This window comes from Pseudomonas fluorescens, from assembly GCF_003732425.1.
Classification (GTDB): Bacteria; Pseudomonadota; Gammaproteobacteria; order Pseudomonadales; family Pseudomonadaceae; genus Aquipseudomonas; species Aquipseudomonas fluorescens_BE.
Genome location: NZ_MOBX01000003.1, coordinates 863,359 through 920,196, shown reverse-complemented (window position 1 = coordinate 920,196; position 56,838 = coordinate 863,359). Strand labels below are relative to the sequence as shown.

The 56,838-nt window shown below is 58.4% G+C and carries 54 protein-coding genes and 3 tRNA genes (2 of these 57 cut by a window edge); 31 read left to right on the top strand and 26 right to left on the bottom strand.

Going from position 1 to position 56,838, the window contains the following annotated elements; all coding sequences use genetic code 11:
* Both BK670_RS06980 and BK670_RS06975 read right to left on the bottom strand, forming a co-directional pair.
* Positions 1-1,290, bottom strand: partial view of an autotransporter outer membrane beta-barrel domain-containing protein gene (locus tag BK670_RS06980; protein ID WP_404942469.1) — the 5' portion only. Its footprint begins 1,200 nt before the window's first position; 1,290 of the gene's 2,490 nt are visible here — the first part of the coding sequence; its start codon is at positions 1,288-1,290; its stop codon lies beyond the left edge, outside the window.
* Between the two features lie 293 nt (positions 1,291-1,583).
* The gene (locus BK670_RS06975) at positions 1,584-4,424 is read right to left on the bottom strand and encodes a hypothetical protein (RefSeq protein ID WP_185036732.1); all 2,841 of its coding nucleotides are present in this window, start codon (positions 4,422-4,424) and stop codon (positions 1,584-1,586) included.
* A 223-nt stretch (positions 4,425-4,647) separates the two neighbouring features.
* On the opposite strand from BK670_RS06975, the gene BK670_RS06970 reads away from it, so the two are divergent.
* From BK670_RS06970 to BK670_RS06950, 5 genes are all read left to right on the top strand, one after another.
* Positions 4,648-5,676 (top strand): LacI family DNA-binding transcriptional regulator, encoded by a 1,029-nt coding sequence (locus tag BK670_RS06970; RefSeq protein WP_123449168.1) that lies wholly within the window; start codon positions 4,648-4,650, stop codon positions 5,674-5,676.
* Positions 5,677-5,841: 165 nt separating this feature from the next.
* Positions 5,842-6,624: a sugar phosphate isomerase/epimerase family protein gene (locus tag BK670_RS06965; RefSeq protein WP_123449167.1), complete on the top strand. Its 783-nt coding sequence runs from the start codon at positions 5,842-5,844 to the stop codon at positions 6,622-6,624.
* On the top strand, positions 6,617-7,645 hold the full coding sequence (locus BK670_RS06960; protein WP_123449166.1) for a sugar kinase: 1,029 nt from the start codon (positions 6,617-6,619) through the stop codon (positions 7,643-7,645). The genes BK670_RS06965 and BK670_RS06960 overlap by 8 nt, the downstream gene beginning before the upstream one ends.
* 48 nt (positions 7,646-7,693) lie before the next feature.
* Positions 7,694-8,992: an MFS transporter gene (locus BK670_RS06955; RefSeq protein WP_123449165.1), complete on the top strand. Its 1,299-nt coding sequence runs from the start codon at positions 7,694-7,696 to the stop codon at positions 8,990-8,992.
* 13 nt (positions 8,993-9,005) lie between these two features.
* On the top strand, positions 9,006-9,983 hold the full coding sequence (locus BK670_RS06950) for a 2-hydroxyacid dehydrogenase (protein WP_123449164.1): 978 nt from the start codon (positions 9,006-9,008) through the stop codon (positions 9,981-9,983).
* A gap of 117 nt (positions 9,984-10,100) precedes the next feature.
* On the opposite strand, the gene BK670_RS06945 is transcribed toward BK670_RS06950, so the two are convergent.
* From BK670_RS06945 to BK670_RS06930, 4 genes are all read right to left on the bottom strand, one after another.
* On the bottom strand, positions 10,101-11,288 hold the full coding sequence (locus tag BK670_RS06945) for a pyridoxal phosphate-dependent aminotransferase (protein ID WP_123449163.1): 1,188 nt from the start codon (positions 11,286-11,288) through the stop codon (positions 10,101-10,103).
* A 41-nt stretch (positions 11,289-11,329) separates the two neighbouring features.
* Positions 11,330-12,955, bottom strand: a complete 1,626-nt coding sequence (locus BK670_RS06940) for a methyl-accepting chemotaxis protein (RefSeq protein WP_123449162.1) — start codon at positions 12,953-12,955, stop codon at positions 11,330-11,332.
* A gap of 358 nt (positions 12,956-13,313) precedes the next feature.
* Positions 13,314-14,456: a glycerate kinase gene (locus BK670_RS06935; RefSeq protein ID WP_123449161.1), complete on the bottom strand. Its 1,143-nt coding sequence runs from the start codon at positions 14,454-14,456 to the stop codon at positions 13,314-13,316.
* Positions 14,457-14,673: 217 nt separating this feature from the next.
* A complete protein-coding gene (locus tag BK670_RS06930; RefSeq protein WP_123449160.1) occupies positions 14,674-15,792 on the bottom strand; it encodes a sugar diacid recognition domain-containing protein in 1,119 nt (372 codons plus the stop codon).
* A gap of 172 nt (positions 15,793-15,964) precedes the next feature.
* Here BK670_RS06930 and BK670_RS06925 point away from each other — a divergent pair, with 172 nt between their 5' ends.
* Positions 15,965-17,275, top strand: coding sequence for an MFS transporter (locus BK670_RS06925; protein ID WP_123449159.1), 1,311 nt, complete (start codon positions 15,965-15,967; stop codon positions 17,273-17,275).
* A 196-nt stretch (positions 17,276-17,471) separates the two neighbouring features.
* On the opposite strand, the gene BK670_RS06920 is transcribed toward BK670_RS06925, so the two are convergent.
* A complete protein-coding gene (locus BK670_RS06920; protein ID WP_123449158.1) occupies positions 17,472-17,879 on the bottom strand; it encodes a VOC family protein in 408 nt (135 codons plus the stop codon).
* 98 nt (positions 17,880-17,977) lie between these two features.
* On the opposite strand from BK670_RS06920, the gene BK670_RS06915 reads away from it, so the two are divergent.
* The 3 genes from BK670_RS06915 (at position 17,978) to rarD (ending at position 21,103) form a co-directional block, all read left to right on the top strand.
* A complete protein-coding gene (locus BK670_RS06915) occupies positions 17,978-18,877 on the top strand; it encodes a LysR family transcriptional regulator (protein ID WP_123449157.1) in 900 nt (299 codons plus the stop codon).
* A gap of 69 nt (positions 18,878-18,946) precedes the next feature.
* Complete coding sequence (locus BK670_RS06910; protein ID WP_123449156.1) at positions 18,947-19,960, top strand: aldo/keto reductase; 1,014 nt, start codon at positions 18,947-18,949, stop codon at positions 19,958-19,960.
* Between the two features lie 261 nt (positions 19,961-20,221).
* Positions 20,222-21,103 carry an EamA family transporter RarD gene (rarD, locus tag BK670_RS06905; RefSeq protein WP_123449155.1) on the top strand — a complete coding sequence of 294 codons (882 nt, stop codon included), beginning with the start codon at positions 20,222-20,224 and terminating at the stop codon, positions 21,101-21,103.
* 88 nt (positions 21,104-21,191) lie between these two features.
* Here the strand turns inward: rarD and hppD are convergent, their stop codons facing one another.
* Positions 21,192-22,268, bottom strand: coding sequence for a 4-hydroxyphenylpyruvate dioxygenase (gene hppD / locus BK670_RS06900; RefSeq protein ID WP_093431113.1), 1,077 nt, complete (start codon positions 22,266-22,268; stop codon positions 21,192-21,194).
* A gap of 245 nt (positions 22,269-22,513) precedes the next feature.
* Positions 22,514-23,461: a DMT family transporter gene (locus BK670_RS06895; protein ID WP_123449154.1), complete on the bottom strand. Its 948-nt coding sequence runs from the start codon at positions 23,459-23,461 to the stop codon at positions 22,514-22,516.
* A gap of 78 nt (positions 23,462-23,539) precedes the next feature.
* Between BK670_RS06895 and BK670_RS06890 the strand changes: the two genes are divergently transcribed.
* The 3 genes from BK670_RS06890 to BK670_RS06880 all read left to right on the top strand — a co-directional run bounded on the left by BK670_RS06890 (position 23,540) and on the right by BK670_RS06880 (position 26,663).
* The gene (locus tag BK670_RS06890; protein WP_123449153.1) at positions 23,540-24,412 is read left to right on the top strand and encodes a LysR family transcriptional regulator; all 873 of its coding nucleotides are present in this window, start codon (positions 23,540-23,542) and stop codon (positions 24,410-24,412) included.
* Positions 24,413-24,527: 115 nt separating this feature from the next.
* Positions 24,528-26,063 (top strand): EAL domain-containing protein, encoded by a 1,536-nt coding sequence (locus BK670_RS06885; RefSeq protein WP_123449152.1) that lies wholly within the window; start codon positions 24,528-24,530, stop codon positions 26,061-26,063.
* A gap of 234 nt (positions 26,064-26,297) precedes the next feature.
* A complete protein-coding gene (locus BK670_RS06880) occupies positions 26,298-26,663 on the top strand; it encodes a histone-like nucleoid-structuring protein, MvaT/MvaU family (protein WP_123449151.1) in 366 nt (121 codons plus the stop codon).
* Between the two features lie 218 nt (positions 26,664-26,881).
* Here the strand turns inward: BK670_RS06880 and BK670_RS06875 are convergent, their stop codons facing one another.
* Positions 26,882-27,400 (bottom strand): DUF4946 domain-containing protein, encoded by a 519-nt coding sequence (locus BK670_RS06875; protein WP_123449150.1) that lies wholly within the window; start codon positions 27,398-27,400, stop codon positions 26,882-26,884.
* 138 nt (positions 27,401-27,538) lie between these two features.
* Here BK670_RS06875 and gloA point away from each other — a divergent pair, with 138 nt between their 5' ends.
* The gene (gene gloA, locus BK670_RS06870; RefSeq protein WP_123449149.1) at positions 27,539-28,060 is read left to right on the top strand and encodes a lactoylglutathione lyase; all 522 of its coding nucleotides are present in this window, start codon (positions 27,539-27,541) and stop codon (positions 28,058-28,060) included.
* Positions 28,061-28,442: 382 nt separating this feature from the next.
* Here gloA and ahpF read toward each other — a convergent pair whose 3' ends face one another.
* The 3 genes from ahpF to BK670_RS06855 all read right to left on the bottom strand — a co-directional run bounded on the left by ahpF (position 28,443) and on the right by BK670_RS06855 (position 31,768).
* A complete protein-coding gene (gene ahpF, locus BK670_RS06865) occupies positions 28,443-30,005 on the bottom strand; it encodes an alkyl hydroperoxide reductase subunit F (RefSeq protein ID WP_123449148.1) in 1,563 nt (520 codons plus the stop codon).
* 124 nt (positions 30,006-30,129) lie between these two features.
* Entirely contained in the window at positions 30,130-30,693 is a 564-nt protein-coding gene (gene ahpC / locus BK670_RS06860) for an alkyl hydroperoxide reductase subunit C (protein WP_003224621.1), read from the bottom strand.
* A 136-nt stretch (positions 30,694-30,829) separates the two neighbouring features.
* On the bottom strand, positions 30,830-31,768 hold the full coding sequence (locus BK670_RS06855) for a site-specific integrase (RefSeq protein ID WP_123449147.1): 939 nt from the start codon (positions 31,766-31,768) through the stop codon (positions 30,830-30,832).
* Between the two features lie 177 nt (positions 31,769-31,945).
* Here BK670_RS06855 and BK670_RS06850 point away from each other — a divergent pair, with 177 nt between their 5' ends.
* Positions 31,946-32,962: a DNA-binding protein gene (locus tag BK670_RS06850; protein WP_123449146.1), complete on the top strand. Its 1,017-nt coding sequence runs from the start codon at positions 31,946-31,948 to the stop codon at positions 32,960-32,962.
* Here BK670_RS06850 and gorA read toward each other — a convergent pair.
* The gene (gene gorA / locus BK670_RS06845) at positions 32,959-34,317 is read right to left on the bottom strand and encodes a glutathione-disulfide reductase (protein WP_123449145.1); all 1,359 of its coding nucleotides are present in this window, start codon (positions 34,315-34,317) and stop codon (positions 32,959-32,961) included. The two genes, BK670_RS06850 and gorA, sit on opposite strands and share 4 nt — an antisense overlap.
* Positions 34,318-34,445: 128 nt before the next feature.
* Entirely contained in the window at positions 34,446-35,285 is an 840-nt protein-coding gene (gene galU / locus BK670_RS06840; RefSeq protein WP_007912230.1) for a UTP--glucose-1-phosphate uridylyltransferase GalU, read from the bottom strand.
* Positions 35,286-35,543: 258 nt separating this feature from the next.
* On the opposite strand from galU, the gene BK670_RS06835 reads away from it, so the two are divergent.
* A complete protein-coding gene (locus BK670_RS06835; RefSeq protein ID WP_090283267.1) occupies positions 35,544-35,729 on the top strand; it encodes a hypothetical protein in 186 nt (61 codons plus the stop codon).
* A 136-nt stretch (positions 35,730-35,865) separates the two neighbouring features.
* On the top strand, positions 35,866-36,153 hold the full coding sequence (locus tag BK670_RS06830; RefSeq protein ID WP_123375111.1) for a hypothetical protein: 288 nt from the start codon (positions 35,866-35,868) through the stop codon (positions 36,151-36,153).
* A 3-nt stretch (positions 36,154-36,156) separates the two neighbouring features.
* Here the strand turns inward: BK670_RS06830 and BK670_RS06825 are convergent, their stop codons facing one another.
* Complete coding sequence (locus BK670_RS06825; protein ID WP_007912247.1) at positions 36,157-36,387, bottom strand: hypothetical protein; 231 nt, start codon at positions 36,385-36,387, stop codon at positions 36,157-36,159.
* A 71-nt stretch (positions 36,388-36,458) separates the two neighbouring features.
* Positions 36,459-36,815, bottom strand: a complete 357-nt coding sequence (locus BK670_RS06820) for a hypothetical protein (protein WP_123449144.1) — start codon at positions 36,813-36,815, stop codon at positions 36,459-36,461.
* A gap of 210 nt (positions 36,816-37,025) precedes the next feature.
* Here BK670_RS06820 and BK670_RS06815 point away from each other — a divergent pair, with 210 nt between their 5' ends.
* The 5 genes from BK670_RS06815 (at position 37,026) to ada (ending at position 40,158) form a co-directional block, all read left to right on the top strand.
* Complete coding sequence (locus tag BK670_RS06815; RefSeq protein ID WP_007912251.1) at positions 37,026-37,328, top strand: DUF1883 domain-containing protein; 303 nt, start codon at positions 37,026-37,028, stop codon at positions 37,326-37,328.
* 28 nt (positions 37,329-37,356) lie between these two features.
* The gene (locus BK670_RS29590) at positions 37,357-37,530 is read left to right on the top strand and encodes a hypothetical protein (RefSeq protein WP_185036731.1); all 174 of its coding nucleotides are present in this window, start codon (positions 37,357-37,359) and stop codon (positions 37,528-37,530) included.
* Positions 37,531-37,622: 92 nt separating this feature from the next.
* The gene (locus tag BK670_RS06810; protein ID WP_123449143.1) at positions 37,623-38,333 is read left to right on the top strand and encodes a 2OG-Fe(II) oxygenase; all 711 of its coding nucleotides are present in this window, start codon (positions 37,623-37,625) and stop codon (positions 38,331-38,333) included.
* 5 nt (positions 38,334-38,338) lie between these two features.
* Complete coding sequence (alkB, locus tag BK670_RS06805) at positions 38,339-39,004, top strand: DNA oxidative demethylase AlkB (RefSeq protein ID WP_123449142.1); 666 nt, start codon at positions 38,339-38,341, stop codon at positions 39,002-39,004.
* An 86-nt stretch (positions 39,005-39,090) separates the two neighbouring features.
* Positions 39,091-40,158, top strand: coding sequence for a bifunctional DNA-binding transcriptional regulator/O6-methylguanine-DNA methyltransferase Ada (ada, locus tag BK670_RS06800; protein WP_123449141.1), 1,068 nt, complete (start codon positions 39,091-39,093; stop codon positions 40,156-40,158).
* 27 nt (positions 40,159-40,185) lie between these two features.
* Here the strand turns inward: ada and acuI are convergent, their stop codons facing one another.
* The gene (acuI, locus tag BK670_RS06795; RefSeq protein ID WP_123449140.1) at positions 40,186-41,169 is read right to left on the bottom strand and encodes an acrylyl-CoA reductase (NADPH); all 984 of its coding nucleotides are present in this window, start codon (positions 41,167-41,169) and stop codon (positions 40,186-40,188) included.
* Positions 41,170-41,356: 187 nt separating this feature from the next.
* Between acuI and BK670_RS06790 the strand changes: the two genes are divergently transcribed.
* The 10 genes from BK670_RS06790 to BK670_RS06745 all read left to right on the top strand — a co-directional run bounded on the left by BK670_RS06790 (position 41,357) and on the right by BK670_RS06745 (position 51,745).
* Positions 41,357-43,789 carry an autotransporter gene (locus BK670_RS06790; RefSeq protein ID WP_123449139.1) on the top strand — a complete coding sequence of 811 codons (2,433 nt, stop codon included), beginning with the start codon at positions 41,357-41,359 and terminating at the stop codon, positions 43,787-43,789.
* Between the two features lie 107 nt (positions 43,790-43,896).
* Complete coding sequence (locus tag BK670_RS06785) at positions 43,897-44,961, top strand: NAD(P)H-dependent flavin oxidoreductase (RefSeq protein WP_123449138.1); 1,065 nt, start codon at positions 43,897-43,899, stop codon at positions 44,959-44,961.
* Between the two features lie 167 nt (positions 44,962-45,128).
* Positions 45,129-45,896 (top strand): molybdate ABC transporter substrate-binding protein, encoded by a 768-nt coding sequence (gene modA, locus BK670_RS06780; protein WP_123449137.1) that lies wholly within the window; start codon positions 45,129-45,131, stop codon positions 45,894-45,896.
* A 1-nt stretch (position 45,897) separates the two neighbouring features.
* Positions 45,898-46,578 (top strand): molybdate ABC transporter permease subunit, encoded by a 681-nt coding sequence (gene modB, locus BK670_RS06775; RefSeq protein WP_123449136.1) that lies wholly within the window; start codon positions 45,898-45,900, stop codon positions 46,576-46,578.
* Positions 46,579-46,581: 3 nt separating this feature from the next.
* Positions 46,582-47,661 carry a molybdenum ABC transporter ATP-binding protein gene (gene modC / locus BK670_RS06770; protein ID WP_123449135.1) on the top strand — a complete coding sequence of 360 codons (1,080 nt, stop codon included), beginning with the start codon at positions 46,582-46,584 and terminating at the stop codon, positions 47,659-47,661.
* A gap of 72 nt (positions 47,662-47,733) precedes the next feature.
* Entirely contained in the window at positions 47,734-48,771 is a 1,038-nt protein-coding gene (locus tag BK670_RS06765) for a DNA topoisomerase IB (RefSeq protein WP_123449134.1), read from the top strand.
* A 144-nt stretch (positions 48,772-48,915) separates the two neighbouring features.
* Positions 48,916-50,553, top strand: coding sequence for an ABC-F family ATP-binding cassette domain-containing protein (locus tag BK670_RS06760; protein ID WP_123449133.1), 1,638 nt, complete (start codon positions 48,916-48,918; stop codon positions 50,551-50,553).
* Positions 50,554-50,624: 71 nt separating this feature from the next.
* A complete protein-coding gene (locus BK670_RS06755) occupies positions 50,625-50,855 on the top strand; it encodes a hypothetical protein (RefSeq protein WP_123449132.1) in 231 nt (76 codons plus the stop codon).
* A gap of 118 nt (positions 50,856-50,973) precedes the next feature.
* Positions 50,974-51,204 (top strand): hypothetical protein, encoded by a 231-nt coding sequence (locus BK670_RS06750; protein ID WP_123449131.1) that lies wholly within the window; start codon positions 50,974-50,976, stop codon positions 51,202-51,204.
* 256 nt (positions 51,205-51,460) lie between these two features.
* On the top strand, positions 51,461-51,745 hold the full coding sequence (locus BK670_RS06745) for a hypothetical protein (protein ID WP_123449130.1): 285 nt from the start codon (positions 51,461-51,463) through the stop codon (positions 51,743-51,745).
* 608 nt (positions 51,746-52,353) lie between these two features.
* Here the strand turns inward: BK670_RS06745 and BK670_RS06740 are convergent.
* The 8 genes from BK670_RS06740 to BK670_RS06705 all read right to left on the bottom strand — a co-directional run.
* A tRNA-Leu gene (locus BK670_RS06740) sits at positions 52,354-52,440 on the bottom strand.
* A 196-nt stretch (positions 52,441-52,636) separates the two neighbouring features.
* A tRNA-Cys gene (locus BK670_RS06735) sits at positions 52,637-52,710 on the bottom strand.
* Between the two features lie 45 nt (positions 52,711-52,755).
* A tRNA-Gly gene (locus BK670_RS06730) sits at positions 52,756-52,831 on the bottom strand.
* 60 nt (positions 52,832-52,891) lie between these two features.
* A complete protein-coding gene (pgsA, locus tag BK670_RS06725) occupies positions 52,892-53,452 on the bottom strand; it encodes a CDP-diacylglycerol--glycerol-3-phosphate 3-phosphatidyltransferase (RefSeq protein ID WP_016984200.1) in 561 nt (186 codons plus the stop codon).
* Between the two features lie 32 nt (positions 53,453-53,484).
* Complete coding sequence (gene uvrC, locus BK670_RS06720) at positions 53,485-55,308, bottom strand: excinuclease ABC subunit UvrC (protein ID WP_123449129.1); 1,824 nt, start codon at positions 55,306-55,308, stop codon at positions 53,485-53,487.
* Positions 55,309-55,310: 2 nt separating this feature from the next.
* Positions 55,311-55,952 (bottom strand): response regulator transcription factor GacA, encoded by a 642-nt coding sequence (gacA, locus tag BK670_RS06715; RefSeq protein ID WP_016984198.1) that lies wholly within the window; start codon positions 55,950-55,952, stop codon positions 55,311-55,313.
* A gap of 127 nt (positions 55,953-56,079) precedes the next feature.
* Positions 56,080-56,523: a GNAT family N-acetyltransferase gene (locus tag BK670_RS06710; protein ID WP_123449128.1), complete on the bottom strand. Its 444-nt coding sequence runs from the start codon at positions 56,521-56,523 to the stop codon at positions 56,080-56,082.
* A protein-coding gene (locus BK670_RS06705) for a carbon-nitrogen hydrolase family protein (protein ID WP_123449127.1) crosses the window boundary here: on the bottom strand, positions 56,520-56,838 show its final stretch. It continues 443 nt past the right edge of the window; 319 of the gene's 762 nt are visible here — the last part of the coding sequence; the start codon falls outside the window, past its right edge; it ends in the stop codon at positions 56,520-56,522. Before BK670_RS06705 ends, BK670_RS06710 begins: the two co-directional genes overlap by 4 nt.

Here is a 56,838-nt window from a genome sequence, read left to right as displayed (position 1 = left end):
CAGATCCGTGCCCATCACAAACGTACCGCGACCGGAAAGATCGCCGACATGCAGTTGCTGGAACTGCTCGTTCGTGCCCATTTGCACGACACCGTTGTTCATGCCCAGTTGCTGCACGGTGCTGTCGCCGGTCATGACCCATCGCGCAGCATTGTTGATGGTCAGGTTGCTCGAGTTGGTGATCTGGCCGGTGAGTTCCGAACCATTGTCCAGCAATACACTCCCGTGGGCATCGCTGGTGACGTTACCGGTCAGCGTGCTGGAGTTATTCAACGAAAGGCTCGCGACATTGTTGATGTTACCGATGATGCTTGAACCATTGTCGACGCTGACGGTGGCCGCCGTTCCCGCGACGCCTTCAACGTCGCCGTTCAAGGTACTGCCACTGTCGAACCTGGACTGGGTGACATTCTGCAGATTGCCGTTCAGCGTGGCTGCATTTTGCATGATGAGTGAAACCGTACTGCCGCTCTCGGCAATCACGTCGCCGGTCAGGGAACTGCCATCGACGTTGAAGTTGGCGGTGGAACGATTGATCGCTTTCAACACTGAGCCATTGCCGCCTAACAGTTCGGAACTGCCGCTGACATTGATGTTGGCGACAGTCCCGGCGCTGCCGGAGGAACCCAATACGATGGCCGATCCAGTCCCGCCGGTCACACGGGTGTTATTGAGCGTCACGGTGCTGGCCTTGACGCCGACCGTGTCGGTCACGATTTGCAGGCCGTCCTGTGCGCCGGTAATCGTGCTGCCCGTCGCGGAAAGAGTTGCACCACCCAGTTGCACACCATAACTGGTGGCCCGGGTGCCGACGACAGTGGAGTCTGTAAGGTTGAGCACGGCAAAACCGACCGCTTGTGCACCGCCTATCGCGCCGGTGATGACACTGTTGCCAGTAACGGTGACAGAGGATGATGCCGGTGTGGAGACATTACGTCCCAGCAAAAGCCCGAAACTGTTAGTGCTGGTGATAGTCGACTTGTCGATCCTTGCTTTGCTGTCAATGAGTTGGATAGCTCCCCGGCCCGACGCACTATTGACCGTAGCGCCGGACATATTCAACGAAGAGGTGTTTGCATCGATACGCTGGCTCTGACCACCGTTGAAAATGACATTAGCACTTTGTGAACGGATGGTCAGCGCCGTCGAGTTATCGATGGTCAGTGTTCCCCCTTGGGACACCCCCCAGGCTTCTGGCGCCGGTGGATTGGTGACTACTTCACTCTCGCCTGGCAACAGGATTCGACTGTAAGCCTGGGGTGCAGCGATCAATGTCGCCGCCGCCATCATCAGTCTGATGGTGTTCGGGGATTTGGAGCGAAAAGAAATGGACATGGGGTACTTCCTCAAATCTGCACTATTACAACCGCTGTGTTTTCGGCAGTGATGCAAGCGCCCACCTAAAAAACGTCCGACAGACTAATGAGAAAAATGAATGTTTTATGTAGGAATAGTCGTTTAATGCACAGCGATTTATCCCTCCAGAGCGAAGGCATAATCAAATTTCCCTTAATAGGAATAACAATCGCGAGAGAGACAATCGCCCCTCTCGCGATTAAAAAACAACGCTATTGATCGCTGCCCTAGACTGGCGCTATTGTCAGATCGCAGTACTGGAAGCTGTTACTGATAGTATCCAATGGTTTAATGATCGGCGTTGATGCTTGCTGACCACCTTGGGCTTCATACCAGTATTTACCCCATACAGCTTGACCTAGTCGCTTAGGCTGAGCGGCCTTGAAGTGTGCAGCGGTACCCACGCCAGCAACGTCAGGCACGGCGGCCCCCTGAATGGTATAAGTCGCCGAGGCGGCCGTATTGGCAATCAACGCAGTACCCGTCGCATTCGAGTGCGCTTCAAAATGTGCCGTGATAACCGTGCCCGGCGGTAACAGCGAGTCTTTTCTAATCTGCAGTCCCAGAACATAACCACTCGTGGGACTGGTCATCGCATAACACTCGATATAGTCGCGAAGATCAGGCCTACGGATTCTGATAGTAGGTTCCGGCAGGACAACCGGAATCCGATTGACGACTACTGTTTGCGACAAGGATTTGTTAACGTTATGACCGACTCCGGTCTTCTCGATAGTGTAACGAGCTGTATCGCTTGGCGGTGTCAACTTGGCCATGTCACCTGCCGGAATCACAACCTCAAACTCTGCGACAGAGACAAGCGGACTAAATGTCTCAAAAGGTGTAGTGGAACTCCCCAAGTAACACTTGACGGTATGCCCCGGTTCAATATCCGGATCTGTAAGACCATTCGTTACTGTGAAAGTACCTGGCTTGTCGCGATCAGTAGCTGCGATAACGTTATCAACTTTGGAAACCCCCCGCACAACCGGCAGTTGCAGATCCGGATTGTTCAGATCGGGAGGATTTGGCGGTGTCACACCCGCAATATCGAATGCCAACGTAATGGTTGCAGAAGGTGAAATAGCGTTCGGAATACCGGTCCGCTCTATTTCACAGTGGATCGTGGCTTCCACGGGCTCGTCGGCACCGTCAAATATCTTAGCAATATCTGCGTAGACAAGATCAAAGCTCAAATTGGCATTAGCCCATGGCTGTTTGGCAGTCTCGAAATAATTGGTGACATCATCGGATCTTGTAACTACTACAAAGACATTATCCCCGGTCTCCGCGTGTGTAATAAAGGCGTTTTCGACGATAGCCGCAATACCGCCATCAAAGTTTTCCCAATAGAGCGCTTGGCTGTAATTTGGATCCGTTTCTGGCACCAACGGGGCTTTTGCTACCGATGGTGCTTGTGGCAATGCCAATGTCAGAATGGGAGTAGAAACTGACTCCTCGCCCAGATTACCCAGCCAGTCATCCCAGCGATAAGTCAGATTAACGCGTCCATTCGTGAATTGAAGCAACTCGCTGCTAGGAATGGCGAACGTACCACCAGCAGGAACTTGTCCATTATAGACTTCAACTCTCGGTGAACCTTGCGTAGCGGAGTTCAACCAGACGGTCAGGTTGTCGTCAAGACGACGCCCGAAATAAGCAACATTCACCGTGAAATTCATATTCGCATTAGCAGTTATCCAGGCCCGGTCAATAGTGCGCAGCGGAAGCGGGGTGCCATTGACAAAAACCGGAACTGGCGTCGGCCTGATTTTTTTGGGAGGGTTTTTTGTATTGACCGGTGCGAGCTGATCTACCGTAAATTCCAGAGTATTGGAGCCTTCACTGTTACCGCCCCCTCCTTTAAAAAGCTCAATCATGAGTTCCCAGACAGTCGGACCGGGTGAGGTAGCCTTTTCAGCGAAAAAACCGGTATCCAACGGCAGTGGGATGGTGCCAACCGGCCGACCAGCAACCGGACCAAGTTCGATGGTCTCTGGGTAATCAGTCCAGGTCGACTCTCCTTTTTCACGGTACTTAACATCAATATTGTCGTTTTCCAATTCATCCGGTGTACGAGTGAAATTGATGGCCAAAGTCCCAGAATCCATTACAGCTTTTGCGATAAAACCACCCGCCAGTGTATCAACTGCAATATCCGCAAAAATCCCAGCATCTGATGAAATACCAGTAGAAGCTGGCCGTTGTTTTTTAGGTACAAATTTAATTCCCATCATCGTCTCTCCTTGCGAGGTCAGGCCAAAAGGGCCAGGGTTACCAGGTGTTACTCGATCGATTTTCACCAATCCTTTTTCTGATTCAGCAATGATTCTGCCGTCGCGGTACAATTGACAGACGAAAATTGCGGAATCATTGCCAATCAACGAACTGATATGATTTTGAAACGGCACTACATAATTGAAGCCGTTTTTTATATCTGTAGCAGAAAGTGTTTTATCCCAGCGACCATAAACTTCTGCCACCTCCGGACCACTTCCGTTAAGACTCCGATATCCCCTCCATACAATCCACGCGACATCTAATGGCCGAGCAATATTATCCAGAGGGCGAATTCGCAGAGTGCCACCATCTGTCAATGGCGGGTTCGTATTGTTATTCCAATATCCCCAGATTGTTGCGTTCACCGGCAAGGGTTCCGGAAAGCTCAAAAGAGCTGTGTGATCGATCGTCAGTTTGCGCGGTGGTGACTGATCCGGATTACCGCCACCTCTCTTCCAAAACATGTAATAAACATCCGCAACACCGTCAGTTGCCATTTGCTCCGGCGTCAGGGGCACATAAATAAAAGGATCAATAACCCCCACAGGATAGGTCTGGTCAAAAATTTCTGTTTCTATTGAGTTCTGAACCCAAAACACAATCAATTGGTCATTGGGTCCGGTGTCATCCGGGCGCGGAATAACGATACGAGTGCCCTTTAACAAAATGTCTCTGGGGATATATCCGTCCAGATCATTGTTATCAATACCCTCGACTGAGAGTGGTGCGGCAAATACACCTTTCGAGGGACTATTTCTGGAAATACCATCTGAACTCATGATTTCCATCCACCACACCAATTTAAGTTCCGCTTGTAAAAACGATCGCTGATCCGTTGAGCGAATTAGGCGCTTCCCCCCATCATTCGCCAACTGTCAGATCTGACAGGTGTCGCTACCGTTTGTCGGAAACGGCGGTCTACCTTTTCACTACCAACCAGGTCTTCACTTGACGCAACCAAAGAAATTGGTGTCTCCTGAAACCGGTTTCAGACAATAAGAAGACTCAACCGTGAATGACTTCTCCACCGCCCAACGCAGCCGCGTGACCATGCTCGACGTCGCCGAACGCGCCGGGGTCTCCAAGGCCAGCGTCTCGCGCTTTATCGGCGATGATCGCGCCCTGCTCTCCGATGCCATTGCCCTGCGCATCGAGCAGGCCATCAGCGAACTCGGCTACCGCCCCAACCAGATGGCCCGAGGCCTGAAACGCGGGCGCACACGCCTGATCGGCATGCTGGTCGCCGATATCCGTAACCCTTATTCGATTGCCGTGATGCACGGGGTGGAAACCGCCTGCCGTGCGCACGGCTACAGCCTGGTGGTGTGCAACACCGATCGCGATGACGAGCAGGAACGCCAGCACCTGGCGCTGTTGCGCTCGTACAACATCGAAGGGCTGATCGTGAACACCCTGGGCCATCACCGTGACGAGTTACACGAGTTGCGCGGCGAGATGCCGATGGTGCTGGTGGATCGCAAGGTCGACGGGCTCGACAGCGACATGGTCGGACTGAACAACCCGCAAGCGGTGGAGATGGCGCTGGCGCATCTGGAGCAGCGCGGTTATCGGGATCTGGTGTTGGTGACTGAACCCTATGACGGCACCAGTTCGCGGATCGAGCGGGTCAGCAGTTTTCAGGCGCAGATTGCTCAGCGCTCGGTCCTGGCCGGCACAGTGCTGGAAACCGGCGACGATCTGGACACTCAGCTTCAAACTTTTTTAAACACCCCCGGTAACGGCCCGAAAGCGCTGTTTTGCGCCAATGGCGTGGCGGCGTTGGCGGCCACGTCGGCATTGCGAGTATTGGGTGTTCGGTTGTTCGAGGATGTCGGGCTGATTGCCCTGGATGATCTGGATTGGTATCCGTTGGTGGGCAGCGGAATTACTGCGCTGGCCCAGCCGACGCAGGAGATTGGCGCGCGGGCGTTTGACTGTTTGCTCAAGCGCTTGCGCGGGGATGACGAGGAGGCGCGGGTGATGGATTTTGCGCCGGTGCTGGTGGAGCGTGGATCGACCCGTGAGGTTGGTGGTGTTTGATCTGACGCCTTCGCGAGCAGGCTCGCTCCCACAGGTGACCGCGTTCCAAATGTGGGAGCGACGGTGCGACGATTCGACCTGCTCGCGAAGGCGCCCGAAAGGACAGCACAGAACCACCTGATTTTTTTTGAACAAAAATGAAACCGGTTTCAGAGGTCAATAACAATGAATAAACCCGCCGTTTCCATCAGTCTGTCCAGCTACGGCGCCGAACTTGTGCGCCAGCGCGGGCAGGATGCTTTCATCGATGTTCTGGCTGCGGCCGGGGCGAATCGCATTGAGTGGCGCGAGGAATTGCTAACGCGCGAAGACCCAACGCAACTGGCTCAGGCCACCCTGGCGCAGGGCCTGCAAAGCATCTATTCCTCCCCCTCCGAACTGTGGCTCGCCGGTCAGGCGCAGCCCAATCCCGAGTTGATCACCGCCCTGCAACAGGCCGAAGCGTTCGGCTCGAAATGGCTGAAAGTCTCCCTCGGCTACTTCACCGACACCAATGATCTGCAAGCCTTGGCCGAACGCTTGAAGCACACGCCAGTGCAGTTGCTGGTGGAGAACGACCAGACCCTGCACGGTGGACGCATCGAACCGTTTCAGCGCTTCTTCGCGGCCGTCGAGCAGCACAACCTGCCGATCAAGATGACCTTCGACATCGGCAACTGGCAATGGCAGGACCAGTCCGCTGCCAGCGCCGCCCGCCTGCTTGGCCGGCATGTCGGCTATGTGCACTGCAAAGCCGTGGCCCGGCGCGCCGACGGCAAACTGGTCGCGGTGCCGCCGGCCGCCAGTGACCTGCACCTGTGGGAACAACTGCTGCGGCACATGGCCCAAGGCGTTATGCGCGCCGCCGAATACCCATTGCAGGGCGATGACTTGGTGCAACTGACCACCGAGCACGTCGCCGCCCTCGCCCGCCTCGGCCAATCGCGTCTGGAGGCAGCTCATGTCTGAGATCGATATTCTCTCGTTCGGTGAAACCATGGCGATGCTGGTCGCCGAGCAGACCGGTGATCTCGCGGCGGTCGAGCACTTTCACAAGCGCATTGCCGGGGCCGACAGTAACGTAGCGATCGGGCTGTCGCGCCTGGGTTTCAACGTCGCGTGGCTGAGCCGGGTCGGCAACGATTCGCTCGGGCGCTTTGTGGTCGAGACCTTGATTAAGGAAGGTCTGGATTGCAGTCACGTCGATGTCGATAAACAGCACCCGACCGGGTTCCAGTTCAAATCCCGCAACGACGATGGCAGCGACCCGCAGGTCGAGTATTTCCGGCGCGGTTCGGCGGCCAGTCATTTGTCGCCGCAGTCGATCACTGCCAGCCTGTTGGGCGCCCGCCATCTGCATGCGACAGGCATCCCGCCGGCGCTCTCGGCCTCGGCGCGCGAGATGTCCTTTGAACTGATGACACGCATGCGCAATGCCGGGCGCAGCGTGTCGTTCGACCCCAATCTGCGCCCGAGCCTGTGGGCCAGCGAGCGCGAGATGATCAGCGAGATCAACCGCTTAGCCGCCCTCGCCCATTGGGTGTTGCCGGGGTTGAGCGAAGGTCGTTTGCTCACCGGTTTCGAAGACCCGGCGGACATTGCCGCGTTTTATCTCGATCAGGGCGCCGAAGCGGTAGCGATCAAACTCGGGCCGGAGGGCGCTTATTACCGAACGCATCTAGCGTCAGGATTTGTCGCCGGTGTGCCGGTCGCCAATGTCGTCGACACGGTCGGTGCCGGTGACGGCTTTGCAGTGGGGATGATCAGTGCCCTGCTGGAGCATCAGGGTTTTGCCGAGGCGGTGCAGCGCGCGAACTGGATTGGCAGTCGGGCGGTGCAGAGTCGCGGGGATATGGAGGGATTGCCGACCCGGGCAGAACTCCTCACTGAATTCGAAGGCGCCGATCGCGAGCAGGCTCACTCCTACAAGGGAACGCATTTCAAATGTAGGAGTGAGCCTGCTCGCGATGGGGCCGTCACAGACAACTGATCAATTGAACCTGCTGCGACAAAAACAACAAGCTCAGGAGCAAGACCCATGAAAACCGTAACCCTCGCCACCCGCCGCTGGTGGTACATCATGCCCATCGTCTTCATCACCTACAGCCTGGCGTATCTGGATCGCGCCAACTACGGCTTCGCCGCCGCATCGGGCATGGCCGAAGACCTGATGATCACCCCCGGCCTGTCGTCGCTGCTCGGTGCGCTGTTCTTCCTTGGTTACTTTTTCTTCCAGGTGCCGGGTGCGATCTACGCGCAAAAACACAGCGTGAAGAAGCTGATTTTCGTCAGCCTGATTCTCTGGGGCGGCCTCGCCACGTTGACCGGCGTGGTCTCCAATGCCTACTGGCTGATCGTCATCCGCTTCATGCTCGGTGTGGTGGAGGCGGCGGTAATGCCGGCGATGCTGGTGTATCTGTGCCATTGGTTTACCCGCGCGGAACGCTCGCGGGCCAACACGTTCCTGATCCTCGGCAACCCGGTGACGATGCTGTGGATGTCGGTGGTTTCGGGATATCTGGTGCAGCATTTCAGCTGGCGCTGGATGTTCATCATCGAGGGTCTGCCGGCGGTGCTCTGGGCGTTTATCTGGTGGCGTCTGGCCGATGATCGTCCGGCGCAGGCCAAGTGGCTCAACGAGCAGGAAAAGCAGGATCTGGAAAACGCACTGGCGGCCGAACAGGTCGGTATCAAAGCAGTGAAGAACTACGCCGAGGCATTCCGCTCGCCGAAGGTGATCATTCTCGCGTTGCAGTTTTTCTGCTGGAGCATCGGCGTTTACGGCTTTGTGCTGTGGCTGCCGTCGATCCTCAAGGCCGGCGCGCAAATGGACATGATCGAGGCCGGCTGGCTGTCGGCGCTGCCGTATCTGGCGGCGGTGATTGGCATGCTTTTGGTGTCGTGGGGTTCGGACAAGTTGCAGAAGCGCAAACGCTTTGTCTGGCCGCCGCTGCTGATCGCGTCGATCGCGTTCTACGGCTCCTACGCACTGGGTGCCGAACACTTCTGGTGGTCGTACACGCTGCTGGTGATTGCCGGCGCCTGCATGTATGCGCCTTACGGGCCGTTCTTTGCCATCGTCCCGGAGATTCTCCCGGCCAACGTCGCCGGCGGCGCCATGGCGCTGATCAACAGCATGGGCGCGCTCGGTTCGTTCGGCGGCTCGTATCTGGTCGGTTACCTGAACAGCTCCACCGGCTCGCCCGGTGCTTCGTACCTGCTGATGAGCGGCGCATTGCTGCTGTCGGTGGTGCTGACGATTTTTCTCAAGCCCGGCGCCAGTGATCGCGTCGTCGCCAAAGCCGTCGCCACGCGTGCCGTGCCGGCGCATTCCTGAAGAGACTTTTGCCATGAAAAAACAGGTCGTGTTGTACAAGAAACTTTCGCCCGCGCTGATGGCGCGTTTGCAAGAACAGTGCGAGGTGACGCTGATCAACAGCCTCGACGCCGACGGCCTCATGCAACTGCGCGATGCCCTGCCCCACGCCCACGGTTTGCTCGGCGCCAGCTTGAAACTCGACGCGGCGTTGCTTGATCTGGCGCCACAACTCGAAGCGATTGCCAGCGTTTCGGTGGGCGTCGATAACTACGACATCGATTACCTGAGCCGGCGCAGGATTTTGCTGAGCAACACCCCGGACGTTCTCACCGAAACCACCGCTGACACCGGTTTCGCCCTGATCCTCGCCGCCGCCCGGCGCGTGGTCGAACTGGCGAACATGGTGCGCAGCGGCCAATGGAGCCGCAACATCGGCCCGGCGCACTTCGGCACCGATGTGCATGGCAAGACGTTGGGCATTATCGGCATGGGCCGCATCGGCGAAGCGTTGGCGCAGCGTGGACATTTCGGTTTCGGCATGCCGGTGATCTATCACAGCCAGTCGCGCAAGCCGGCGGTCGAGGCGCGATTCGATGCGCAATACCGCAGCCTCGAAGACCTGCTCAAACAGGCCGATTTCGTTTGCCTGACCTTGCCGCTGACGGCGCAGACCGAAGGTTTGATTGGCGCCGAGCAGTTTGCGCTGATGCGCCCGGAGAGCATCTTCATCAACATCTCGCGGGGCAAGGTGGTGGATGAGGCGGCGATGATCGAGGCGCTGCGTCATCAACGGATTCGTGCGGCGGGGCTGGATGTGTTTGAGCGTGAGCCGCTGAATCATGATTCGCCGTTGTTGCAGCTGAACAATGTGGTGGCGACGCCGCATATGGGCTCGGCGACGCATGAGACGCGCGAGGCGATGGCGCGGTGTGCGGTGGAGAATCTGTTGGCCGCGCTGAAGGGAGATAAGCCGGCGAATCTGGTGAATCCATTGGCTTGGCAGGATTGAATTAATCGGTGCCTGTAATGCCGCCTTCGCGAGCAGGCTCGCTCCCACAGGGGAATGCATTTCAACTGTGGGAGTGAGCCTGCTCGCGATGAGGCCGGAACAGGCAACCCAAATCCATCAGGCACTACGCGCCTGCAGAAGCTGCGCCGCACAAAGCGCAATCCGCGCACAGGCATCCGCCAGCTTCACCCGGTCCAGCACCAAACCAATGCGGATATGCCCCGCCGCACTTGGCCCGAATGCCTCACCCGCCAGCACCGACACGCCATAACCCTCCAGCAACTGCTCGGCAAATGCCTGGGCATCCAGCCCCGTTTGGCGCACATCGACCATCACGAACATGCCGCCATCAGGCCGAATCGGGTACAGCCCCGGGCAACCGTGCAAACGCTCGCAGACCAGATCCCGACGCAGGCGATATTCCTCACGCATCTGCGTCACTTCCGGCAAATCGGTTTCCAACGCAATCTGCGCGGCCTTCTGCACAAAATCCGGCAGCCCGAAGAGCATGCTCAGCGATAAATTGACTAAATGCTCGGCCAACGATTTCGGCCCGATCATCCAGCCAATGCGCCATCCGGTCATGGCGTGGGATTTCGACAGGCTGTTGATCGTCGCCGTGCGTTCGGCCATGCCCGGCAAACTGGCCGGGCTGACGTGCTGACCTTCATACAGCAGTTCGCTGTAGACCTCGTCGCTGATCAGCCACAAGTCATGGCGGATGCACAGTGCCGCCAGTTCCTGCCAGATCAGCAATGACAGGCTCGCGCCGCTGGGGTTGTTCGGACTGTTGAGCAGCATGGCGCGGGTTTTCGGCGTGATGCGCGCGGCGACGTCGAGCGGGTCGACGCGGAAACCGTTTTCCGGACGTACCGGCACCGGCACCACCGTCGCGCCGCATGCGCCAAACACGCCTTCGTAGGTGACGTACATCGGTTCGGCGACGATCACTTCATCGCCGGGATCGAGCAGACATTGCGCCACCGAATACACCGCGCATTGCGCGCCGGGCATGATGATGACGTGGTCGGCATCGACTGATTGCCCGCTACGCCGACGATGGCGTTCGGCAATCAGCGTGCGCAGCGCCAAACGGCCACGCACTTCGGAGTAATGGGTATCGCCAGCGAGCAAGCTGTCGATCGCGCCGTGGACAATCGGCAAAGGTGTATCGAAATCCGGGTCGCCAACGCTCAGCAGCAAGATATCGACACCCTCGGCGCGCAACTCCAGCGCTCGGTCATGAATCTGCCAGGCCGCTGCTCCCTCCCCGGCGATTCGTTGGGTCAAGGCTGAATAGCGCATGTACGTCTCCTGATTGCGCGGTTTCCAGCCTTCACCGTATCTCAAATCACGAAACGCGCCACCATGGCATTCAAATCCACCGCCAGACGCGACAGTTCGTGGGTCGCGGCGCTGGTCTGGTTGGCCCCGGCGGCCGATTGCGTGGCCAGATCGCGGATGTTGACCAGGTTGCGGTCGACCTCGCGCGAGACTTGCGCCTGTTCTTCCGAGGCGCTGGCGATCACCAGGTTGCGTTCGTTGATCTGATGGATCGACTGGGTGATCTGCTCCAGCGCTACCCCGGCCGCGCGGGCCATTTCCAGGGTGGTCTGGGTGCGCTGGTTGCTTTGCTGCATCGACGACACCGCTTCGCCGGTGCCGTTCTGGATGCCGGCGACCATTTTTTCGATTTCCTGGGTCGACTGCGCCGTGCGATGGGCCAGTGCCCGCACTTCGTCCGCCACCACGGCAAAACCCCGCCCGGCCTCACCGGCACGTGCGGCTTCGATTGCGGCGTTGAGCGCCAGCAGGTTGGTCTGTTCGGCGATGGCACGGATCACGTCGAGCACTTTGCCGATGTCTCGACCCTGCGCGGCGAGGCCTTCGATCATCTGCGCGGTGTTCTGCACGTCGTGGGTCATGGTCTGGATCGCGTCGACGGTTTTCACCACTTGATCGCGACCTTCGCGGGCGGCGTGGGTCGACTGGTTCGAGGCTTCGGAGGTCGACACGGCGTTGCGCGCGACTTCTTCGACCGCGGCGGTCATCTCGTTGACGGCAGTGGCGGCTTGCTCGATTTCATTGTTCTGCTGCTGCAGGCCCCGGGAGGCTTCTTCGGTTACCGCGCTGAGTTCTTCGGCAGCAGCGCCCAGTTGCGTGGCGGAGCCGGCGATCTGTTCAATGGTTTTGCGCAGGTTGGTCTGCATGGAGGCGAGCGCCTGCAGCAACTGCGTCGCTTCGTCCTTGCCGTCGACTTCGATGGTTTTGCTCAAGTTGCCGTCGGCGATGGTTTGCGCGGCCAGTACAGCACGGTTCAGCGGGGTGACGATGCTGCGGGTCAGCAGCCAGGCCAGTAGCACGGTGGCCAGCGCTGCAATCACGGCAACGATGATGATCCCGGTCACAGCGCTGTCGTAGTGTTCACCAGCCTTGGTAGCTGCCGTTTTCGCATCGGCCGTGTTGATTGCAATCAGCTTGTTGAGCTGCTCGCCCATCTGGTCAGTGCCATCCTTGATCCGTGTGTTGATCAGGAGGCGCATCTCGTCGAGTTTGTCCTGACGCGACAGCTCAATCATCTGGCTCTGCGCTTGCAGGTAGTTGTCCAGGGTGGTTGAGAAGGTCTGGTAGATTTCACGTTCTTCAGGGCCTGCCGGCAGCGCGGCATAGCTGGCCTGAGCCTTGCGCGCCTTGTCGACCAGCACGGCAATGCGCGTCTGCGCCTCTTGCAGGCTGGCCGGCTCACGATTGACCAGTACACGGAACGACAGGATGCGCATGCGCAGGACGTTTTCCGTTACCGCACTGAGGTGAGTGACGCTGGGCAATTGCGTCGAGTCCATGTCGATCGAAGCCTGACGGATGAGCGACATGCGGTTGACGGCGAACACGCCGAGCACGATCACCAGCAAGGCGATAAAGGCAAAACCGAGGAAGGCACGGGGCGCGATATTCAGGTTACGCAGGGACATAGTTGAGCTCTCGAAAGATAGAAACTACGAGCGTCCATGCGTCATCACTGGCCCGTGGGGGGCGGGCTCAGTCCGGCGTCACTGTTGTCAGGAAGTTTGGTGCGCGCCTGTTAGCTGTATCGGCCAGGCTTTAGGAAGATTGCGGGGCAAGAGCAATTATTTTTCAGGGTGTTACAACAATGAAACACCCTGACTGGTTGATCCGCCCTGTGGCGAGGGAGCTTGCTCCCGCTCGACTGCGCAGCAGTCGTAAAACCATTGACCGCGGTGAATCAGGAAGGAATGCGGTGGCAGGGATTGGGGCTGCTTCGCAGCCCAGCGGGAGCAAGCTCCCTCGCCACAGGGTTGTCGGTGAAGTTCAGTGTTTGTGTTTGGCAAGCTGCCAGACTCGGGCGATGTCCGTCGCGCGTTCACGCAACAAGCGCGGTGCTTCGGCGCAGGCCTGCTCCAGCGTCATCGGGCCGCTGGTCACGGCGAACGCCGCATCGATACCGTGACCGTAAAGTTCTTGATAACCCTCGCCCAACGTCCCGGCGATGACAATGACCGGGACGTCGTGCTGCTTGGCTATCCGCGCAACTCCGAACGGGGTCTTGCCGCGCAAGGTCTGGGCATCGAAGCGACCTTCCCCGGTGATCACCAGGTCGGCACCTTTAACTGCTTCGGCGAGGCCGACCAGTTCGGCGACCACTTCAACGCCAGCCTGGAATTGCGCCCCAAGGAATGCCTTGGCCGCATACCCCAAACCACCCGCCGCACCGCTACCCGGTTCGTCGCGGACGTCTTTGCCCAAGGCTTGCGCGCACAATTCGGCGAAGTGCGCCAACGCCTGATCGAGTTGCTGCACTTGCGCCGGCGAGGCACCTTTCTGCGGGCCGAAAATCACTGAAGCACCGTGCGGGCCGCACAACGGGTTGTTCACGTCAGCGGCGATATCGAAACGCACCTGCGCCAGACGTGGGTCGAGTTCGCTCAGGTCCAGCCGAGCCAGTTGCGCCAATGCCAGGCCACCGGGCACCAACGCTTGATTCTGTGCATCGAGCAACTTCACGCCCAGCGCCTGCATCGCCCCGGCGCCACCATCGTTGGTCGCACTGCCGCCAATCGCCAGAATCACCCGTTGCGCGCCAGCATCCAGCGCGGCACGAATCAATTCGCCGGTGCCGAAGGTGCTGCTGATGCAGGCATCGCGTTGTCCCAGCGGTACCAATTGCAAGCCACTGGCCTCGGCCATTTCAATGATTGCGGTGTGGTTGTGTGGCAACCAGCCCCACGCGGCGTCGACGGCGGTGCCCAGCGGGCCACGCACACGGGTGCGGCGCAGTTCGCCTTCGCAGGCAGCAAGAATCGACTCGACCGTACCTTCGCCGCCATCAGCCATCGGGCATTTGACCATCGTTGCCTGCGGCCAGACCTGTGCCAGGCCGAGGGCGATGGCTTCGGCGACGCCTTGGGCACTGAGGCTGTCCTTGAACGAGTCGGGGGCGATGACGATCTTCATGGGAATTCTCCGGTTGCAATGCCCCTCATGCTGCCAGTCGGCCTGCGCCTTGACGCCTGTCCGCTGCACAAGTGGGGCAGGCGTTTATTGTTCATTTTCACAAAAGATCTGTTTTTGAATGTTCCGGCCTCTTCGCGAGCAGGCTCGCTCCCACAGGTTGATCGCATTCCATTGTGGGAGCGAGCCTGCTCGCGAAGGCTTCCTTATAGGCGCCCAATCAATTCGGATCAGTGTGCGGCAGCAGTTGCACCCCAAGATACAGCGCCAGCATCCCGTCCAGCCTTAACGGATCAACTCCACTCAGTTCGGCAATCCGCTCCATCCGGTAACGCAAACTGTTGCGATGAATCCCCAGCGCATCGGCACACGCCTGACTCTGGCCATCGTGCTCGCACCAACTGCGCAGCGTCGCGAGCAACTGGCCATTGCCGTCCTTGGCGATCACCTTACGCAGCGGTTTAAGCAATTCGTCCAGCGCATCGTCATTGCGATGCCGCCACAACATCACCGGCAAGCGATAGCGGTTCAGCGTCAGCAACCGCGAGTGCGGCAACACTTCGCGACCATAGGCGAGCAAGTCACCCACGCGCCGATAACAACGACGCAGCCCGGTGAGCCCATCGGCCTGCCCGCCCACGGCGATGCGCAAAATCTTCCAGCCGAGGCCGTCGAGTTTTTCCAGCAAGCGGTCATGCTCGACGTTTTGACTCGCCGGGCGGCACCACAGCAGTGACGACTTCGCCGAACTCACGCACCAGCTATCGGGATAACGCGACATCAGCCAGGCACTGAGCGCCTCAACGGTTTGCCCCGGCCCATGTTCCATGCCCAGCTCGAACAGATACGGCACCCGCGTCAGTTGCGGCTTGAGCCCAAGTTGCTGCGCCTCATCGACCAGACGCGGCGAATCTCCCGCCTCGCTCAACAGCAGCGCCAGCAAATCATCACAACGCTGGCGCCGCCATTGCTGTTCGGCCTGCTGATTGCGCTGGCCGACGAGCATTTCCGCGGTCATGCGCACCAGTTCGGCGTAAGTGCGCAATTGCTCCGGTTCGCCAGTGATGCCGAGGACACCGATCAAGCGCTGATCGAGCAACAGCGGCAGGTTGATCCCCGGTTGTACGCCTTTCAGATGCACGGCCGTTTGCGCATCGATCTCGACCACGCGACCGTTGGCCAGCACCAGTTGCGCGCCTTCGTGACGGGTGTTGATGCGCTCCGGTTCGCCACTGCCGAGGATCAGCCCCTGGCTGTCCATGACGTTGACGTTGTAGGGCAAAATGGCCATGGCCCGGTCGACGATGTCCTGGGCGAGGTCGTGATCGAGTTCGAACATAAGCGCTGGAATCCTTGAAAACAGGCACGGACAAGTTGTTCACCCGCACAGGGTCTGGCGGCAAACCCTGTGCTCAGGCACAAAGACAATCCGGCCACAGGTGGCCGAGACTCTCGGGGCGATCAACGTTACCCTTTGCATCGCAAAAAATCATAATAAAGAGAGAGCCGCTATGTCGCAGAGCGCCGCAGCTACCCAGACCATCGATGACGATAAAAACGCCGTCTACAAACGCATCACCCTGCGTTTGATCCCCTTCATTTTCATCTGCTACTTGTTCAACTACCTCGACCGGGTCAACGTTGGATTTGCCAAACTGCAGATGCTCGATGCACTGAAATTCAGCGAAACCGTGTACGGCCTCGGTGCCGGTATCTTCTTTATCGGCTACGTGCTGTGCGGCGTACCGAGCAACCTGGCCCTGACCCGATTCGGCCCACGGCGCTGGATTGCGTTGATGATGATCACTTGGGGCACGTTGTCGACCTGTCTGCTGTTCGTCACCACCCCGACCGAGTTCTACACCCTGCGTCTGTTCACCGGTGCGGCCGAAGCCGGCTTCTTCCCGGGCGTCGTGTTGTACCTCTCGCAATGGTTCCCGACCTTTCGCCGTGGGCGGATCATGGCGTTGTTCATGTCGGCGATCCCGGTGTCCGGCCTGCTCGGCAGCCCGTTCTCCGGCTGGATTCTCAATCACTTCGCCGCTGGCCAGGGCGGATTGGCCGGTTGGCAGTGGATGTTCCTGCTGCAAGGCATTCCCACAGTGATCCTCGGCGCCCTCGCCTATTTCCTGCTGAGCGACAGCTTCGCCAACGCCAAGTGGCTGAGTCCGCACGAGCGCGCGGTGCTTGAAGCCGATCAGGCCGAAGACTTGGCGAACAAGCCGAAAACCACCTCCGACTCGTTGCTGGCGGTGTTCAAGAACCCGGCGATCTGGGCGTTCGGCCTGATCTACTTCTGCATCCAGAGCGGCGTCTACGCGATCAACTTCTGGCTGCCGTCGATCATCAAGAACCTTGGCTTCAGCGATAACCTGGTGATTGGCTGGCTGAGTGCGATTCCGTATCTGCTGGCGGCGGTGTTCATGCTGATGGTCGGTCGTTCGGCGGATCTGCGCAAAGAGCGTCGCTGGCACTTGGTGGTGCCAATGTTGATGGGCGCGATCGGTCTGGTGATTGCGGTGAACTTCGCGGCCAACCCGGCGATTGCGATTCTGGGTCTGACCATTGCCACCATGGGCGCACTGACCGGCCTGCCGATGTTCTGGCCGGTGCCGACGGCGATGTTGAGTGCCGGCGCTGCGGCCGGCGGGCTGGCGTTGATTAACTCGATGGGGCAGATGGCCGGGTTCCTCAGCCCGTACCTGGTGGGTTGGGTCAAGGACAGCACCGGTTCGACGGACGCGGCCTTGTATCTCCTGGCAGCCGTGATTGTCGGCGGGAGTTTGCTGGCCTTGCGCATGACGCGGACGTTGCGGGCTTGAGTTTCTGATGCACGGAAGAACGGCCCTTATCAGGGCCGTTTTTTATTGGGGGTTCGGCTTGGGTTTTGTGGTGTTCTAACGATCTTTTCCCCCTCACCCCAGCCCTCTCCCCCAAGGAGGCGAGGGGGAAAGGGAGCCGATTGCTGGCTTTTCAAAGTCTGAGTTCAACTCGGTATTGCACGTCGGCGTAGCTCGTTCAAACACCTCGGTCAGTCCCCTCTCCCTTCGGGAGAGGGTTAGGGTGAGGGGCTTCTAATGCGTCCAGCTCAATCACCAGACCACCCGGCATCTGCACGAAAATCTGCGCAATCGCCTCGCCCGGCACCTGCGCCAGTTGATACGGCAACCCACTGTCACGCACCCGCTGCAGCACCGTTTCCGCCGGCTCATCGGTACGAAAAGCGATGTGGCTCAATTCGGTGTTATCCGGCAGCGGCCGCTCCATCACATGCACCACGGCGTGTTCATCCTGATACAGCCAGCGCCCGGGAAACGGAAACGGCGGCCGACGGCCCGGCTTCAGCCCGAGCAACTTGGCGAAATCTTCCTGCAAGGCCTGCCCGTCAGCGGTATTGAAGGCCAGATGATCGAATGTCCAGGTCATGGGCGCCTCCTGCGATGGTTGATTGATTGCAGTATCCACGCTTGCCAATCCCGGAAAAATCCCGCAAAACCGCAAAGATCTTTAAAGGATTTTTACCAATGAGCTCGATTCTCGATCTGGAGATCTTCGCCCGTGTTGCCGATGCTGGCAGCATTTCCGCTGCTGCCCGCGCACTGGAGTTGACCCCCGCCGCTGCCAGCATCGCGCTGAAACGCCTGGAAACGCGTCTCGGCATCCGATTGTTCGCACGCTCCACACGCAGCATTCGTCTGACTGAAGAAGGTCGGCGTTATCTTGAAAGTGTGCGCTTGGCCCTGGCGGCGCTGGCCGAGGGCGAACAGGCACTCAAGCAGCAAAGCGAAGGCCTGAGCGGCGTGTTGCAACTGGCGGCGCCGTCGGACTTCGGGCGCAACGTATTGCTGCCGTGGCTCGACGACTTCAAGCGCGAACATCCGAATATTCAACTGCAACTGCTGCTCAACGATCGTCATGCCGATCTGTTCCGCGAGACCGTCGATGTGGCGTTGCGCTTCGGCGTGCCAAGCGACTCGACGCTGGTGGCGTTGCCGATTCTGGCGCAACACCGGCGCGTCGCCTGCGCCAGCCCTGACTATCTGGCGCGTCATGGCACCCCGCAACATCCCGGCGAATTGGCTCAGCACAGCGCCTTGCTTTACCTGCGTAATGGGCGGCCCTACAACACTTGGCGTTTCAGTCGCGGCGATGAAACGCTGGAAGTGGAAGTCCACGGCGACTACCTCAGCGATGACGGTGAAGTCGCCCGACGCTGGGCGCTGGCCGGGCATGGCATTACGTACAAGGCGTGGCTCGACATTGCCGAAGATGTTCGCGCCGGAAGGTTGCTGACGCTGTTCGATGACTGGCAAGGCGAAAGCGCGCCGTTCAATTTGTTGTGTCCGCATCGGGTGCAGGTATCGGAGCGGGTCAAGGTGTTGCAAGCGTTTTTACGCGAACGCTGTGCGGCGCTGAGTCGATAATTCACTTTGCCGCGTCACACGCTTCTGGTATTTGATGAGGGCTTTCCCATCGACAAAAAGGATTTCGGCATGAGCTATCGCACACTCGGACACTCGGGGTTGCAGGTGTCCACCCTCACCCTCGGTACGATGATGTTTGGCGAACAGACCAGCGCGGAAGACTCGCTGCGCATCATCGACAAGGCCTGGGACCAGGGGATCAATTTCATCGACACTGCCGACGTCTACACCAACGGCCGTTCCGAAGAGATCGTCGGTGAAGCGATTGCCCGCCATCGGCATGAATGGGTACTGGCGACCAAGGTCGGTTTCGGCCCGGTGGACGGCGTGCCGAACCGCAGCGGCTTGAGCCGCAAACACATCTTCAATGGTATCGATGCCAGCCTGACCCGGCTCGGCACCGACTATCTCGACATCTATTACCTGCACCGCGAAGACCACAACACGCCCCTGGAAGTCAGCGTGTCGGCGATTGGCGATCTGATTCGTCAGGGCAAGATTCGCTACTGGGGTTTGTCCAACTATCGCGGCTGGCGGATTGCCGAAGTAATTCGGATCGCCGATAAACTCGGCGTTGACCGCCCGGTAATCAGCCAGCCGTTGTACAACATCGTCAACCGTCAGGCCGAGACCGAGCAGATTACTGCCGCACAAACCTATGGCCTCGGTGTGGTGCCTTACAGCCCGCTGGCCCGTGGCGTGCTCAGCGGCAAGTACGCACCGGATGTGAAGCCCGATGCTAACAGCCGCGCAGGGCGTCAGGACAAGCGCATTCTGGAAACCGAGTGGCGCGTGGAGTCGTTGCGCATCGCCCAACAGATTCAGCAGTACACCGAGCAGCGCGGCGTCGGCATGGTCGAGTTTGCGATTGCCTGGGTGTTGAACAACAGCGCGGTGACGTCGGCGATTGTCGGACCGCGCACCGAACAACAGTGGGACGCTTACACCCAGGCGCAGACGGTGAAGATTACGGCTGAGGATGAGGCGTTTATCGACTCACTGGTGACACCGGGGCATTCATCGACACCGGGGTTCAATGATGTGAGCCATTTTGTCTCGGGGCGTAAACCGCGTCAGGCCTGAATGCTGCACAAGCCGCGAATCAGTGGCGTCAGCAGGTTGCGGGGTCAATGCAAATCCATTGTGGGAGCGAGGCCTGCTCGCGAAGAGGCCGGCACATTCAATATCTGCGTTGTCTGGCACACCGCTTTCGCGAGCAGGCTCGCTCCCACAGGTTTTGTGCTTATCTACAGGATGTGGGGAATATTGATCACTCGGCCAATATTCAGCACAAAAACCACGTATCCTTCGCGCCCCGTTCGACCATCAACCCGCGAGGACAGTTTGTCTAAAGGTATCGCTCTATCGGTTTCAGCCTCGGTGCTGTTTGCCGTCATGTATTACTACACCTCGTTGCTCACGCCGTTGAGCGGCGTGGAAATCTTTGGCTGGCGGATGCTCCTGACGGTGCCGTGCATGACCGTGTTCATGCTGGTGTCCGGGGAATGGCGGCGGGTGCTGGAGCTGGTTCGGTTGATGGCGGCGAAGCCGAAATTGATCGCGGGCCTGCTCGTATCCTCTGCCCTGCTCGGCGTGCAACTGTGGCTGTTCATGTGGGCGCCGCTCAACGGCTACAGCCTTGACGTGTCGCTGGGCTACTTCCTGCTGCCACTGGCGATGGTGCTGACCGGGCGGATTGCCTACGGTGAGAGCCTGTCGTACCTGCAAAAGATCGCGGTGTTCTTCGCCACATTGGGGGTGTTGAACGAGCTGTATCAGGTCGGCGGGTTTTCCTGGGCGACACTGGTGGTCGTGGTCGGCTATCCGCTGTACTTCGTGCTGCGCAAATACCTGAAGACCGACAACCTCGGCGGCTTGTGGGTCGACATGACGCTGATGCTGCCGGTGGCGTATTGGTTTGTGCAGGGTGGCGAGCAAGGATTCGGCGTGTTTGATCAGTACCCGGGGCTGATGTGGCTGATTCCGTTGCTGGGGTTGATCAGTGCGTCGGCGCTGGTGGTGTACATCATTGCCAGCCGTTTGCTGCCGTTCAGTCTGTTTGGCTTGTTGAGTTATGTTGAGCCAGTGCTGTTGCTCGGCGTGGCGTTGTTGCTCGGTGAAAGCATCAAGTCCGGAGAGTGGCTGACGTACATCCCGATCTGGCTGGCGGTTGTGGTGCTGGTCTTCGAAGGCTTCAAACACCTGACGCGGCAACGCCGTCCTTAAAAGCAAAAGATCGGACGATCTTTTGATCTTGAAAAAAATCCCGGCCCTGCATCTCTGCAGGCCGGGATTTTTTCATTTCAGTGGCGGATTACTCAGTGGCAAGCACACCACGACGCACCTGATCGCGCTCGATCGACTCGAACAATGCCTTGAAGTTGCCCTCGCCGAAACCATCATCGCCTTTACGCTGGATGAATTCGAAGAACACCGGGCCCATCAGGGTTTCCGAGAATATCTGCAGCAGCAGGCGCTTGTCGCCCTGCTCCGAGGCGCCGTCGAGCAGGATGCCGCGCGATTGCAGTTGATCAACCGGCTCGCCGTGGTTCGGCAGACGACCTTCAAGCATTTCGTAGTAAGTATCTGGCGGTGCGGTCATGAAGCGCATGCCGATCTTCTTCAACTGGTCCCAGGTCTTGATCAGGTCGTCGGTGAGGAACGCGACATGCTGGATGCCCTCGCCGTTGAACTGCATCAGGAATTCTTCGATCTGGCCCGCGCCTTTGGACGATTCTTCGTTCAACGGGATGCGGATCATGCCGTCCGGTGCGGTCATCGCTTTCGAGGTCAGGCCGGTGTACTCGCCCTTGATGTCGAAGTAACGGATTTCGCGGAAGTTGAACAGTTTCTCGTAGAAGTTCGCCCAGTAGGCCATGCGACCGCGATAGACGTTGTGGGTCAGGTGATCGATGATCTTCAGGCCGGCACCGACCGGGTTGCGATCAACGCCCTCGAGGAACACGAAGTCGATGTCATAGATCGAGCTGCCTTCGCCGAAACGGTCGATCAAGTACAGCGGCGCGCCGCCAATGCCTTTGATCGCCGGCAGGTTCAGCTCCATCGGGCCGGTTTCGATATGAATCGGCTGAGCGCCGAGTTCCAGTGCACGGTTGTAGGCTTTCTGCGAATCCTTGACGCGGAACGCCATGCCGCACACGGACGGGCCGTGCTCGGCGGCGAAGTACGAGGCCACGCTGTTCGGTTCGTTGTTGAGGATTAGGTTGATCGCGCCCTGACGGTACAGGTGCACGTTCTTGGAACGGTGGGTCGCGACTTTGGTGAAGCCCATGATCTCGAAGATCGGCTCCAGAGTGCCCGGCACCGGCGATGCGAGCTCGATGAATTCAAAGCCCATCAGGCCCATTGGGTTTTCGTATAAATCTGCCATGGTGGCGCCTCATCATTTCTTATCAATTAACCAGGGTTATTTGTCAGTCATGCGAGGACGGTGGGTGGCGCACAGGAGATGCCACGCACGCTGCGGGCGAGGAAGTCACCGTAGATCAGTTGAAACCCGAATATCTTCATTGTCGACCCAAGGCTCTTGCGGGCGAGGCTTCTGCTGCCAGAAGACGATTATTATTGTATGCGTAACCCGATTCTACACAGCGTAAATAGGCTTGTCTGCCCTCCCTATAAAATCCGCTTTTTGGCGCCTGGTGCAAGGCCTTTGTTGCACAGGTAAATGCCGCTCAGGATCAACCCGCCGCCGACGTAGATGGCCGGCGTCAACTGCTCGCCCAGCAGCAATGCGCCAAGGATCACCGCCGTCAACGGGTTGAGCGCGATAAACACGCCACTGCGCGTCGCGCCGATTTTACGAATGCCTTCGTAGTAGCCGATGTAGGCCAGCGCCGAGCCGAGCACGCCGAGGTAGATCAGGCTCAACCATTGCGACAAGCCCAGATTGTTCAGCGCCTGCACGCTCAGTTCGCCGCGCACAGCCGCCAGGGTCCATAACATTACCGTGCCGATCAGGATTGAACAGGTCACCGTCTGCACCGGCCCCAACGTCTGATTCAGTTCACGGGAAAACAGCGAGTAAACACCCCAGCCCAGCACACAGCCGAAGATCAACCAATCACCGATCCATGCATCAGGTGTTGCGGCCAGTAATTGCGGGTTGCGACTGACGATCACAAGACCGGCACCGACAATGCAGACCACGATGCCGGCGACTCTCATCGCGCTCAAACGCTCTTTGAACAACCCCCACGAGGCGAGACCGATTACCGCCGGATTCAACGCGACAATCAACGAAGCGCGCGAGGCGTTGATGTATTGCAAGCCATAAAAGAAGCACAGGTTGTAGAAGAAAATCCCGAAGAAGCCCAGCAGTATCAATTGCAACCATTGCCGTGGCGCCGGCCGCACCAAGGGAATCCGCGCCAGCCACAAGAAGCCGAGCAACGCTGCACTGGCGAGCAAGAAGCGCAGGCTCGCCGCGAACATCGGGCTCAAGCTGCCAGCCAGGAAACGTCCGGCGACAAAGGTCCCGCCCCAGATCATGGTGACCACTGTCAGGGTCAGATAGACCCGAATTTCCGAGGCGGTTGTGTGCAGTTGCTCGACGTTACGCATGAGGCTCCAGACCAAAGAACTTGAGGAATGCCGTATCATTCACTTCATTCGCTGTCATCGTAAAATGAGCAAATACTCATGACCCTCACGCAACTGGAAATCTTCTCGCTGGTCGCCGAACTGCGCGGTTTCACCCTCGCCGCGCATCGGCTGGGGATTTCGCAGTCAGCGGTGTCCCACGCGATGAAGTCGCTGGAACAGGAGCTGGGGGTCGAGTTGCTGCGGCGTCACCAGTCGCTCGTGGAACTCAGTGACATTGGCGAGCAACTGTTGCTGCGCGCTCGGGCGATGCTCGGTCTGGCCAACACCCTGCGCCAGGAAGCCGCCGATGCACGCGGCATGAAGACCGGCACCCTGCGCATCGGCTCGTTCGGGCCAACCTCGTCGATCAAGCTGTTGCCCACGATTCTGCGGCACTATCGAGAAGCGCATCCGGGCATCGAAGTGCATATCGATGAAGGACCGGATCGACAAGTGACTCAGTGGCTGGAAGAACGGCGGATCGACGTCGGTTTCGTGGTGCTGCCCGAAGAGCGCTTCGACACGTTTACCCTGATCGAAGACCAGATGGTTGCCCTGCTCCCTATCGGTCATCCACTGGCGGCGCGAACGGCATTGACTCTCAAGGATTTGTGCGACGCTCCGTTCGTGCTCACCGAGGCCGGTTCTTCGGAGCTGGTATCGAGGCTGTTCCTGGCTGCGCGCTTGCAACCGAATATCCGCTATCGCTGCTCGCAACTGCTGAGCACCCTCGATACCGTCAGTCGTGGCGATGGCATCACGATTGTCGCCGAAGGGTCGTTGCCGGAGGAGGCAACGCCGCGCTACGTGAAGAGGCCGTTACTGCCCGCCGTTCAGCGTCAGGTCGGGGTCGCCGTACTCGACCGGCGTCAGGCGTCACCCGCTACTCTGGCCTTTATCGAGTTGGCAACGCGGATGCAGCACGGATGAGCGGCGCAAGCGACTTCTGCCATCTATCCTCCCCTCTGGCTGATCTGTTTTTCAGCGGCGCGCCGTTATCCGGCCTGCATTCGAGAGCCCCACTCCACCGCGACAGGATGCGCCCATGCCGTTAACCGTCAGACCCCGCCGTAAACGCAGCGCCCGCATCGTCGCCACACTGCTCTGCGGCTTGCTTCCGGTGCTGCTGGGCAGTGTAATTCTTTACATGCAGGCTGAACGCACACTGGAACAAGGTTCACGACAGACTGCTGAAGAAGCGCAGCAGCAGTTCGAGTTGATGCTCGACAACACCGCCCAGGCGGCCCATGAATTGCTGCCATTGGCCGGCCAGAACTGCGAGAACGTCAAACTCGCCTTGCGCGAGCAGGTGACCCGCCGCCCGTTTGTGCGTTCGACCAATCTGGTGTGGGACGACAACCTCTATTGCAGCTCCTTGTTTGGCGACTTCAAAGAAGCCGTCAACGCGGGCGACTACAACCAGGGAAAATTGTGGTTGATGAATGGCAACCCGGTAACACCCAACACCGCGCTACTGGTCTATCGGCTCAGCGAAGGCCGCGGCGGCGCACTGACGACACTGGACGGTTACCATCTAAGCAACATGTTGCGCCTGATCGGTCGGCACATGTTGCTGGTGCTGCAAGTGGGCAATAACTGGCTCTCCGCCGATGGAAAAGTCCACGCCGGTGGCCTGCCCGCGTTGCCGATAGCGCAACACACACTGGACTCTTCGCGTTATGCGTTCAGCGTTTCTGCCGGATTTCCCGAAGGCGAAACCTGGCGCTACATGGCCAATGAATATCCGCCGCTGTTCAGTCTGTTGATCTTTTTTGGCGTGGTGTCCGGTGCCATCGGCCATGTCTTGCAAAAGCGCTCTACTTCGCCGAGCCACGAGATGCTCCGAGCGCTTGAGGCTGGCGAGTTCATTCCTTACTTCCAGCCCGTGGTGCACGGTGACAGCAAGCAATGGTCGGGGGCTGAAGTATTGATGCGCTGGACCCACCCCAAAGAAGGCCTGGTGCGCCCGGACCTGTTTATTCCGTTCGCCGAACATTCCGGCCTGATCGTGCCGATGACCCGCGCCCTGATGCAACAGACCGCCGCACTGCTGGGGCCGCGGTCAGCAACGTTCACCGCACCGTTTCATATCGGCATCAATATCACCGCAAGCCATTGCAAGGACCTGGAACTGGTGGAGGACTGTCGAACGTTTCTCGCCGCGTTCGCCCCCGATAGCATCAACCTGGTGCTGGAGTTGACCGAGCGAGAGTTGATCGAGCCGACCGACATCACTCGACAACTGTTCGAGCAACTGCATGCACTGGGCGTGAAAATCGCGATTGACGACTTCGGCACCGGCCACTCAAGCCTCGGCTACTTACGCAAATTCAATGTGGACTTCCTCAAGATCGATCAGAGTTTCGTCGCCATGATCGGCATCGATGCGCTGTCCCGACACATTCTCGACACCATTATCGAACTGTCGGCCAAGCTTGATTTGGGTATTGTTGCCGAAGGTGTCGAAACTCAGGCGCAGGCCGATTATCTGACCGCACATCACGTTAACTTTCTACAAGGCTACCTGTTCGGCAAACCGATGCCGGCTGCGGATTTCATCAGCGCATTAACTCACCATTAACTAAGCCGGATTAAGACGAACGTCCCGGTCAAGCGCACCAAATTGATACAAAAGACCATTGTTGTTACATGCGGACAACATCAGGATTTACTCTTGGCGGATTAACTACTACAATTTTTTCAACCTGAGCAACATTGGCAGGTGAGCCATTTATCACCGAGTCGCTTCAAGGCTCTTGGCTCATAGCTTTGTTTGCGGTTGGTATCAGCCAAACACACTATTGGAGTAAAGATATTGTCCAGACTCGCTGAATTTCGTGCAGCTGAGAAGGCCCTTCAGGAACAGCTCAAGCAGCTGGAGTCGCTGAAGAACGATGCCGGGCTCAAGAAAGAAATCGAATTCGAAGAAAAGCTCCAGGGGCTGATGAAGCACTACGGCAAAGGCCTGAAAGACATCATCGCCATTCTCGATCCGAACCCGGTCAAATCTGGTCTGCAGACCTCTACAGCACCTAAAACCCGCCGCGCTCGCGTGGTCAAGGTTTATCAGAACCCGCACACCGGTGAACTGATCGAAACCAAAGGCGGCAACCACCGTGGCCTGAAAGCCTGGAAGGAACAATACGGTGCAGCTACCGTTGATTCCTGGTTGCGCGGTTAATCCCACGCCAACAACAAAGCCCTGCATGATGCAGGGCTTTTTTATTGACAATATCTAACAAATGAAATGAATTTCATCGAACAAGTTGCGACTTCTGTGTAACGTTGATGAGCCAGATCGCTAAACATTTTACTGCGCAATGTTGCCACCGGGCCCAACGTTAAACTTTGTGCTTAATCCCTTCGGGTATCTAACCCTGCCATGAAGAGTACAGCGACTTAAAGTTTCAAGCTGTTTCTCGCCGCCACTATCTCGTCTGCGCTCGCCTTATAAACCTCCGCCTGCCCGGCGTAGGAAAAAACATAAGCCTTGTCCGCCTCGACCGCAGCCACCAGGGTTTGCGACAGCACATGTCGACCGTTTTCGGTGATCGTGCAAGTGGTTTCCAGCGCTGACAAAGTACCCAGTGTGGCCGGATGCACTTTGTTGCAGACACTCTGGTAGCCGCCCTGGAAGAAGTCCTTCTGGATCGATTTACGCATCTCCAGCAGCACGCCCTGCAAATTGACCTGATGTCCCTGCTCAACCTGAGTCATGGTCAATTCCATCACCATCACCTGATTGCCATCGGCATCATTCTTCACCGCACGCTGACGGGACACCTGTGCGCTCGCCTCGGGCAATGCTTCGACTTCCCAGCCGGCCGGCCAAGTGATGCTCGGTTCGTCCGCTGACGCGCAGACCGCCACAAGTGACAAAGCAGAAACAACAAACAGGGATTTGGACAGTCGGATCATTGCCGGACGCACTCACAGATTGAGTCGTAAAGTCTGAGGCTCGCCTGCACGCAGGGCAAGCCTGCCTTTCATTTGGCGATGCCGACAGGCATGCGTATCATTGCGTCCATTCACTCGCCCATAGTTATTGGAGGGCCCATGAGCCTGCACGAACTCAACACTTTCCCCGGCGTCACCGCCACGCCAGACAGCGCAACCCGCAACTTCGTCTTCAACCACACTATGTTGCGTGTGAAAGACATCACTAAATCCCTGGACTTCTACACCCGCGTTTTGGGTTTCTCGTTGGTTGAGAAGCGTGACTTCCCGGAAGCCGAGTTCAGCCTGTACTTCCTCGCACTGGTCGATAAATCGCAAATCCCGGCCGACGCAGCTGCCCGTACCGAGTGGATGAAGTCGATTCCGGGCATTCTCGAACTGACCCACAACCACGGTACCGAAAACGACGCGGATTTCGCCTATCACAACGGTAATACCGATCCACGTGGTTTTGGCCACATCTGCATTTCGGTGCCGGATATCGTTGCGGCCTGTGCGCGCTTTGAAGAGCTGGGCTGCGACTTCCAGAAGCGCCTGAGCGATGGCCGCATGAAGAGCCTGGCGTTCATCAAGGATCCGGATGGTTACTGGGTCGAGATCATTCAGCCTGCGCCGCTGTAAAAGCTGAAAAGCCCCTCACCCTAACCCTCTCCCATAGGGAGAGGGGACTGATTGGGGGATATTGGAGAATTACGCCGACTTGAACGATTGGCATTGAATCCATAATCGACTGGATCGTTCAGGTCGACGGACAACGCCAGACACCTCGGTCGACTCCCTCTCCTGGAGGGAGAGACTGATCGGGGGATATTGCAGAGGTTCATCGACTTGAACGATTGGCATTGAATCCATTATCGACTGGATCGTTCAGGTCGGCGGACAACGCCAGACACCTCGGTCGACTCCCTCTCCTTCGGGAGAGGGCTGGGGTGAGGGGGCGGCATTGCACACGCAATAAAAAACCCGTGATCACTCACGGGTTTTTTCATTTCTGGCCTGGCAGTTACGCCGGAGCCGAAGTACGGATCAAGTGATCAAAAGCGCTCAGCGAAGCCTTGGCGCCCTCGCCCACCGCAATCACGATCTGCTTGTACGGAACAGTCGTCACGTCGCCGGCAGCGAAGATGCCCGCAATCGACGTTTCACCCCGGTTGTCGACGATGATTTCGCCACGCGGCGACAGCTCGATGGTGCCCTTCAGCCAGTCAGTGTTCGGCAGCAAACCGATCTGTACGAAGATCCCTTCCAGCTCGACGGTGCGCAACTCATCAGTGTTGCGATCCTTGTAACGCAGGCCGTTGACCTTCTCGCCATTGCCGGTGACTTCAGTGGTTTGCGCACTGGTGATCACGGTGACGTTCGGCAGGCTGTGCAGTTTGCGCTGCAGTACGGCGTCGGCGCGCAACTGTACGTCGAACTCGAGCAGCGTTACGTGCGACACGATACCGGCCAGATCGATGGCCGCTTCAACGCCGGAGTTACCGCCGCCGATCACCGCTACGCGTTTGCCCTTAAACAGCGGACCGTCGCAGTGCGGGCAGTACGCCACGCCTTTGTTGCGGTATTCCTGCTCGCCCGGCACGTTCATTTCACGCCACCGCGCACCTGTCGCCAGAATCACGCTCTTGGCTTTGAGGGTCGCGCCGCTGGCGAAGCGGACTTCATGCAGTTCGCCGTTTTTGCCCGGGATCAGCTTGTCGGCGCGTTGCAGGTTCATAATGTCGACGTCGTACTGCTTGACGTGTTCTTCCAGCGCCGTGGCCAGTTTTGGCCCTTCGGTTTCCTGTACGGAAATGAAGTTTTCGATGGCCATGGTGTCGAGCACCTGACCGCCAAAGCGCTCGGCCGCAACACCGGTGCGGATGCCTTTACGTGCAGCATAAATCGCTGCCGAAGCACCGGCCGGGCCACCACCCACGACTAACACGTCGAAGGCCTCTTTGGCGCTGATTTTCTCGGCCTGACGCTCGATGGCGCCGGTATCGAGTTTGGCCAGAATCTCTTCCAGGCCCATGCGGCCCTGACCGAAGTTTTCACCGTTGAGGTAGATGCTCGGCACGGCCATGATCTTGCGATCGTTGACTTCGTCCTGGAACAGCGCGCCGTCGATGGCGACGTGGCGGATGTTCGGGTTGAGCACGGCCATCAGGTTCAGCGCCTGGACCACATCCGGGCAGTTCTGGCAGGACAGCGAGAAGTAAGTCTCGAAGCTGAACTGGCCTTTGAGCGAGCGGATCTGCTCGATCACTTCAACACTGGCTTTCGAAGGGTGGCCGCCGACTTGCAGCAGCGCCAACACCAGCGAAGTGAATTCGTGACCCATCGGGATGCCGGCGAAGCGCAGACTGATGTCGGCACCCGGGCGATTGATCGAGAACGATGGTTTGCGAGCATCGTCACCGCTGTCGATCAGCGTAATTTGGCTCGAAAGACTGGTAACGTCTTTCAGCAGTTCCAGCATTTCACGGGATTTCGCACCGTCGTCGAGGGAGGCTACGATCTCGATCGGCTGGGTGACCCGTTCCAGGTACGATTTCAACTGGGCTTTAAGATTGGCGTCCAACATACGGGCGATTTCCTTTATTTGAGGCGAAAAAAAGCCCGAGCGAATCTCGCCCGGGCTTTTCTATTGGGCGGTGCAGCGTACTTAAGTAGGTGCGGAGTTCCGCCCTGCGTTGCGTATCACAGACTTAGATCTTGCCGACCAGGTCCAGGGACGGCGCCAGAGTGGCCTCGCCTTCTTTCCACTTGGCTGGGCAAACTTCGCCTGGGTGAGCAGCAACGTACTGAGCAGCCTTGATCTTGCGCAGCAGCTCGGAAGCGTCACGGCCAACGCCGCCATCGTTCAGCTCAACGATTTTGATCTGGCCTTCAGGGTTGATCACGAAGGTGCCACGGTCAGCCAGGCCAGCTTCTTCGATCAGCACGTCGAAGTTGCGGGAGATGACGTGGGTCGGGTCGCCGATCATGGTGTATTCGATTTTGCCGATGGCTGGCGAAGTGTTGTGCCAGGCAGCGTGGGCAAAGTGGGTGTCGGTGGAAACGCTGTAGATCTCAACGCCCAGCTTCTGGAAGGCAGCGTAGTTGTCAGCCAGGTCTTCCAGTTCGGTTGGGCAAACGAAGGTGAAGTCGGCTGGGTAGAAGAACACGACCGACCACTTGCCTTTCAGGTCAGCGTCCGATACTTGAACGAAGTCGCCGTTTTTGAACGCGGTAGCTTTGAACGGTTTTACTTGGCTGTTGATGATAGGCATTGATGACTCTCCGTCAGGGTTGTGAATTCGATGGGTGAATCCTACCCACTCACTCGACGGATGGCTCATTGGCAAACCTGATGCTGCTGATTTGTTTTCGCTATTAGCTGACTGTATTAATAGAAGAAAACGATCTCTACGACGAAGCCGGGTTATCCGTAATCCGAGCCATCCCCTGGAATGGGCTGGCTTCAACATAGCGCATCGCGGACTTCATATCCTTCCAGCCGACGTAACTCATCAATGATTTCAAGTCCCAGCCACTTTGATGCGCCCACGTGGCGAAGCCGCGACGCAAGGAGTGGCTGGTGTAGTTTTCGGCGGCGATCCCCGCACGCTGCAACGCCTGACGCAGCAAAGGAATAATGCTGTTAGCGTGCAGCCCCTCCTCGTTCAGATTGCCCCAGCGGTCGATGCTGCGGAAAACCGGTCCACGTACCAGTGCGGCTTCGGTGATCCAGTCGATATAAGCCTGCACAGGACACAGTTTCAGCAGAGCAGGCGCCTGATAGGTCTGACCGAGGTTCTCGCGATCACCTTTGCTGCGCGGTAGATACAGGGTGATGCCTTTACCGGCGTGCGCTTGCACGTGCTCGATTTGCAAGCGGCACAGCTCATCACTGCGGAAGCCGCGCCAGAAGCCCAGCAGAATCAAAGCGCGATCACGGTAAGCCTTGAGCAGTAACGGACGGTCCTGCTGCTCTTTTGCGGCTTGCGCCTCATGCTCCAACCAATCGACCACTCGCTGTAAATCGTGTAACTGCAACGGCTCGGCCTGTTTCTCCTGCGCCGGGTGCAACGCCCGGATCCCTTTGAAAACCTTGCGCACCACTGGTGCCTTGGTCGGATCGGCAAACCCTTGACTGTTGTGCCATTGCGCCAGCGCCGACAGACGCAACTTCAACGTATTGATCGACAGCTCTTCAGCGTGCGCCACCAGATACCGCGCGACGCTATCGGCCGTGGCCGGCAGAAACCCGCCCCACTTCACTTCGAAATGTTCAATGGCCGCGCGATAGCTGCGGCGAGTGTTGTCACGGGTGGCGGCTTGCAGATAGCGATCAAGATCGCTCATGGGCTGTTTTCTCGCTGGTGTACTGATGCGGAGATGCAAAGACGCATTTTGCCGCCTGACATTGGGTAATACCAGTATATCCCGCATCTTGATTATCAAAGGTTTATCTTTATTTTTGAGATGGTACACTGCGTACTTTAGTGGCATGTACCACAGTACGTAACCGTAGGAGTTCACATGGCCCGTGGCGGCATTACCAAAGCCCTGGTGCAGATCGCGCGCACAGCAATCCTCGCTCGTGGCGAACACCCGAGCATCGATGCAGTACGCATCGAGATGGGCAATACCGGCTCGAAAACCACGATCCATCGCTATCTGAAAGAGCTGGATGACGGCGCCCAACCCATTGAAGCTTCGGCTGAGCCCATCGATGACGAGTTGACCGCCCTCGTCTCGCGCCTCGCCCAACGCCTCAAAGAACAGGCGCAAGAGCCTATCGAGCAGGCCCGCGAGCAGTTCGAGGAACAGCGCGAGGCACTGGAGTCGGAGCTGAAACAGACGCGTCAGGCACTGGAAAAGCTCGAACACGAGCACGACATTCAAGGCGCAGCACTGGCGCGCGAATCCGAAGCGCTGAACAACACGCGCTCGATGCTGCAGACCGAGCAAACCCGCAACGCCGGTCTGAATCAGGCTTTGGCCGACTTTGAATTGCGCTTGCAGGACAAGGACGAGCAGATCCGCTCGCTGGAAGAAAAACACCTGCACGCCCGCGACGCTCTGGAGCACTATCGCAACGCCACCAAGGAGCAGCGCGAGCAGGAACAGAGCCGACACGAAGCGCAAGTGCAGCAGATTCAGGCCGAGTTGCGTCAGGCGCAGCAAAGTGCGCTGGTGCGTCAGGACGAAATCACGCAACTGCACCGCGACAACGAACGCCTGCTCACGGAAAACCGTGGCACCCAACGCGAACTGAGCTTGTTGCAGGATCAGCTCAAGCAGAGCAACCAGCGCCAGGATCAACTGCTGGAGCAAGCGACCCGCGTCGACAGCGAACGCACCCTCCTCCAGGAACGCCTGCGCGTTGCGACACTGGAAAGCCAGACACTCAAACAGAGCGTCGATGAGCAGACGTTGCTCAACCAGTCACTGGAAAAGGAATTGAACAAGGCTCAGGCAAGCCTGGAGGAAAGCCAGCGTCTGGCGGCTACCGTTGCGGCAGCGCCAGACTCAGCCAAGCCGCAGGACGCTTAAGCGCCGATCGGCGTACGCATGGTGACGAACTCTTCGGCGGCCGTCGGGTGAACCCCGATCGTGTCGTCGAAGTCACGCTTGGTTGCGCCAGCCTTCAGCGCAATCGCCAGGCCCTGCACGATCTCGCCAGCGTCCGGGCCGACCATATGGCAACCGAGCACCTTATCGGTTTTGCCGTCGACCACCAGCTTCATCAGGGTCTTTTCCTGACACTCGGTCAGCGTCAGCTTCATCGGCCGGAAACGGCTTTCGAAAATCACCACATCGTGACCAGCTTCGCGCGCTTCTTCTTCGGTCAAACCGACCGTGCCGATGTTCGGCAGACTGAACACCGCCGTCGGAATCATCTTGTAATCCACCGGACGGTACTGCTCAGGCTTGAACAGACGGCGCGCCACGGCCATGCCTTCAGCCAGCGCCACCGGCGTCAGTTGCACGCGACCAATGACATCGCCCAGCGCCAGAATCGATGGCTCGCTGGTCTGGTATTGCTCGTCGACTTTAATGAAGCCTTTGTCGTTGAGCTGCACATCGGTGTTTTCCAGGCCCAGATTGTCGAGCATCGGGCGCCGGCCTGTGGCGTAGAACACGCAGTCCGCTTCCAGCACACGACCATCCTTGAGGGTGGCTTTCAAGCTGCCGTCGGCCTGCTTTTCGATACGCGCGATGTCGGCATTGAACTGCAGATCCAGGCCGCGCTTGGTCAGCTCTTCCTGCAAATGCTTGCGCACCGAACCATCGAAACCGCGCAGGAACAGATCGCCGCGATACAGCAGCGTGGTGTTCGCACCGAGGCCGTGGAAGATGCCGGCAAACTCCACCGCGATATAACCGCCACCAACCACCAGCACACGTTTTGGCAGCTCCTTGAGGAAGAACGCCTCGTTGGAGCCGATCGCATGTTCACGACCCGGAATCTCCGGAATCTGTGGCCAGCCACCGGTGGCGATCAGGATGTTTTTCGCAGTGAAACGCTCGCCATTCACTTCAACCTCATGCGGGCCAACGATCTTCGCGTGCGCTTCATGCAGGGTCACGCCGCTGTTGACCAGCAGATTGCGATAAATGCCGTTGAGACGATTGATCTCGCGATCCTTGTTGGCGATCAGCGTCGCCCAATCGAAATTCGCTTCACCCAGGCTCCAGCCAAAACCGGACGCCTGCTCAAAGTCTTCGGCGAAATGCGCACCGTACACCAGCAACTTTTTCGGCACACAGCCGACGTTAACGCAGGTGCCGCCCAGATAACGGCTCTCCGCCACCGCCACTTTCGCGCCGAAACCGGCCGCAAACCGCGCAGCGCGCACACCGCCGGAACCGGCACCAATCACATAAAGGTCAAAATCGTAGGCCATTTCTATCTCCTCGGCAGGGGATCAGCATACCTGCAGCCACCCATTGGGCAAGCGCTGCCAATCATATGGGGGCGCAAAATGAAAAAACCCGCCGAAGCGGGTTTTTCTGACAAACCAATCAAGCGCTCTTAGTAAGCCTTGCCAGTCTTGTAGAAGTTCTCGAAGCAGAAGTTGGTCGCTTCGATGTAGCCTTCAGCGCCACCGCAGTCGAAACGCTTGCCTTTGAACTTGTAGGCCATCACGCAGCCGTTCTGGGCTTGTTTCATCAGGGCGTCGGTGATCTGAATTTCGCCACCCTTGCCTGGCTCGGTCTGTTCGATCAGGTCGAAGATGTCCGGGGTCAGGATGTAACGACCGATGATTGCCAGGTTCGACGGTGCGTCTTCCGGCTTTGGCTTCTCGACCATGCTGTGAACGCGGTAGATGTCGTCACGGATCATCTCGCCGGCAATCACGCCGTACTTGCTGGTTTCCTGCGGATCGACTTCCTGGATGGCGATGATCGAGCAGCGGAACTGCTTGTACAGCTTGACCATCTGGGTCAGTACGCCGTCGCCTTCGAGGTTGACGCACAGGTCGTCCGCCAGTACCACGGCGAACGGTTCGTCACCGATCAGCGGGCGACCGGTGAGAATCGCGTGGCCCAGACCTTTCATTTCGGTCTGACGGGTGTAAGAGAACGAGCACTCGTCGAGCAGTTTGCGGATGCCGACCAGGTATTTCTCTTTGTCGGTGCCTTTGATCTGGTTTTCCAGCTCGTAGCTGATGTCGAAGTGGTCTTCCAGAGCACGCTTGCCACGACCGGTCACGATGGAGATTTCCGTGAGGCCAGCGTCCAGAGCTTCTTCAACGCCGTACTGGATCAGTGGCTTGTTTACCACCGGCAGCATTTCTTTAGGCATGGCTTTAGTCGCTGGCAGGAAGCGAGTACCGTAACCGGCTGCTGGGAACAAGCATTTCTTGATCATATAAGTCCTTGAAAGGGCTGTGTGTACGAGTTTCGGCGCAGTCTAATCAGGCGGCGTGCACCTTACAATGCCCCGCACTGGCTAACCGATGCCAACATAGAGAAATATTCTCGCCGATAGTTCCATCGACATCTTGGCGCAGCCAGATCAGCGTAGCTCAAAGCAGTCGACAAACTGAATCACCATACGCTCATCGCCCCCCAATGCGAGCATTTGCCGGTATCATGGCGCCTTTGAACCAGCGAACGAGACAGATAGATGGCTGCGGTAAAAATCGTCAACGGGTATGTGATCGACAAAAAAGACGGCAAGTGGACGCTGACCACCACCAATGGCGAACACATCGCCGGGCCTTTCGACAGCGAACAGATGGCGACCGATGTAGCGGCAGTGTTCACCGACACACCAGCATCGGCCAAGCGCCGTGGCAAAGATCAGGACTGATCAGCCGCGACATGCATCAGCCCTGCCCTTGAGCAGGGCTTTTTTGTGCCTACGTACAAACAAGTGGCCAAACGCTATAACCTTTTCACTCCGGCGCTGTCAGAGCGTCTAGTCCCCCTCGCTGAAGACCACGAACATGACCTTGAAAAAATGGCTGCCCCTGATTGCGGTATTGGCACTCGCCGGCTGCGCCACCTCCCAACCCACTTACCTGAACAACGGTGAACAGGGGCTGTCGATCGATTGCTCCGGCGAAGCCAATTCCTGGGCGACCTGCTATGAAAAAGCCGATGCGTCCTGCGCGGGCACCGGTTATCGCATCGTTGGCACTGACGGCACGCCTCAGCCCAAGGAAAGTGACAAAACCCTGGGCGTCGATGTCGGCAACTACAAAAACCGCAGCGTTGTCGTGGTCTGCAAATAGACCCTACATATGAATTTCGGCGAATTTGATCCCAAGTCCACGAACGACTTCGATCAGATCGTCGAGGCGGTTGAAGGATTCGACTTCGTCGTTTTCGTCTACCAGAAAGTAACTGCGGCCGGCGCTCTTCTTGAAAAACACGATCCACTCACCCGGATTCGCCGGGTTCTGGATGACATGGGTGGCAGAGATCAAGCCCTCTACGTGGCGCTCCCGTACTTGTTCTCGCTTCATCGCGACTCCAGAAATGAAAATGCCGTCACAGCATGACTGCGACGGCATCGGTGCTGATGACTGTCAGTCTATCAGCCGGAAATACATGCATTGGCGGCCTTTTGCACGTCACGAGGACGCACCGGCACATTCGACATGCGCTCATGCAGCTTGATGCTGCTGCCACCGGAGCGATCTTCGATATCAAATACCGCTGCCGCACCGGTGGAAAGTTTCCCCGGCACGATGACCCGAACCCCATCCTTTTGCGGCTGCATTTGCAGCGCGCCGCGGCTGTTTGCCAGCTTCTCGGCCAGGCATTGGGCATATTCATGGGGTTTCTTGCCGGAGATCACGCTCATGGTCGGCAGCGTTTCATTGATTTCGGAAACACTCGCGCAACCACCCACAGCCAAAACCAACGGCAGACATACCACACCCCACTTCATACAAAACCTCCGTTAAAGACCGTCCGACAGCACAAATGCCGTTTTTCTCCGAGGCCTTCTGCATTTAACCCGCATCCAATTGCGAATATCTGTTCAAAATTGTCAAAGCAACGCCCGACGGCCAGATAATAACCCGTGCGGGCTGATAAACTGCGCCAATCGACAAGCTATCGTTTTGATTTTGTAGAAAAAGCCCTTCTGGAGGCGCCCATGAAATTCATTCACCAGCGCGAACACCTCAACGAAGACGACATCGTCGTCATCCAATGCTCGCAAATGTGCAACATCCGTCTGATGAACGACGCCAACTTCCGCAGCTTCAAGAACGGCGGCCGTCACACCTATCACGGCGGCGCCTTCGACACCTTCCCGGCCCGTATTACCGCGCCAAGCACCGGTTTCTGGAACATCACCATCGACACCGTCAACCGCCGTGCGATCAGCGTGACCCGCAAGCCGACCCTGACTCACTCGATCAAGATCATCCGTCGCTCCAGCACCAAACTCAGCTGAGACACGCCGCCCAACCAGAAAGGAATGCATGACCGTGGCCCAAACGACCAAATATGTCATCAAGTACAAACTCAATGGTGAACGCCGCTTTGAGTTCGCGCAGCTGGTAAATGGCACTGAAGAAGAAGCCAAGGCTGAACTGGACAAGCTTCATGGCCAGGGCGAAGTGATCAGTGACATCGCCGTCAGCAAAGCGCTCTAAGCAACGACAAGAGTTTGACCGCAAGCGGCGGAGTGTTCTGCCGCCAGGTCCTGCCTAGACTGACTGCTTCGACCGTGAGTCAAGGAGCCAGCATGTCGATGTCACCTTCCTGTCTGGATTCGCTCGACTGGACAAGCCTTGAGCAGCAACTGGATCAGGACGGCTACGCGATCATCCGTTCGCTGCTGCTGGCCAACACCTGCGATCACCTGAGTGCGCTGTATCCACAGACCGAACCGTTTCGTTCGCAGGTGATCATGGCCCGCCACGGCTTCGGTCGCGGCGAGTACAAATACTTTCGCTATCCGCTGCCGACACCGGTAGAGCGCCTTCGCTGCGCGTTGTATCCGCGCCTGGCCCCCTTGGCCAATCGCTGGTATGAACGCATGCACCTGCCTGAACGTTTTCCGCTGAACCACGCCGAATTTCTTCAGCGCTGCCATGCGGCCGGCCAGATACGCCCTACCCCTCTTCTGTTGCAATACGGCCCGCAGGACTACAACTGCCTGCATCAGGACCTCTACGGCGAATCGGTTTTCCCGCTGCAAGTGGCGATTCTTCTTTCAGAACCCGGACGCGACTTCAACGGTGGCGAGTTCGTTCTCACCGAGCAGCGCCCGCGCATGCAATCTCACCCGCACGTACTTGATCTGACGAAAGGTGATGCGGTGATATTTGCCGTGAACCAGCGCCCGGTCAAAGGCGTGCGCGGCGATTATCGGGTGACCCTGCGTCACGGCGTCAGTCGCCTGCACAGTGGAAAAAGGCATACCCTAGGCATCATCTTTCACGACGCTTCCTGACCACCATGCAACCGAACACTTTCGATCTGTTCGCCGATCATGAACCCGAGCAACGCCCGCGCGCCGAGCAGATTGGCGAGCAATCCTGGGTGCTGCATGGTTTTGCCCTGCCGCTGATCGAGCAGATTCTCCCGGCGCTGGATGCAATTCTTGCCGCCGCACCCTTGCGCCACATGGTCACGCCGGGTGGTTTCAGCATGTCGGTGGGCACCAGCAGTTGCGGGGCCCTTGGCTGGATCACCGACCGCCACGGTTATCGTTACTCCAGCGTCGACCCGCTCAGTGATCGGCCATGGCCAGCGATGCCGGAGGTATTCTCGGCACTGGCGCAATCGGCAGCGGCACAGGCCGGATTTGCCGACTTCAATGCAGACTCCTGCCTGATCAACCGCTATGTCCCCGGGGCGAAGATGTCATTGCACCAGGACAAAGATGAAAAGGCCTACAGCGCGCCGATCGTTTCGCTGTCACTGGGCTTGCCAGCGATGTTCCTGTTCGGCGGTTTCAGTCGCAGCGACAAGAGCCAGCGCATTGCCTTGCTGCATGCCGACATGATGGTCTGGGGCGGCGTTGATCGCTTGCGTTATCACGGTGTGTTGCCGATCAAGCAGGGTCGGCATCCGCGCCTGGGTGAACAACGGATCAATCTGACCTTTCGCGTGGCCGGATAACCGGCAAAGTTTGACCGCAAGGCCCGGAGTGTCACGCCTTGCGACGCTGGTTAACCTGAGTCAAACAGGCCAACGGACTAACCCCCATGAAAACGCCTTCGACAACCCTCCAGACCGAAAACGACCCACGCTGGGCCGCCGTGGTTGCGCGAGATCCGCGTGCGGACGGGCAATTTGTCTACGCGGTGAAAACCACGGGCATCTACTGCCGCCCGAGCAGCCTTTCCCGCTTGCCGAAACCGCAAAACGTCGAGTTTTTCGACAGTGCCGAACAGGCCGAGGCCGCCGGTTATCGGCCGAGCAAGCGCGCCAGCAAGGATCAGAGTGATGTGGCCGCACAGCATGCTGCGAGCGTCGCCATTGCCTGCCGCCATATCGAATCCGCCGAGACATTGCCGGCGCTCAACGAACTGGCGCAAACCGCCGGCCTGAGTCCGTTTCATTTCCATCGGGTGTTCAAAGCCGCAACAGGCTTGACGCCCAGAGGCTATGCCACAGCCCATCGTTCGCGCAAAGTTCGTGAGCGCCTGGCAGACGGCGGTTCGGTGACGAATGCTTTGTACGACGCGGGCTTCAATTCCAACAGCCGTTTCTATGAGTCAGCGGATTATGTGTTGGGCATGAAACCCGGCGACTACCGCGCTGCCGGGAAGAACAACGACATCCGTTTCGCCGTAGGTCAATGCTCGCTCGGAGCGATTCTGGTGGCACAAAGTGAGCGTGGCGTGTGCGCGATTCTGTTGGGTGACGATCCGCATCAACTGGTGTGCGATCTGCAGGATCAATTTCGCCAAGCCAATTTGATCGGTGCCGATGCAGGCTTCGAGCAACTGATCGCCAAGGTCGTGGGGTTTATCGAAGCCCCGGCGATTGGTCTGGATCTGCCGCTGGACGTTCGCGGCACGGCGTTTCAGGAGCGCGTGTGGCAGGCACTGCGGGAAATCCCGGCGGGGCATACGGCGAGTTACGCCGAAATTGCCCAGCGCATCGGTGCACCGACGTCCATGCGCGCGGTGGCTCAGGCTTGCGGGGCTAACCGTCTGGCGGTGGCGATCCCCTGCCACCGCGTGGTGCGCAGCGATGGCAATCTTTCGGGCTATCGCTGGGGCGTTGAGCGCAAGCGTCAGTTGCTTGAGCGCGAGACGACATCCTGAGAGGACGTCCCGCCCCGTCGGCGGCTGTCAGCGATTGACGTCCACCACAACCCGTCCGCGAAGTTGCCCGGCGAGCAGTTTTGGCGCCGCATCGATGGCTTCACTCAGGCCGATTTCATGACTGATCAATGCCAGCAACGAGAAATCCAGATCCTCGGCCAGACGCTCCCACGCTTCCAGGCGGCGAGCCTTGGGCTGGGTCACGCTGTTGATGCCGGCCAGGGTCACGCCACGCAAAATGAACGGCGCCACCGACGCCGGGAAATCCATACCTTGGGCCAGACCACACGCAGCAACGGTTCCTTCAGAGCGAGTACTCGCGCAGGCATTGGCCAGTGTGTGACTGCCAACCGAATCGATCACCGCCGCCCAACGCTCTTTGGCCAATGGCTTGCCGGGCGCTGATAATGTCGCGCGATCAATGATTTCGCCAGCGCCCAACTGTTGCAGATATTCATGCTCGGAAACCCGGCCAGTCGATGCGACGACGCGATAACCGAGCTTGCTCAGCAACGCGATGGCAAAACTGCCGACGCCGCCATTGGCCCCCGTGACCAACACCTCACCCTGCTCTGGCGTCACGCCATTGCGCTCAAGCGCCAGAATGCACAGCATCGCCGTATAACCGGCCGTACCGATGGCCATGGCTTGCGCCGCCGTAAAGGCTTTGGGCAACGGAATCAGCCAGTCGCCATTGAGTCGCGCCTTCTGCGCCAGACCGCCCCAGTGATTCTCGCCAACACCCCAGCCATTGAGCAGCACCTGATCTCCCACCTTATAGTCGGGGTGTGAACTGACTTCCACGGTGCCCGCCAGATCGATCCCCGGCACCATCGGAAACTTGCGCACCACCGGACTGCTGCCGGTAATCGCCAGGCCATCCTTGAAGTTCAGCGTGCTGTACGCGACGGCCACGGTGACATTCCCTTCGGGCAATTGCTCTTCGTTGACCTGTTGCAGGTTGGCGCGGTAACCGCTGTCGTCTTTGTCGATCACAATGGCGTTGAACATGACTGCCTCGCATAACTGTTTTCAGAATGTCGTGGCTTGAAATACCACATCGCAACACCCTGCCACATTCGACTTTGCGCCAATCGGCAAATCAGCCGGGTATTTCCACGGCGGGCGTCTATGCTTTTTCGACGGTCGTGGTTTCGCCGTTTTTCCTTCAGAAATCGGCCTGTCGATGGAGCTGACAATGTCTTACCCGCGCTGGCTTTTACTGCTGTTGATGCTGTGCCTGGCGGCGTTCGCAAATGCCTGGGCGGCACCGGCCACCGAGGCCCCGAGCGAACCGACCTGGCCGCAAGTGATCAGCAGCGGCAAAGCAAAACTCACCGTGTACCAGCCGCAACTCGACAGCTGGGACGGCTACACCCTCAATGCCCGCGCGGCCGTTGAAGCCACCGGTGCCGATGACAAATCCACCTACGGAATCGTGCAATTCAGCGCACATACGCTGGTCGACAAGGCCACGCGCTGGGTCGCGCTGGATCAGTACAAAATCATCAAAGCCGATTTCCCGGCCGATGCCAGTCAAGCCGATATCTGGGTCGCGGCCCTGCAGAAAGACGCCGAGAAGCGTAAAAAAACCATCTCGCTGGATCAACTGGAAGCGGCCGTCGGCGTGCTGTCAGCCGAGCAGAAAGCCGACAGCGCGCCACTGGAAAACACACCACCGACGATCATCAGTTCCGACGCACCCGCCCTGCTCGTCTATATCGATGGCGACGCGGCCTACCGACCAGTAGAGGGGACTGCGCTGCAACGAGTGATCAATACGCGGCCGCTGTTGTTGAAGGACGCACAAGGCAAGCATTACCTGCACGTCTTCGATGGCTGGATGGTCGCCGAACAACTCGATGGCGCCTATACGCGCCTGGCCTCACCGCCAGCGGAACTGGAAAAAGCCAAGCAGGCCGCCATTCAGAGTCGACAAGTCGATCTGCTGACCGGGCAAAGCGAGCCGAAAGACAAGATCCCCAGTCTGGCCAAGCCGCCGCAACCGAAAATTTTCGTCGCTACCACGCCCACTGAGTTGCTGGTCACCGACGGCGCAGCACAGTGGTCGCCGATTCAAGGCACGGGCCTGCTGTATGTCACCAATACCACCGGGCATATCTTCAAGGAAATCGGTGACCAGAACAGCTATGTGCTGATCTCCGGACGCTGGTTTCGCGCCTCCGACATGAATGGCCCGTGGACGTTTACCCCGGCCGACAAACTGCCGGCAGATTTCGCCAACATCCCCGACGACAGCCCGAAAGAAAACGTCAAAGCCTCGGTCGCCGGCACGCCACAAGCCAAAGAAGCCGCCATTGCCGCGACCATTCCGCAGACGTCGGCGATCAAGAAAAGCGCAGTAAAAATGACCGCACCACAGTTCGACGGCGAGCCGCAGCTCAAAGCCATCAACCGCACAACGCTGCAATATGTAGTCAACAGCGCAACGCCCATCATCCGTGTCGACAACGATAGTTGGTACGCGGTGGAAAACGGTATCTGGTTCACCGCCACCTCTGTGAATGGCCCTTGGGTGGTGGCCAGCTCCGTGCCAGCGGTGATCTATTCGATCCCGCCGAGTTCGCCCATGCATTACCTCACCTACGTCAAAGTCTACGAGTCCAGCGGCGACACCGTGGTGGTCGGCTACACGCCCGGTTATCAAGGCTCGAATCTGGACCCGGAAAGCGGCGTCGTGGTGTATGGCACCGGTTATCCCTACACGCCCTGGGTCGGTAGCGTGTGGTATGGCCCGCCGGTGACTTACGGTTTCGGCGTCGCCATCCGCTATACACCGTGGACGGGCTGGACCTTCGGTTTCGGTTTTGGCTGGAGCTGGGGCAGCAGTACGGTGGCAATGGGTTGGGGTTGGGGTGCGTACCCGTGGTGGGGCAACTATGGCTGGGGTTACGCCTGGGGGCCGCGCTTGTATCCGGCACCGCTGGCCTGGGGTGGCGCCGCTTATGGCTACCGAGGCGGTGCCGTCGCCTGGGGACCGGGCGGCTGGGCTGGAACCACGGGCAATATTTATCACCAATGGGGCGATCGGGCGACAGTCAGTCGTGCGGGCGCCGGTTACAACGCCTGGACCGGCAATCGCTGGGCAGATCAGGTCGGCGCCTCCTATAACTCACGCACCGGTATCGCGGCCGCTGGACAACGGGGCGCTGTACACAACGTCTACACAGGCGACTACGCAGCCGGGCGCAGCGGTGTAGCCGCCGGGCCGAACGGAGGAGCGATTGCCGGCCAGAAAGTCACCGCCGGCAACGTTCGCAACGGCACGCAGGTCACCGCCAATCGCGGTGCGGTGTATAACCCAAACACTGGCAATACCACTCAATATGGCGCTGTCCGCGGGCGCAACGCCGGTGCCGCACACGTCGGCGACAACGTGTATGCCGGTCGCGATGGCAATGTCTACAAGAAAACCGATGATGGCTGGCAACCCATGGTCAAGGGCGGCGCGACACGCCCCGCATCCGTCAATAACAATGCCCAGTTGCAAAACCTCAACCGCGAATCCGCCGCCCGTAACTTCGGCAATCAGCGCACCAACAATTTTCATGACTCGTCGCGAAACATGAACCGATCTTTTGGAGGGGGCGGCGGACTTCATCGACGCTGAAAAACTGCACGGGTTGTTCTGTATTTCGAACTGGCCCCAAGTCCGGTTTTGCTGCTAAAAACCGGTTTTACCCCCCTGCCCGCTACATCGCTCGGAGAATCACCCGCATGAGCCAATGGCCAGACACCCGCCTACTTGACCTGCTCGGTACTGAGTTGCCGATCATCCAGGGCCCGATGGCCGGTGCGACGAACTCGTCCATGGTCATTGCCGTGTGCAATGCCGGTGGCCTGGGTTCGATGCCGGCGGCGATGCTGAGCATTGAGCAACTGCGCGAAGAGCTGAAAACCATTCGCCAGCACACCAACAAGCCCTTCAACGTGAACTTCTTCTGCCATCAGCCACCAGCCGCCGATGAGCAACGCGCACGTCACTGGAAGCAGCTGCTGGAGCCTTACTACCGCGAGCTGGGCGCTGATTTCGATGCGCCGACGCCGGTGTCCAACCGGGCGCCGTTCGATGCGGCAGCCTGTGAAGTGCTGGAAGAATTTCGACCTGAAGTCGTGAGTTTCCATTTCGGCCTGCCAGAGAAATCCCTTCTCGAGCGGGTCAAGGCAACCGGGGCGAAAATTCTCTCCTCGGCCACGACGGTCGATGAGGCGATCTGGCTGGAGCAGAACGGCTGCGACGCGATTATCGCCATGGGCTACGAGGCCGGCGGCCATCGCGGCATGTTTCTCAGCGATGACCTGAGCAGTCAGGTCGGCACGTTTGCCTTGGTGCCACAGGTGGTCGATGCGGTGCACGTACCGGTGATTGCCGCCGGGGCGATTGCCGACGCGCGCGGCGTGGCGGCGGCGTTTATGTTAGGGGCCTCAGCGGTACAGGTCGGCACGGCCTATCTATTCACGCCGGAAGCAAAAGTCAGCGCCGCTCACCACAAGGCGCTGCGCTGCGCCAAAGAAAGCGAAACGGCGATCACCAATATTTTTACCGGACGGCCGGCGCGGGGCATTCTCAACCGCGTCATGCGTGAACTGGGGCCGATGTCGCCGAAAGCACCGGCCTTCCCTTTGGCCGGGGGCGCGCTGATGCCGCTGCGAGCCATCAACGAGGCAGAGTTTGCCAACCTCTGGGCCGGTCAGGCATTCACCTTGGGCAAAGACCTCGGTAGCGCTGAACTGACCCGACAATTGGCCGAAGGTGCACTGGCAAAACTTGCTCGCCATTGAGGCTGCACCGCGTGCGGATTTTCGCGTTCTCACTCCGTTTTTAACCAACCCTTCCTGTTTGGCGGCGTTTCGCTATATATTTCGCTATATAGCGAATCCACCCTCGCATCGGCGCAGTCCACCTCCAACAATAGCTGCCCTGCACTCGCCAATAACGGAGCTGTTACATGACCATTCGTGCCTCACGTTTTGCCCCAACCTGCCTGGCCTCTCTGCTCGCCGTCTTCGCCATCGGCGCAGTTCAGGCTGATGAAGTGCAGGTGGCTGTAGCAGCCAATTTCACCGCGCCGATCCAGGCGATCGCGGCGGATTTCGAAAAGGACACCGGGCATAAACTGGTCGCAGCCTATGGCGCCACTGGCCAGTTCTACACCCAGATCAAGAACGGCGCGCCGTTCGAAGTGTTCCTCTCCGCTGACGACACCACCCCGGAAAAACTCGAAAAAGAAGGCGACACCGTCAAAGGTTCGCGCTTCACCTACGCCATCGGCACGCTGGCGTTGTGGTCGGCGAAAGAAGGTTATGTCGATGCACAAGGCGAGGTTCTGAAAAAGAACGAATACCAGCACCTGTCCATCGCCAACCCGAAAGCCGCGCCCTATGGTCTGGCCGCCACGCAAGTACTGGAAAAACTCAAACTGACCGACGCCACCAAAGCCAAGATTGTTGAAGGCCAGAACATCACCCAGGCATACCAGTTCGTCTCGACCGGCAACGCAGAGATTGGCTTTGTTGCCCTGTCGCAGATCTACAAGGAAGGCAAAGTCAGCAGCGGTTCGGCCTGGATCGTCCCGGCCAGCCTGCACGACCCGATCAAACAGGACGCAGTGATTCTGAACAAAGGCAAAGACAACGCCGCCGCCAAAGCCTTGGTTGAATACCTCAAGGGCCCGAAAGCCGCTGCGGTGATCAAGTCCTACGGTTACCAGCTCTAAAATGTCGCTGACGAGTGCCGATTTCGCGGCGATCTGGCTGACCCTGAAACTGGCGTCCCTGACTACCGCGATACTGCTGGTGGTCGGCACTCCGATCGCCCTGTGGCTGTCGCGCACCGATTCTTGGTTGCGCGGCCCGATCGGGGCGATCGTCGCCCTGCCCCTTGTTTTACCACCCACCGTCATTGGCTTTTATCTGTTGCTGATGATGGGGCCGCACGGCTTTCTCGGCCAGTTCACCCAATGGCTCGGCCTGGGCACTTTGACGTTCAGCTTCACCGGGCTGGTGATTGGCTCGGTGATCTATTCCATGCCGTTCGTGGTGCAACCGTTGCAAAACGCGTTCTCGGCGATCGGCACCCGCCCTCTGGAAGTGGCCGCGACCTTGCGCGCCAATCCGTGGAACACATTTTTCAGCGTGATTGTGCCGTTGGCGCGTCCCGGTTTTATCACCGCAGCGATCCTCGGCTTCGCACATACCGTCGGCGAATTCGGCGTGGTGCTGATGATCGGCGGCAACATTCCCGACAAGACCCGCGTGGTTTCCGTGCAAATCTACGACCACGTCGAAGCGATGGAATACGCCCAGGCTCATTGGCTGGCCGGGGCGATGCTGGTGTTTTCGTTTCTGGTGTTGCTGGCGTTGTACTCCAGCCGCAAGACCCGCGCAGGCTGGAGCTGATCGATGATTGATGTGCGTTTGAAACGGGTCTATACGGGCTTCAGCCTCGATGTCGACCTGAACTTGCCCGGCCGTGGCGTGACTGCGCTTTATGGCCACTCCGGCTCGGGTAAAACCACCTGCCTGCGCTGTATCGCCGGGCTTGAGCGCGCCGAACAGGGCTTTATCCAGATCAACGATGAAGTCTGGCAGGACAGCGACAACGGCATTTTCGTCCCGCCGCACAAACGCGCGCTCGGCTACGTGTTTCAGGAGGCCAGCCTGTTTCCACACCTGTCGGTGCTGGCCAATCTGCAATTCGGCCTCAAGCGCATTGCCAAGTCTCAGCGTCGGGTCGACATGGCGCAGGCCACGGAACTCTTGGGCATCGGCCATTTGCTCGAGCGTCATCCGCAGCATTTATCAGGCGGCGAACGCCAGCGCGTCGGCATCGCCCGCGCGCTGCTGACCAGCCCGAAACTGCTGCTGATGGATGAGCCATTGGCCGCTCTCGACAGCCAGCGCAAAAGTGAAATCCTGCCCTACCTGCAACGCCTGCACGACGAACTGGACATTCCGGTGTTGTACGTCAGCCATGCGCAGGATGAAGTGGCGCGATTGGCCGATCACCTGGTCTTGCTCAGCGAAGGCAAAGCGCTGGCCAGCGGTCCGATTGGCGAAACCCTCGCACGTCTCGACCTGCCGATGGCGATGGGCGACGACGCCGGGGTGATCATTGAGGGCCAGGTCAGCGCCTACGATGCGCAATATCAACTGCTGAGTCTGCAATTGCCGGCCACCGAGATGAACATCCGGGTGACGCACGCGCCGATGGCGCTGGGTCAGTCCCTGCGCTGCAAAGTGCACGCGCGGGATATCAGCCTGAGCCTGCAGAACAGCGAGTTCAGCAGCATCCTCAATCGACTGCCGGTGACCGTGGTCAGCGAGCAATCGGCCGACAACGCCGCCCACGTGCTGATTCGCCTGGATGCTGGTGGCACCCCGCTGCTCGCGCGCATCACACGCTACTCCCGGGATCAGTTAGCTGTGCATCCGGGCCAGCATTTATGGGCGCAGATCAAAGCGGTTGCGGTCCTCGCCTAAATCATTCGGCACCACGGCAACGGCGTGCGGTCAATCGTTTTACAGACCGCCGCGCCATCAAAGGAAACTGCCATGCCCGACACCGTGCTGACTGCCGACCTGCCATCCGACCTGCATTACGTCGACGACACCCAGCCCGGTATCACCCGCAAAAAGCTGCGCGGCAAGTTCAGCTATTTCGAACCGTCAGGCCAGCGCATCAACGATCCGGATGAAATCAAACGCATCAATGCCCTTGCCGTACCACCCGCCTATACCGATGTGTGGATCTGCCCCGACCCGCGCGGTCATCTGCAAGCCACCGGCCGTGATGCCCGTGGCCGCAAGCAATATCGTTATCACGCGCGCTGGCGCGAAGTGCGCGATGCCGACAAGTATTCGCGATTGCGTGAGTTCGGTCTGGCGTTGCCGAAACTGCGCAAACAACTGGAAGCGTTGTTAGCCGCACCCGGTTTCAGCCGTGACAAGGTCATGGCCACGGTGATCACTCTGCTCGACGCCACACTGATCCGGGTCGGCAACACGCAATACGCCCGCGACAACCGCTCCTACGGCCTGACCACCCTGCGCAGCCGACATGTCGAAGTCAACGGCAGCGCGATCCTGTTCCAGTTTCGCGGCAAAAGCGGCATCGAACACCAGATCACCGTCAAGGATCGGCGTCTGGCGCGCATCATCAAGCGTTGCCTGGAGATTCCCGGACAGAACCTGTTTCAGTATCTGGATGAAAACGGTGAGCGACACACCGTCAGTTCTTCCGACGTCAATGCCTACCTGCAAACCCTGACCGGCGCCGATTTCACCGCAAAGGACTACCGCACTTGGGCGGGCAGTGCCTTGGCGCTGGCGGTGTTGCGCGAGTTGCAATGGGAGTCCGAGACCGAGGCCAAGCGGCATGTGGTGGATATGGTCAAAGGCGTCGCCAAGCAGTTGGGCAACACCCCGGCGGTGTGCCGCAAGTGCTATATCCACCCCGCCGTGGTCGAGAAATTCATGCTCGGCGCCCTCGCTGAACTGCCCCGCCCGCGTGTGCGCAAAGGCCTGCGCGCGGAGGAAGTGGCGCTGGCGATGTTTCTCGAGCGAATGAGCGAGATGACCGACGCATCTTGATCCGCAGGGGAGCGTCATCTAGGCTAGCGACCTTCCCCTCCTTCGGACGACCGCAGAAGTGAACAATCCAGCCTTCTAAAAATGTACTCGCGACACGCCGTTTTCGGCGTTTGTCAGTTTTCACGACATTTTTTGGAGGTGCCGATGACTCACGTCTCGCGTACACCCGCACTCGTTTCCCTGAATCAACTGGGCTTTCAGTTCGCCAATGGCGCAACACTGTTCAAAGACCTGAACCTGACCTTCGATGATCAACCGACCGCGATCGTCGGGCGCAACGGTGCTGGCAAAAGCGTGCTTGCACGTTTGATTGCCGGGCAATTGCAACCCAGCACCGGCAGCGTGGCACGTTCGGTTTGCGTGCATTACGTCGCACAAACGTTCATCGCCACACCCGGGCAAACCGTAGCCGACGCAACGGGGACAGCCTCGGTGCTCAGCGCACTGGAGCGGCTAAGACACGGCCGTGCGACTGCCGACGACTTCGACCTGATCGACGAACGCTGGGATCTTGCGGAGCGTTTGCACCAGATGCTCAATGATGCCGGGTTGGCCGACATCACCGCTTCGGATCTGACGGAGCACCTCAGCGGTGGCCAGCAAGCCAGAATTGCCTTGATCGGCGCCCTGCTGAGCCAGGCGCCATTGCTGGTGCTCGACGAGCCGACCAATCACCTCGACAGCGCCGGTCGGCAATGGCTGATGCGTTTGCTTGAGCGCTGGCGTGGCGGCCTGATCGTCGTCAGTCACGACCGCCAACTGCTGGAGCAGATGCCGCGAATTGTCGAACTTACGGCTTTGGGAGTGACAGTTTTCAGCGGAAGGTTTTCGGATTTCACCGAGCAACGCCGGATGCATCAACAGGCGGCGCAGGCACAACTCGATCAGGCCCGTATCGAACGTCAGCGCGAACGTACGCGGCTGCAACGCGAGCACGACACGATCCAGCGCCATGCCGCCGGCAGCCGTCGCCACGCACAAAGTGCCAACGTTTCGGGCTTCGAGCGGGCGGCGTTGAAAGCCGCCGCGCGGGACATCATGGGGCAGGTAAAAGTCGGCCACCTGGCACGCAAGGCCGATCTGGATCAGCGTGTTCGCGAGGCTTACGAAAACGTCCTGCCCGACGACGGCGTGCTGATCAGTCTGCCGGGGAGCGTGGTGCCGAGCAATCGGCGGGTGTGCACGCTGATCGACGCGTGCTTGCCATGGTTACCGGCAGATACGCCCACCACCCGCGTTGACCTGGCCATTCAAGGGCCGATGCGCATCGCTGTCAGCGGTCGCAACGGTTGTGGCAAATCGACGCTGTTGAAATTGCTGGCGGGTGAATGGGCACCGGTGAGTGGTGAGTGCACCACGCACGTACCTTTTGCCTTCCTCGACCAACAGCTGAAGCTGCTGGATGAGCACACATCGATTGTCGATCAGTTACTGGCACAGCAGACGCCTTTGAGCGAAGGAGAGTTGCGCAGTCTCCTCGCACATCTGCAACTGGACGCGCAGCGTGTCACCCGGCCCTGCGCCTCACTCAGTGGCGGCGAACGCTTGAAAGCAGCCCTTGCCCTGGCGTTGTGGCGCCAGACACCCGCGCAATTACTGCTGCTGGATGAGCCGACCAATCATCTGGACCTGGCGTCGGTGCAAGCTTTCGAACACGCCTTGCAGACGTTTCCCGGGGCGATTGTCGCGGTTTCCCACGATCAAGCGTTTCTACGGGCGTTAAACCCAAGCCATTATTTGATCTGGCATCCCGATGGCTGGCGCTGGCAACCGACGAGCTGAGCTGTCTATTTTTTGCACGATCGCCGGAGCCTTCTATAGTTGATCTGACACGAATCAGCTGCGGTGACGCCATGGAAGACATTTTCGTCGTGAAGCGTTGCAACAAGATCATTATTCACGGTCGACGCGCCGAAGACAGCCAGCATGATCCCGCCGAAGCCACTAGTTGGTTTCGCATCTGCGACACACGTACAGGCGGTTTCATTGGCGATGGCTACGACATGGAGGGCGAAGCACGGCGTGAATGCACGCGCCTCAACGCAGTCAGTTCCCCACTACCGGCCCGCGAATCGTCCGGCTGATGCCGATCATAAGCGGGTCTATACTGAAACCAGCTGAAGGAGCAGCACCCCACGGCAGAAGGCTCGCAACACGCGGGCTTTTTGCTGCAGCTCAGGTTTCATAGAACGGAGGTGTTCCATGTCCGAAAAAGAGTCCATCACCACCCTCCTCACCCTGCTTGACGCTCGGCAAGCGCGCCTTGCGGCCGCCTGCAAAGAGATCGCCGACTGGGTCGATCATCAAGGCGGGCACCCGACCGCCCTGCGCATTCGTGATCGGCTGAACGACATCGAGAAAGATGCTCCGCTGATTCGCAATACGCTGACGGCGCTAAAGCCTATTGATCGGCCGCTGCCTCGGTTCAGATAACCTCTACCCTGTCAGGGTTTCAGGAGTTTGCTCATTAGCGGTGACACATGGGTCACCGCGCTTGTGTCTGCTCGTTATGTTTATTTTTCCAGTTTTCACATGACGACTACATCTGCGCGAGTACAGTGAAATCACTCCTTTGCAAAGTAACGCTCTCACCCGCCCGCATGCGGGTGTTTTTTTGCCTGCGCCGAAACGGCGAACGGTTGCAGTCCGTGAGTTGTCATAACTTATACATGTCGCAAAGGAGACAGTCATGGTTATCCATTTCAACGTCGACGGCCATCTGGCTTGCGGCCATAAAGGCAAACAACTGTCGGCAAGCCGCGAACTCAATCGCGTAAAATGCCGCAGTTGCCGCAATACCGATGCCTACAAACAGGCACGAAAAGATCAGCGCAACGCGACCCGCCGCATGGCCCGTCAGGCCAAAACCTCCCACGGCGCAACAAACTGGCGCGCGGAATGGATCGAGCGCCTGACCTCAATGGCCGGCCTTCAGCGCTTGCCTCGCGGCTTCAGCGGGCAAGCCTTCGTCTAGCAATTGCGTATTGGCAAGGCACAAAAAAGGCCTGCATGAGAAACTCATGCAGGCCTTTGATGTTCATGGTGCAGCGCGGCATTGTCCGAACATCCACGTGGACTCAATCCCGCCAATCTGGTGAGCCTCGCTGTAGCACAAATGAGGCACCGAAGGATGAACATACGTTCATCGAAAACATGGCTCGATGCGTCTAGGCTGCGGGTTCCGACATAGTGACTACAGGAGTAACCCACCATGTTCTCGCACGAAAGCATCCCGCTTTTTGCCATCTTCATCATCATGCTCATAGGCGTGCTTGCCGCCTTCCTACACCCGGTGCACGCGTTCTTCAGCTGGCTTCGGAGACGGAGTGAAAGATCTTCCTCTCGCTCTTCGAAAGAAGTGGATTCGCGCTGAATTTTTCCCCGACGAGCCCGGATACGTCCGGGCTTCTTATTCGTAACGCCTGCAAACTGCCGATAACAGCCAAGGAACTCCGCATTCCTTTGCCTGTAAGCCCCAAGGAATGGGATTGCACCAACTTCGGCGCGCTTATGACCTGGATTGCAACCCAGAAACAAACAAGGGCTTGCATTAGCTTTCGCCCGCAAACCCTTGATTTAAGATGGTGCCCGAAGCCGGAATCGAACCGGCACGCCCTTACGAGCGGGGGATTTTAAGTCCCATGCGTCTACCAGTTTCGCCATTCGGGCGGTAGCGCGGTGCTGCTGTCTTCTGCTGCACAGTCGCAATCCTGACAGGATCCAACCTTGAACAACAGTGCGGGAAATATATACATCACTTCCCGGTGAAGCAAGTTTGCAATGACCGTTTTTCAAGACTAAATCTTGCGGTACTTCGCAAATAAAAAAGCTCCGTAAATCATGGATCTACGGAGCTTGTTTATAGTGGAGGCCGAGGTCGGAATCGAACCGGCGTAGGTGGATTTGCAATCCACTGCATAACCATTTTGCTACTCGGCCTCAAAGTATCTGCTGTCAGTAGCACAACAACAAACACGTACAACTTGGAGCGGGAAACGAGACTCGAACTCGCGACCCCGACCTTGGCAAGGTCGTGCTCTACCAACTGAGCTATTCCCGCTTGGTGATGCGCATTCTATAGAATTAAGAAGCTTCGTCAACCCCTTGATTCAAAAAAGTTTTATTTCTTTTCAACATCAGTCTTCAGGTGCGGCCAGGCGGCGCGAAGGTATTGCACCATTGACCACAACGTCAGGCCGGCAGAGACCATCAGCAAGGCATAACCGAGAACAACCCAGAAACTGAAGTCCTTCGGATTGGCCAGAAGAATCACCAGCGCGAGCATCTGCGCCGCGGTTTTCCATTTGCCGAGATTCGAAACGGCGACATGGGCACGAGCACCGAGCTCGGCCATCCATTCTCGCAATGCCGATACCACAATCTCGCGACCGATGATGACCGCCGCTGGCAGAGTGAGCCAGAGATTGCCGTGCTCCTGAACCAGCAGCACCAGTGCCACTGCAACCATGAGTTTGTCGGCGACTGGATCGAGAAACGCACCAAACGGAGTGCTTTGCTCCAGACGGCGAGCCAGATAACCATCCAGCCAATCCGTCGCTGCCGCAAAGGCGAACACCGAGGCGGAAGCCATGTAACTCCACTGATAGGGCAGATAAAACAGCAAAATGAAGATCGGAATGAGCAGGACGCGTAGAACGGTAATCAGATTAGGGATATTCATCGGCACAACTGGCTACGAGGTGAAGGGGCATTCTACTCGCTATGCAGGTTCGCATAAATCGACTCTGCGAGCTTTTTACTGATCCCCGGGGCTTTGGCGATCTCTTCGATGCTTGCACGAGACAGCTCCTGCAATCCACCAAAATGTTTCAACAAGTCGCGACGTCGGGTCGGCCCGACCCCGGCAACGCCTTCCAGGGTTGACGTCCGACGGGTTTTGCCACGACGTGCGCGGTGTCCGGTAATTGCAAAACGGTGGGCCTCATCGCGAATTTGTTGAATAAGGTGCAACGCCGGCGAGTCACCGCGCAACGTAAACTCGTGCGCTGCATCATTCAGATACAACGTTTCGAAGCCAGCCTTGCGTGTTGCGCCTTTGGCGACACCCAACAAGATCAGATCCGGCACCGCCAATTCGTTGAGCACTTCACGAGCCATCGAAAGCTGACCCTTACCGCCGTCAACCAACAATATGTCCGGCAACTTGCCCTCGCCGTCCTTGAGTTTGCTGAAGCGTCGCGTCAGTGCCTGATGCATAGCGGCATAGTCGTCACCCGCTGTGACGCCTTCGATGTTATAGCGCCGATAGTCCGACTTGATCGCGCCTTCCGGGCCGAACACCACGCAAGACGCGACCGTCGCCTCACCGCTGGAATGACTGATGTCATAGCATTCCAGTCGCTGCGGCGGCTCATCCAGATTCAATACTTCGGCCAAGGCTTCGAACCGCGCTGCGGTGTGTTGACGGTTGGCCAGACGCGCACCCAACGCCTGTTCCGCGTTAGTCACTGCCAACTGCTGCCAGCGCGCACGCGTACCGCGCACCCGATGACTGATGGCCAGCTCGCGGCCGCGCAACTCATGGATCGCTTCGATCAGCGTCGGGAAATCCTCGTGCACCACGTTGACGATCAGCTCGCTCGGTAAATCGCGCTCGGGACTGCTTATGAAGTATTGCCCCAAAAACGCGGCCATGACTTCCGACACATCCTCTTCGATCCCGACTTGCGGAAAGAAATTCTTGCTGCCCAACACCCGTCCGCCACGGACGCTGATCAAGTGCACGCAGGCGCCACCTGGATTGACGAAGGCCGCGATGACATCGATATCCCCCGTGCCGCCTTCCATGCTCTGCTGATCCTGGACCCGCCGCAGCAGTGCGATCTGATCACGCAGCTCAGCAGCTCGCTCGAACTCCAGGTTGATCGCCGCCTCCTCCATCGCCGTTGACAGCTCATTGGTCAGCGCATGACTACGGCCCTCAAGGAACATCACCGAGTGACGCACGTCTTCGGCATACACCTCAGGCTCCACCAGACCAACGCAAGGTGCCTTGCAGCGCTTGATCTGATATTGCAGACATGGACGGGTACGGTTCTTGTAATAGCTGTCTTCGCACTGGCGCACGAAGAAGGTCTTTTGCAGCAGACTCAGGCTTTCGCGTATGGCGCCGGCACTCGGATAGGGGCCGAAGTACTTGCCCTTGGCCTTTTTGGCCCCGCGATGAATGCTCAGGCGCGGAAATTGGCCGTCGGACAGAAACACGTAAGGATAGGATTTGTCGTCGCGCAACAGGATGTTGTACGGCGGCCGCCATTCTTTGATCAGCGTTTGCTCAAGCAGCAGCGCTTCGGTTTCGTTGGCCGTGATGGTCGTTTCGACTTGTGCGATGCGACCCACCAATGCTGCGGTTTTAGGCGCCAGACCGGTTTTGCGAAAGTAGCTGGCCAGACGTTTTTTCAGGTTCTTGGCCTTGCCCACGTACAACAGGCGCGCATCGCTGTCGAACATGCGATAGACGCCGGGGCGCCCGCTGACTGTCGACAGAAAAGCGCCGGAATCGAATGTTTCAGTCATGGTCAGAGGCTGGCATCAACCATGCCGTGACGCACCGCCAACAGTGTCAACTCGACGTCGCTGCTGATCGAAAGCTTCTCGAAAATACGGTAGCGATAGGTGTTCACGGTTTTTGGCGACAGGCACAACTTGTCGGAAATGATCTGCACCTTCTGACAGCCGACAATCATCAAGGCGATCTGAATTTCGCGTTCGGACAAGGCATCGAAGGGAGAGTCATTGGAAGGTTGAAACGACTTGATCGCCAACTGCTGGGCAATCTGCGGACTGATATAGCGCTGGCCAGCAAATACCAGGCGAATCGCCTGAACCATTTCCGGCAACCCCGCGCCCTTGGTCAGATAACCCGCCGCTCCTGCCTGCAACAAGCGTGTCGGGAAAGGATCCTCTTCACACACCGTAACCGCGACCACCTTAATGTCCGGATGACTGCGCAAGAGTTTACGCGTGGCTTCCAGGCCGCCGATGCCGGGCATCTTGACGTCCATCAGCACCACATCGGGCTTCAACTCACGGGCCTTGATCAGGGACTCTTCCCCGGATTCGGCCTGGCCAACCACCTGCAAGCCATCGATATCGGCCAGCATACGTGTAATGCCTGTACGAACGAGATCGTGGTCATCGACCACTAGCACCCTAATCAAGCAGACACCTCGCGATATGGTCATATTGGAATGCCGGACACCTTAGCAAAAAGTACCCCGCAGACCTAGCGGAAAGCGTCATTTAAAAAGTTTCAATTCATCATCGAGGGCTTGCCGGCTGCGGGTTTCAGAGCACATGTGTACTGATATCAAGCTGCATCCGCAGAAAACACTCGTCCGCGCCCCGAACCTGTAGTCCTTTTCTTTCATACAAGTTTCTCGCCGGATTATTTTCGAATACGGTCAGGCGCAAAGCCGGGCGTCTTTCCTTACGGGCCAAGTCGATAACCTGATCAATCGCCCAGGAACCTGCGCCCCGCCCCTGAAATGATTCAGCAATCTGCAGTTCACGAATGTACAGCGCACGCATATCCCGGCTGAGACTGAGAAAACCCACCCGCGCCCCATCATGCTCGATCAGCCAGTTCTGCCGACCTGACCACGCCACATCAAACGCCTCGTCCTGCCACAACAGTTGGTGGTGAATGTAATAGCGCAGCATGTTCTGACAGGTGAGATCGCGGGCGAAGGCCAGATCTTCTGGAACCGCAAGACATAACTGGAATGTCATTGGATGTGCGCAACAGGAACCACTCGCCCCTGCCATGCACCATCGTTACGCTGGGCGACAACCAAAAGATCGCCCGCCCCCGCAGCGGCAACAATCAGCGAGCCGTCTTCAGACCAGATGCCACTGCGCCCGGCGGATTGCCAACCGCCGGTCTGCCCACCGTGATTGGCCATCAGCACAGCCATCGAGTGTTGCCGGGCATAACTCTGAAGGACCGACGTGTCGGCCGGGTAACCTTTCTCGCTGATCAGTACACCGGCCGCATATAAGCCCGCGCCCCGACCTGCGGCCGCTGCGGCATGGCTGGCATGTGAG

What these genes read in the sequence shown, in the direction of transcription:
- gorA (WP_123449145.1), bottom strand. Translation starts at nt 34,317, where the DNA reads ATGGCCTACGATTTTGACCTTTATGTGATTGGTGCCGGTTCCGGCGGT.
- BK670_RS06945 (WP_123449163.1), bottom strand. Translation starts at nt 11,288, where the DNA reads ATGCGCTATTCAGCCTTGACCCAACGAATCGCCGGGGAGGGAGCAGCG.
- BK670_RS06765 (WP_123449134.1), top strand. Translation starts at nt 47,734, where the DNA reads ATGCCCGACACCGTGCTGACTGCCGACCTGCCATCCGACCTGCATTAC.
- pgsA (WP_016984200.1), bottom strand. Translation starts at nt 53,452, where the DNA reads ATGAATATCCCTAATCTGATTACCGTTCTACGCGTCCTGCTCATTCCG.
- BK670_RS06790 (WP_123449139.1), top strand. Translation starts at nt 41,357, where the DNA reads ATGTCTTACCCGCGCTGGCTTTTACTGCTGTTGATGCTGTGCCTGGCG.
- hppD (WP_093431113.1), bottom strand. Translation starts at nt 22,268, where the DNA reads ATGGCAGATTTATACGAAAACCCAATGGGCCTGATGGGCTTTGAATTC.
- acuI (WP_123449140.1), bottom strand. Translation starts at nt 41,169, where the DNA reads ATGTTCAACGCCATTGTGATCGACAAAGACGACAGCGGTTACCGCGCC.
- ahpC (WP_003224621.1), bottom strand. Translation starts at nt 30,693, where the DNA reads ATGCCTATCATCAACAGCCAAGTAAAACCGTTCAAAGCTACCGCGTTC.
- BK670_RS06955 (WP_123449165.1), top strand. Translation starts at nt 7,694, where the DNA reads ATGAAAACCGTAACCCTCGCCACCCGCCGCTGGTGGTACATCATGCCC.
- galU (WP_007912230.1), bottom strand. Translation starts at nt 35,285, where the DNA reads ATGATCAAGAAATGCTTGTTCCCAGCAGCCGGTTACGGTACTCGCTTC.
- BK670_RS06745 (WP_123449130.1), top strand. Translation starts at nt 51,461, where the DNA reads ATGGTTATCCATTTCAACGTCGACGGCCATCTGGCTTGCGGCCATAAA.
- BK670_RS06890 (WP_123449153.1), top strand. Translation starts at nt 23,540, where the DNA reads ATGACCCTCACGCAACTGGAAATCTTCTCGCTGGTCGCCGAACTGCGC.
- BK670_RS06760 (WP_123449133.1), top strand. Translation starts at nt 48,916, where the DNA reads ATGACTCACGTCTCGCGTACACCCGCACTCGTTTCCCTGAATCAACTG.
- BK670_RS06950 (WP_123449164.1), top strand. Translation starts at nt 9,006, where the DNA reads ATGAAAAAACAGGTCGTGTTGTACAAGAAACTTTCGCCCGCGCTGATG.
- BK670_RS06875 (WP_123449150.1), bottom strand. Translation starts at nt 27,400, where the DNA reads ATGATCCGACTGTCCAAATCCCTGTTTGTTGTTTCTGCTTTGTCACTT.
- gloA (WP_123449149.1), top strand. Translation starts at nt 27,539, where the DNA reads ATGAGCCTGCACGAACTCAACACTTTCCCCGGCGTCACCGCCACGCCA.
- BK670_RS06965 (WP_123449167.1), top strand. Translation starts at nt 5,842, where the DNA reads ATGAATAAACCCGCCGTTTCCATCAGTCTGTCCAGCTACGGCGCCGAA.
- BK670_RS06850 (WP_123449146.1), top strand. Translation starts at nt 31,946, where the DNA reads ATGGCCCGTGGCGGCATTACCAAAGCCCTGGTGCAGATCGCGCGCACA.
- BK670_RS06915 (WP_123449157.1), top strand. Translation starts at nt 17,978, where the DNA reads ATGAGCTCGATTCTCGATCTGGAGATCTTCGCCCGTGTTGCCGATGCT.
- ada (WP_123449141.1), top strand. Translation starts at nt 39,091, where the DNA reads ATGAAAACGCCTTCGACAACCCTCCAGACCGAAAACGACCCACGCTGG.
- BK670_RS06895 (WP_123449154.1), bottom strand. Translation starts at nt 23,461, where the DNA reads ATGCGTAACGTCGAGCAACTGCACACAACCGCCTCGGAAATTCGGGTC.
- BK670_RS06910 (WP_123449156.1), top strand. Translation starts at nt 18,947, where the DNA reads ATGAGCTATCGCACACTCGGACACTCGGGGTTGCAGGTGTCCACCCTC.
- BK670_RS06755 (WP_123449132.1), top strand. Translation starts at nt 50,625, where the DNA reads ATGGAAGACATTTTCGTCGTGAAGCGTTGCAACAAGATCATTATTCAC.
- BK670_RS06960 (WP_123449166.1), top strand. Translation starts at nt 6,617, where the DNA reads ATGTCTGAGATCGATATTCTCTCGTTCGGTGAAACCATGGCGATGCTG.
- BK670_RS06885 (WP_123449152.1), top strand. Translation starts at nt 24,528, where the DNA reads ATGCCGTTAACCGTCAGACCCCGCCGTAAACGCAGCGCCCGCATCGTC.
- modC (WP_123449135.1), top strand. Translation starts at nt 46,582, where the DNA reads ATGATTGATGTGCGTTTGAAACGGGTCTATACGGGCTTCAGCCTCGAT.
- BK670_RS06825 (WP_007912247.1), bottom strand. Translation starts at nt 36,387, where the DNA reads ATGAAGCGAGAACAAGTACGGGAGCGCCACGTAGAGGGCTTGATCTCT.
- modA (WP_123449137.1), top strand. Translation starts at nt 45,129, where the DNA reads ATGACCATTCGTGCCTCACGTTTTGCCCCAACCTGCCTGGCCTCTCTG.
- BK670_RS06785 (WP_123449138.1), top strand. Translation starts at nt 43,897, where the DNA reads ATGAGCCAATGGCCAGACACCCGCCTACTTGACCTGCTCGGTACTGAG.
- BK670_RS06815 (WP_007912251.1), top strand. Translation starts at nt 37,026, where the DNA reads ATGAAATTCATTCACCAGCGCGAACACCTCAACGAAGACGACATCGTC.
- uvrC (WP_123449129.1), bottom strand. Translation starts at nt 55,308, where the DNA reads ATGACTGAAACATTCGATTCCGGCGCTTTTCTGTCGACAGTCAGCGGG.
- modB (WP_123449136.1), top strand. Translation starts at nt 45,898, where the DNA reads ATGTCGCTGACGAGTGCCGATTTCGCGGCGATCTGGCTGACCCTGAAA.
- BK670_RS06810 (WP_123449143.1), top strand. Translation starts at nt 37,623, where the DNA reads ATGTCGATGTCACCTTCCTGTCTGGATTCGCTCGACTGGACAAGCCTT.
- BK670_RS06920 (WP_123449158.1), bottom strand. Translation starts at nt 17,879, where the DNA reads ATGACCTGGACATTCGATCATCTGGCCTTCAATACCGCTGACGGGCAG.
- BK670_RS06930 (WP_123449160.1), bottom strand. Translation starts at nt 15,792, where the DNA reads ATGTTCGAACTCGATCACGACCTCGCCCAGGACATCGTCGACCGGGCC.
- BK670_RS06940 (WP_123449162.1), bottom strand. Translation starts at nt 12,955, where the DNA reads ATGTCCCTGCGTAACCTGAATATCGCGCCCCGTGCCTTCCTCGGTTTT.
- BK670_RS06855 (WP_123449147.1), bottom strand. Translation starts at nt 31,768, where the DNA reads ATGAGCGATCTTGATCGCTATCTGCAAGCCGCCACCCGTGACAACACT.
- BK670_RS29590 (WP_185036731.1), top strand. Translation starts at nt 37,357, where the DNA reads ATGACCGTGGCCCAAACGACCAAATATGTCATCAAGTACAAACTCAAT.
- BK670_RS06835 (WP_090283267.1), top strand. Translation starts at nt 35,544, where the DNA reads ATGGCTGCGGTAAAAATCGTCAACGGGTATGTGATCGACAAAAAAGAC.
- BK670_RS06830 (WP_123375111.1), top strand. Translation starts at nt 35,866, where the DNA reads ATGACCTTGAAAAAATGGCTGCCCCTGATTGCGGTATTGGCACTCGCC.
- BK670_RS06975 (WP_185036732.1), bottom strand. Translation starts at nt 4,424, where the DNA reads ATGGAAATCATGAGTTCAGATGGTATTTCCAGAAATAGTCCCTCGAAA.
- BK670_RS06935 (WP_123449161.1), bottom strand. Translation starts at nt 14,456, where the DNA reads ATGAAGATCGTCATCGCCCCCGACTCGTTCAAGGACAGCCTCAGTGCC.
- BK670_RS06925 (WP_123449159.1), top strand. Translation starts at nt 15,965, where the DNA reads ATGTCGCAGAGCGCCGCAGCTACCCAGACCATCGATGACGATAAAAAC.
- alkB (WP_123449142.1), top strand. Translation starts at nt 38,339, where the DNA reads ATGCAACCGAACACTTTCGATCTGTTCGCCGATCATGAACCCGAGCAA.
- BK670_RS06710 (WP_123449128.1), bottom strand. Translation starts at nt 56,523, where the DNA reads ATGACATTCCAGTTATGTCTTGCGGTTCCAGAAGATCTGGCCTTCGCC.
- BK670_RS06750 (WP_123449131.1), top strand. Translation starts at nt 50,974, where the DNA reads ATGTCCGAAAAAGAGTCCATCACCACCCTCCTCACCCTGCTTGACGCT.
- ahpF (WP_123449148.1), bottom strand. Translation starts at nt 30,005, where the DNA reads ATGTTGGACGCCAATCTTAAAGCCCAGTTGAAATCGTACCTGGAACGG.
- BK670_RS06820 (WP_123449144.1), bottom strand. Translation starts at nt 36,815, where the DNA reads ATGAAGTGGGGTGTGGTATGTCTGCCGTTGGTTTTGGCTGTGGGTGGT.